The following is a 56,258-nucleotide window of genomic DNA, read 5'->3' as shown; positions in this document are numbered from 1 at the left end:
ATAATGATTTTGATGAAAAAAATCATAACTATGTAGCACGTGTTTTCTCAATTAAAGAAAATAAAGAAGTGACATGCTTCGATAAACCTGTTCAGGACTCATGCAAAACGGATTATTTTATATCTCTCAATTATCAACGTTTAATGACACTGAGACCCGATTATGGTTACCGCAATCTACCAACGTTAAATGATGATGAGCTAAATGAATGCGAGAAAGACGGGTTATGGCGTGTCGATTTCGAAACAGGTAAGTCAGAGCTGCTTATTTCAATCGCGGATGCACGTAACGTGAAGCCACGAGATGAGTTCGATGCTGCGGTACATAAGTTCAATCATGTAATGATTTCTCCTGATGGAAATCGGTTAATATTTATGCACCGTTACTTGATCGGTAAAAGGCGTTTTGATCGCTTGCTTTTAGCTGATGCAAAGACGGGAGCTATGAAATTATTAAGTGATTTCGGTATGGTGAGTCATTGTTTTTGGGCTGATGATAATACTGTACTAGGATATATGCGTGGTCCAGAAGAGAAAGATGGCTATTGGCTATTAGACGTTGATACTGGAGAGTTTACGCCTTTTGCTCATGAGGTTTTATCGAAATATGGTGATGGTCACCCTCATGTCGTTGGAGATTGGTTTATCACAGACACTTACCCAGACAAAGCAAGAATGCAACACCTTCTACAATGTAACTGGAAAACCGGTGAAGTTAAGCACGTTGGCGAATTTTTTCACTGTTTTCAATTTTCAGGAGAAACCCGCTGTGATTTGCACCCAAGATTAACACCAGACGGCAAAGCGGTTTATTTTGATTCAGTATTTACGGGTGAGCGTAAGTTGTATCGCATGGAGTTACCATAGTGAATTTCTCGGTATTAATGTCTGTCTACAAAGCAGAAAAACCTGACTTTCTTCAGCAGGCTATAGAGAGTATTTACCATAATCAAACGCTCAAGCCATCACAGGTTGTGATTGTAAAAGATGGTCCTTTACCAGAACAGATTGAAGCAGTATTAGCTCGTTATCAATCCGAACTTCAAGAAATATTAACGATTTTTTCGCTGCCAAAGAATGTTGGATTAGGCGCTGCACTTAATGCAGGTTTAGCACATTGTCGATATGAACTGATTGCTCGTATGGATACAGACGATATCGCGATGCCGGAACGCTTTGCAAAACAAGTCAAGTTTATGCAGGAAAACCTCAATGTCATCGCTTGTAGTGGCGTTATTGAGGAATGGGATTCAGGACTTACGGAACAGTTAGGTTGCCGAAAACTACCTTTAGAACATAATGATATTATAAGGTTTGCTAAGTCTCGTAGTCCGCTGAATCATCCTGCTGCTATGTTTAGAAAAGTTGCCGTAGTTGAACTTGGAGGATATCCGCCTTTACGAAAAGCACAAGATTACGCGTTATGGAGCTTGCTAATCGTCAACGGCTCTCAGTTGGCAAACTTACCCAATGTTCTACTAAAAATGCGAACAGGTGATGAAATGATGGGAAGGCGGGGGCTAGATTATTTCAAACATGAATACCAGTTACTTCAGTTTCAAAAGAATATAGGCTTTTTTTCCTATTCGGAATATATTAAGAACGTAGTAACAAAAGGGTTGCTTAGGGTATCCCCCTTATTTATAAAGCGAGCAGCTTATAATTTTCTACGTTAGTAGTAGCTTTGGCCATTAATTTAAGATTTTTTCTATGGGATCGTAATGTATATTTTAGTCACCGGCGTAGCCGGCTTTATTGGTAGTGCCGTAGCACAAAAGCTTCTAGCGCAGGGACATCGGGTGGTTGGCGTAGATAACCTTAATGATTATTACGATGTATCACTTAAGCAGGCAAGGTTGAATAGTATTCCCCAAGCCAGTTTTAGGTTTTTTTCGCTCGATATTGCCGATCGTACCGCGGTTGCACAGCTATTTGAGCAAGAAAAGTTTGACCGTGTTATTCACCTTGCTGCGCAAGCGGGGGTTCGTTATTCGCTCGAAAACCCACATGCCTATGCTGATTCTAATCTTGTTGGGCATTTAAACATTCTCGAAGGGTGTCGGCATCATCAGGTTGAGCACCTGGTCTATGCCTCGTCAAGCTCGGTATATGGCTTGAATGCTAAGGTGCCGTTTGAGACAAGCCACTCGGTAGATCATCCCGTATCGCTGTATGCCGCGACCAAAAAATCCAATGAGTTGATGGCGCACAGTTATTCGCACCTTTACGATATTCCCACCACAGGTTTACGCTTTTTTACCGTATATGGCCCTTGGGGCCGACCGGATATGGCGCCTTTTATCTTTACTAAAAAGATTCTCGATGGAGAAACCATTGATATTAACAACCATGGTGATATGTGGCGCGACTTCACCTATATCGATGATATCGTCGAGGGCGTGGTACGGATTGCGGATGTGGTGCCCTCGCGAGATGATGACTGGACGGTAGAGAGCGGCTCGCCGGCGTCAAGCTCGGCCCCTTATGCGGTTTATAACATTGGGCACGGTAGCCCGATCAACCTTATGGACTTTATCCAAGCGATCGAATCGGAGCTTGGAATTGAAGCAAAGAAAAACTTCCGCGGCATGCAGCCGGGTGATGTGTACCAAACCTATGCTGATACCCAAGACTTGTTCGCCGCGACAGGCTACCAACCCAAGGTAGGCGTGAAAGAAGGCGTCGCGCAGTTTGTGGCGTGGTATAAAGACTTCTACCAAATATAAAAGCTTGAATACGGACAAGGGCGGCTTTTTACTGGCATTGAGGTTCTTGCTTTTTCTGTACTCTGTATTCAGTAATTTGTATTCGTGAATGGGAATACGGAGCGCTTCGCTTACGGAGTACGGGGAAGAGCAGGCTCGTACTCGCATCTACGCTTTTGCTCTCTCTGTATTCTGTATTCCGTCATCGGTATTCGGGATCTTGAATACAGAGCGCTTCGCTTACAGAATACCGAAAAGAGCAGCTGGTGCTCGCATTGAGGCTCTACGCTCTTTCCGTATTCCGTTATCTTTTCCTAGGATCCAGGACCCTAGGATCTTTCTAGCCTCTAGCCCTATCTACCCATCCCGAATAACACAGTCTTCACTGTCAGCGCCAGGATTTTAAGTTCCATTTTCCAATTCTGGTGTTTGATGTAATACACATCATATTTATGCTTCCATATTGCGTCTTCTACTGAGGCGCCATAAGGATATTTTACCTGGGCAAGGCCAGTGACGCCGGGTTTTACCGCATGGCGGAACCGGTAGTAGGGGATCGACTTTTCTAACTCTGCAATAAATACTTCGCGTTCAGGGCGCGGGCCCACCAGTGACATCTCGCCTTTAAACACATTAATCAACTGCGGTAGCTCGTCGATGCGCGTTTTACGGATAAAATTGCCCACTTTGGTGACGCGTGCGTCGTTTTTGGTCGCCCACTGTGCGCCGTGTTTTTCGGCATCGTTACGCATGGAGCGAAACTTAATTACCTCAAATTCGCGGTTATATTGCCCCGTGCGGGTTTGTTTAAAAAACACTGGGCCGGGCGATTCCAGTTTGATAAGCAGCGCCGTCAGTAAACCAATAGGCAAAGCGAACAAACCAATACAGGCTGCAAAGAAAAGATCAATCGCGCGTTTTTCGCGGCTGTTTTTGCGCACAGAGAGGATAGAAAAGGCTTTTTGGTGCAAAAAATAGCCGCTGTGGAGCAGTTCAGTTTCTGTGTAGCCTAAAGTGCGATCAAAATAGCTCACTAACGGCTCCACCCAGGCGCCAAGCTCGGTGGCGCCAATAAGAAACTGCTGCTGCTCACCGGATAGAAACGAGCTTTTAAAGTGACATAAGGTTTTACCATTAAAGTCACGGATATCGTAGCAGTTGATACAGGCATTGATTTCGGGGTGGCGAGCTAACAATTCACTGAGTTTGGCGACATCGTCATCGGGGCAAAATACAAACAGCGAGCAGTGGCTGTAGTCACGCTGTGCGTGTTGCCATTGGTAAGCTGCCGTAGCGGTTGGCGCTTCGTTTAGATGCGATGTATCCATCTCGCGGGTTTGAATCTCGTTTTGTAAGGTATCTGTCATAATTATTAACTTACTAGCCAATCATTCAAGTTAGTCATTCAAATTTTTGCGCGTAAACCAAGGAGCACGACCATCGGTAACTTCATAAAGCGAGTATTTGCGGTTAAGTTTTTGCCCGCCATCGCGCTGCAGTGGCTGCCACTCTAGTCCGCCACGTGAGGTGGTCGGTTTAACCGAGAGCAAATCAAACGGGATTGAGACATAAAAGCCCTTGGTAAAGCTGCCTTCGCCAAATTCTTCTGCCGATAAATCGGTTTTGCTGGCGTACGCGCCCACGGTGATCCCGCTATCAAACTGCTTGGCGATATCCACTGTCACGCCGACATCTTCTGTTAAATAGCGACCGGCGCTAATTTTGGCCAAGGTGTCGTCAAACAAACCGAGCGGGTTTTGCCAGTAAAGGGTAGCGTGGCCAGTAGTGGTGCCGGTTTGTACCCGGAATCCTCGGTTGCCATTTTCTGCAGGTTGATATTCGTTTTTAAATAGCCCAAACGCTGAGCCGGGCTCGCGTTGCTTGACGTAGTTGGCATCAAGCCCAATCGCGAACTGGCTATCCATAGGGCGGTAAAGCACTTCGCCGCCGACACCGGCAAACATGGTCTCTAAGTAGCCGCCATAGGTTTGGGTGTACCAGTTATCACCCCAGTGATCTAAGTAGGTCAGTTGCACATTGGTGACTCGCACGGTGTCTTCTAAGTACTGTCGATTGAGCGTACGAACACGCTTAAGATCGGTGCCATCGGGCGGCACTGTGTACTTAAATTTGTCGTAGGTATCGGCAATGTTGACATACACGCTAGACGAGGCAATAAGGTGATCGCCTAATCGGGCGGCGGCGTTGCCAGTCACACCTAGTGAGTACATGTAAAAATCTTCTGAGCCGCCAAACGATTGCACAAACACAGGGGCGAGACCGGCATCAACATTATCCCGCTGGTTAGCTTTTTCGGTGCCCGATGTGGGTTGCGGCTGCTGGCGTGTACGTGCATCGTCAGGGTTTGCGCCCACATAGCTGTTGGTGGCGACCGCGGCATAGGTGTTGGCATCAATCACGGTTTCAGTGATGGGCTGACGTTCAGCTTGGCCAATAATCCGGTATTGTTTGGCATTAATGCCGGTATTAGCAATCAGGGTGGCCGCACGCGTTTGTGCGGTATCTTGGTTTCGGTATTTGCTTTGCTCCCCCGCGACGGTGACGGTATCACCATCAAAATGTACTTGGTTATCTTGATAGCCAGCCACACTAGCGAGTTGGTGGCTCAAGGCTTGCCATTGGTCGTCGCTTAAATCCGCTTGCGTGGGCGCGGGATAATAGCTGGGGGCTTTATCGTCGAGCCAAAAGGGGCTGGCTTGATTAAAGTTGGTATTAAAGCTTAACCCTGCGGCGACGACTGCACCACGTTCATAGGCTAACCGTGCCGCCCCCCAGTGACCTAAGCGGTATACCGCGCCCACATTCCAAGGGCTGTTGACCTCCATCGGAATGCCGGTTCTGGTGCTAATAAAATCGGCTTTGTAATCGTTACCGTCGTATTCAAGCTTTAGGCTCAGCGGCGCGTAAGGGGTTTGGTATTCCACCCCGCCAAATAGAGCTGCACAGCCGGTAAACATGCGGTTGACGTCGACACTGCCGCCTTTGCCAGAGTAGGTGGTGTCACGGCCACAATCCACCGATTGGTTTTTATCACCGGTAAGATTGGCGCGATTACCCATATAACCCCAGCCAACGCCGAGTGAAAAATCAAACGGGCCGGCGCGTTTGGAGCCGACTAGGTATTCGCCATCAAATAACCCGGTGCCACCGATATCGCGCACACCAACCGCGAGTTCCGGTAGCCAATAGCTTTCTTGCCACAGGCGTAATTTGGCATCAATGCTTTTGTCGGTGTATTTTGTATCGCCGCTAAAGTCCGGGTCGTTACTATAGAGTAAGTCGTGCACCTGGGTATAGCGGACCGTGGTTTCTAACCAAGGGAATAATTGGAGCGAGGTATTAAAATGGACATAATCTTCGTTATAGGTGCTGCCTAGGGTAAATTCCCCGTCGGGAGCCGTGCGCGCGGTGGGCATTTGCATCAGGCCCACGCCACCAAAATCGGTTTGTGAGTGGATAAGCTCGGGATAATCGAAGCTGTCGGCTGACACGGCATGACTAACGGCTAATGCCACCGCAGACAGTAAAAGGCGTCCGGATGCAGAAGAAAAAGACATCATTATGGGATTAACCTGTTTTGTAAATATGTCAGAACATGCTGGTTAGGCGCGATCGCTTGGCCTTTAATCGTTTTGCTGGGCAAGGGGATATAAATTACCGAGCCTGGCAGAATATCGCGATGCTGGTGATTCCAATAAGCAATTGGATATTGGGCGCGCTCACCGGTGGCGCTGATCACCCACACGTGAGAGATGCCTAAGGTGTCTGCCCTGGCTTGCTGGATGTAATCACTGGCGGCGTGTCGCTCGTCCCAAGAGTAGTCACCGGGTTTATCCACCGCGCCGAGCACTGTTACGTTTGTTGGCCGTTTTGGCAGTTGCACGTGCCAATTCCCTTTTAACGCCGGATTGGTATTGAGAGTGATGCGGGTGATGTCGGGGTCTATCGTGCCGGGTATACGCTCGCCAACCGCCATTTTTTTGAGTGCTTGATACAGCGTTTGCCACTGTTTTTTTACTGTGCCGGTATTAACGGCGATTTGATGACGAACCGGTCGCAAATCGGCAATTTGCTTGGCTTTTTCACTGCCGCGTTGGTAGAGCCCGGCGGCGGGCCAATAGACATCATCAAGTGAGCGTTGTTGGGCTTGAGTGATGGTTAGTACCGCTTCAGCCAGGCGCGGTGGCTGCGTGAACGACAGCGCAATATCTTGATTGGCAGTGAGCAGATTAGCCTTGGCTGGGAGAGCGATTAGCAAGACGGCAGCACATAATCCGCGTTTAATCACCTGATAATCAATCATCTGCGCCTCCTTGATATGGCTTTAAATGCGTCAGTGTTACCGCCGGTAGCCCCGGTGCGAGATGTTGATAGGATTTGATGATTTTGCCCGTGTCGTTAGCGATCCAATAGTCATTAGTATATTGAGTATCGAGTGCCGGGAGGGTGACGTCTTCGGTATAGTGCGTTGTTGCCACGGGTATGCCATTCACGGAAATCTTTTGTGGCTTACCGCGCTTAAAGGTGGAATCGGCTCGGTAGCCACTATGGTTGCCTGGTTGCCAGTCAATGGTGCGTGACCATGTGTGCGGCATGGAAAGGGTATTCAGGCCAACACTTAATGGATCGGGAGTGTCAGTGTGCGTCGCTGTTAGGTTACCATCGGCTAAGTTCACCGTTTTTACCAACCGACCGTTACGCGTCACCAGCATTTCATTCTCGCCGGATAACCATTTTAAATTTGGGCTCGGATGTTCGCTAGGCTCAACAAAGGCCAGGACCATAAAACCTCGTGGCCCGTTATCGAGTTGTGCATAGAGGCTGGCATAGGGCAGTGCGTTGATCTCGTCCCAGCTTTTTTGCGCATCGGGAAAGCCTTGATAAGCGAACTTGAACGAGTCACTGAGATCTTGTATGCGCTGCGTGCACCCAGTTATTGTGAGCACGATAAAAATAGCTATAGTGGAAAAGAAGGGCTTATTCATAGGTTATTGGTTGACGGGCTACATTGATTAAAAAGTAGCTACAAAGCCGGCTTTGTAGCTACTTGAATGGCTATTGCCTTTAGTTATTTGCGTTAGCGCTAGCAGAGGTTGACGTGTTGTTATCGTCATTGTTAGCAGCAGCAACCGCCACGCCAATGGCCGCAGCAGCAGCGACACCAGCAGCAACTGCACCAGCGCCAATACCACCGGCTGCAGCGCCAGCAGCACCTGCTCCAGCAGCGCCCGCACCGGCTCCAGCCCCTGCACCAGCAGCGCCCGCGCTAGCACTTGTACCGGCACCCGCTCCAGCACCAGCGCCACCACCACTTGCGCCAGCTCCCGGCGCGGCTTCTGTTGCGGCCATTGTGCTTGCTGCGAACAGCATAGCAATCAGACCCGTTGCAATTTTTTTCATTCGTCTCTCCATGATTTTTGCATTAATACAAAAACGTCTGCAAACGCAGACACCTGTAAACTCTAATGGCTATATGGCGAGAAGTAAAATAAATACCGCACTCATCACAGATCTTTCATCTTAAATGTGCGGGAAAGCGTAAAAAGGGCCTAGGGCCTAGGGCCTAGATCCTAGGACCCTAGGCCCTAGGGAAAGAGCCGCCTCGTGCTTGCATCGGCGCTCTTGCTTTTTCTGTACTCTGTATTTAAAAGCTCGAGTACGGAATACGGAATACGGAATACGGACTCGAGTACGGAATACGGAATACGGAATACGGAGAAGAGCGGTCTTGTGCTCGCATTGGGGCTCTTGCTTTTTCTGTACTCTGTATTCAGTAATCTGTATTCGTGAATGGGAATACCGAGCGCTGCGCTTACGGAGTACGAGAGAGAGACGAGACGCTTCGCTTCTAGAGGCTAGAAACTAGATAGAGCCGCCTCGTGCTTGCATCGGCGCTCTTGCTTTTTCTGTACTCTGTATTCCGTCATCGGTATTCGTGAATGGGAATACGGAGCGCTTCGCTTACGGAGTACGGGGAAGAGTAGCCTCGTGCTTGCATTGGGGTTTTTGCTTTTTCTGTACTCTGTATTCCGTATTCTGTATTCCGTATTCGGGAAGTTCAGGTTGTGTTTTTTGTACTTTACCTAAACACTCGATCAGTGTTGAACACTTTCATAATGAGTGAGGATGTCGATTATGCTACTCTTCTCGAGCTTACCTGCAGTAGTGCAAGGAAAATTCATTACTGTGCGTTATCTGGTTGTTTCTAAAACAAACTGTTAATCGTTTATGGCGCCAGCAAACGAAGGATGTGACCTGAGTCGTGTTTTTGAAAGAGTGAATGAATGCGTCCGAATAGAAAAACAGGGCAAGATGTACAGGTTTTTGTCATTAGCTTACGCGAGTCTACAGAACGCCGAGCCCGAATAAAAAAACAGTTGGATCAAAAAGGGCTGGACTTTCAGTTTTTTGATGCAATTGATTCGTATTCCCACGCTTCTCTTTTAGAAGAGCGCGAAAACATTCAAAAAACCCAAAGGGTGAAAGGCTATCGGTTGCAAAATACTGAGTTAGCCTGTTTTGCAAGTCATCGTTGCCTATGGGAAAAGTGCGTTGAAAATCAACGCTCTATGATAATCCTTGAGGATAACGTCGATCTGAAAGACTTTTCCGTTGAAAGCTTATTAAAAATATATGAGCAGAGTCGTGAGTTCTTTTATATCAAACTATCCGCGACAAACAAGAAGTCATTCATTAAAATTAAAAAATTGGATGGAAACTATTTCTTAGGGCAATATACTGGTAATACCTGTGGTACGACTGCTTATATTATTAGCCCGGCTGCGGCTAAAGCGTTTCTAGGTGATTCTGAACAGTTTCTTGAGCCAGTTGATGATTATATGGAAAAAACTTGGAAGCATGGCGTCAAAACATATAGTGTTTCCCCATGCCTCTTTGAACGAGCAAAAATCAGCTCAACTATTGGAACATTTTCTAGTAGAAAGAGAAAGCTAAATATCACGTTAGCTAAGCGACTATATATTGAAGCTTACAGACTGGTTGAAGGCTGTCTTAGGTTTTTCTTTTTTATGGATTGGAAGAAAATAATAAAATATAAAATTCAGCGCCACTGGTTTTAAGGAATAGTTTGGCATGAAGAGGAATATTGCATGGAGCGTCCAGCTGTCCCAAAACAATCGGGCAGTTGTTGTTTTTATGATTGCTTGTTGCGTAGGTTATGCGTTATTTAAAACATCTTATCGATGGGTTGGTGATATATTTCAAACGCTTGTTATTTTAGGAACGCTTGTCTCAATTTATATCAATAGGAGAAAAGCTACAAAAGAACCGCTCGTATGGTTGATGGTGTTGGCTGTCATCACCCCTTTTTTTAGTTGGTTTAACGCCCTGTTTGAACATCCAAGTATAGTAAGTTCAACTCCCGACTTAGGTGCTATTTTTAACTTCTATTTTTTTCTTTTCGTTGCCTATTGGATAAGGCATGACAAAGTGTATATTAATAGCTTTATGATTGCATTTTGCCTCGGTGTGTTATTAACCATGTACTCTTATGCGCCGGATATGGTGAATGAGATTACTCGCGGACTCAATGGTCAACGTGTTGATTTTTCGTATGTCAATGCAAATCATCCAGCAGCGCTCCTGGGAGCAGCGGTCATCGTTGCAATTAGCTTTTGGGTGAAACAACGAAATAGCTCTGCATTTTTCGGAGCTACCCGAACGTCTATTAATATCATGCTTATTCTTTTTACCACTATTTCTTTGATGATGCTCGTTTTCACACAGTCTCGGCAGTCATGGCTTGCACTGGTGATTAGTCTGGGGTTGATGGCATGGGCGTATGTGTATCGGCGGTATGCGTTTAGTCCTGCAATAACATTGTTCATCATGGTAGTTTTGACCGGTTTTTCAGCCATCATTATTGCCCAAATTCCTATTATTAACGATCGAATAATGGATGAAAAAGACGTGGTATTGGCTTTGTTGTCATTGGACTTAGACAATATTCCTTTCTCAAGTATCGGTATTCGTGTTCACTTATGGTCCGAATCATTCGCATGGATTAAAGAGAACCCACTGTTGGGTCTCGGCCAAAATGGCAGAGCCTTGGTCATCTCATCTTCTGAAGTGATGCCAGCGTTTGTAAAAAAGGACTTTACCCACTTACATAATGGTTATATCGACACCCTAGTGAACTATGGGATAGTAGGATTAATGATTTTTATGGTTAGTATTTACAGCTTATTAAAAAGAGGTATGAGTCAAAGTCAAACAATGCGGTGCGCGTCTCTGACTGTAGGCTTTGTTAGTTTCTTCATGGTCATTAATCTTTTTGAGTCCTTTTTAACCTTTAAATCTGGTGAGTTCATTTTTAATTCAGTGGCTGCAATGATTCTATCCATGATTTACAATGATAAAAAAGAAGTGGGGCTTTAAATGTTTACTAAAATACATGCTGTTTGGCTAGGGAATAAGATGTCACCACTCGCGCTTGCTTGCGTGGATGATTGGCGAAAACAAGGTTACGATGTAAAGGTTTGGACGGAAAAAGATACAGAAATACTCACATGGATAAATAACTGTCAGTTTGCAAAAGAATGCTTCTCGCGTGGGTTGTACGCGTTTGTGAGTGACTATTTGAGACTCAAAGTATTAGCCAAGCATGGCGGGTTATATTTAGATACCGATGTGACGATTAGACGTAATCCGTTTGATTTATTTAGTGGTTATGAGTTTGGAGTGGGCTATGAAGATAATGAGAATATCGGCACCGCGGTGATATTTGCACTACCTCATTCGACTGTACTCAAAGATGCCATTACCTTTTACGAAAATGAAGTTCTGACATCCCCTCTCTTTATGGGTCCGAAGATCATGACAGAAATCGTGTCTCGGCATCAATATAAATCAGGCTTTGAGCATAGAGTGAAACTGTTTGATAAAGAGTGCTTCTATTTTTATGATGGTGATGGAGTGTTACCTGATTTCTCATCAAAATCTTATTTAGTCCATTGGTTTCAACATAGCTGGAAAAACCCAAAGAAAGAAGTCTACCTAAAAACGAAGCATCTAGGCTTTTGGGGTAAACTTTATGTGCACCAGAAGTACTTGTTTCGATTTAAATCAAAAAAATAAGCAAAATGAGAAGACGAGACAAGACGCTTCTAGAGGCTAGAAACTCGATAGAGCAGATCGTGCTTGCATTGGGCTCTTGCTCTTTCTGTACTCTGTATTCCGTCATCGGTATTCGGGATCTTGAATACAGAGCGCTTCGCTTACAGAATACGGGAAAGAGACGCTTCGCTTCTAGAGACTAGAAACTAGATAGAGCAGATCTTGCTTGCATCGGGGCTCTGCTCTTTCTGTACTTTGTATTTAAAAACTTGAATACGGAATACGGAGAAGAGCGGTCTTGTGCTCGCATCGGCGCTTTTGCTCTTTCTGTACTCTGTATTCAGTAATCTGTATTCGGGATCTTGAATACAGAGCGCTTCGCTTATACAGAATACGGAGAAGAGCAAGGCCAGGCACGATACGCTTTTTCCGTATTCCGTATTCAGTTCCCTAAGCTCTTTCTAGCCTCTAGCCTCTAGTCTCTAGCTTCTGCCCTCAACGCTATGCTCGCGAATATCACCACCCCAAGTGAGAAAAACAAAATGCCGGAGTGGTGGTTAAGGTAATGTTGCGTCAGCATATAGCCAGCAATCAGGATAAGATGGCTGCGCAGCATTATGGTGGCAAAATGTTTGTCTGGCGTGTCGCCTGTGTTAGTTTTTCTGGTTGCTAACCAAGGCGCTGCGATTAACACAATCAAGGTTAATCCGCCAATCAATCCTTTGACTTGTAGTTCTTCTAACAACTGGTTGTGGGCACGACTAAAGTCCATCACGATAGGATCAACCTGGCCTTTTTCAACCAATACCTCTCTAGCGGATGTAAATTGGCTATAGCCAGTTCCTGTGATGGGGTTATCAGCAAATAAATATAAGGCCGTTTTCCATAGCTCGACTCGCACACCTGAAGAGCTGGTCACGCTGGGCGTGCGTTGTGTGTCCGTATCGGCCATTTCAGTGCGTTGAATTTGTTGGTAGTCATCCAATTCAGCAAAAACTAAACCAGCTCTATCTAGTGCAGGGATAACGGCAGTGACCACAATCAGAACAACGCTGGTGGCGATGGCCAGATAGTCTCGCGAGCTAAAGTGTTTTCGGTAGTAAATCACTGCCCACAAAGCGACAAAAGGAGTAATCACCCAAGAGCCACGCCCGCCACTGAGCAGTGTGGCGATAAATCCTAGGGTGATGCCTAAAAAGGCGATGGTCTTTAAGGTCGGTAATGTTCGCTGACAGCTATAGATATAGGCGAAAATGCTAAACACACTCAGGCTTGCGGCCATGCCCGCAACTTGGATCGGCATAAAGCCGCCAGTCGAAAGCGCACGAATATCGAGCATATAATGCTGATACAGTGCAATAACTCCTACCAAAGCGGCACCAATCGCGCAGCCGTAAAAAACGGATTTAAGCTCAGGCGGATACTTCAAGAGCAATGCAAAAATCATGATGGCGAGCAAAACACGACTGGGCATATCCAGTTGCGTATAATGCTCTCCCGGTAGGGCAAAGGCGAGTGTGACCACAAAGTAGAGCACCAATGAGCCACTAATCAGTATAGCGGGGCGTGTTTTTAGCGCCTGCCACGTACTCGGCAACATTATCAGAGCGGTGACCGCCAATAAAATCGCGCCATATTTGTACGAGTCGGGCGTGATAAGCAAGGTGGTGAAGTAAATCAAACACAATAAGCTGGTGAGCCGTTGGCGAGAAGTAAGCAGCAAGATCCTTTCCTCTGTCTTCTATTTTTTTATGAATGGCATGTTGCAGAAATGCGGTTGCATCATACAGGAATAGCCCAAAGCGAGGAAGCGCCTAAGGTCTCAACTCTCATGGGAGTGGCGTTCAATCATCTGTATTTGAGATTTTGAATACGGAGCGACAAATTTGCATTTATTATCATTGCGAATAGAATAGCCGTCTAGAAGTTAAAGCTTCTTAAATCGTTGATGGTATGAGTTATTACGTGCTGTTACTTCCCTTAATTACCAATGAGAGTGTCACATGGCTAAGCACCTGTTTACCTCAGAGTCCGTCTCTGAAGGCCATCCTGATAAAATCGCCGATCAGATTTCTGATGCGGTCTTGGATGCCATTCTTGAGCAAGATCCCAAAGCGCGCGTTGCCTGCGAAACCTACGTGAAGACCGGAATGGTCATGGTAGGCGGGGAAGTGACGACCTCAGCCTGGGTTGATATTGAAGAGCTCACTCGCCAAACGGTACGCGATATTGGTTACGTCCATTCCGATATGGGTTTTGATGCCAATTCTTGTGCAGTATTGAACACCATTGGCAAACAATCGCCTGATATAAACCAAGGCGTTGACCGCGCTGATCCCAAAGATCAAGGTGCCGGCGATCAAGGGATTATGTTTGGTTTTGCCACCAATGAAACCAATGTACTGATGCCAGCCCCTATTACTTACTCACACCGTTTGGTTGAGCGCCAAGCGCAAGTGCGTAAAGATGGCACCTTAGATTGGCTACGTCCTGATGCAAAAAGCCAGGTCTCTTTCGCCTACGACAACGGCAAGATTGCGGGCATTGACGCCGTGGTGCTGTCAACACAACATTGCGACAGCATTTCAACCGACGATCTCCGCGAAGCGGTCATGGAAGAAATTATCAAACCGGTTCTGCCTGCAGAATGGCTCACTAAAGAGACTAAATTCTTTATTAATCCAACGGGTCGCTTTGTGATTGGTGGCCCGATGGGAGACTGTGGTTTAACCGGCCGTAAAATTATCGTGGATACCTACGGTGGCGCAGCTCGTCACGGTGGCGGGGCATTCTCAGGCAAAGATCCATCAAAAGTGGATCGTTCTGCCGCCTACGCCGCACGTTATGTAGCGAAAAACATCGTCGCAGCTGGCCTTGCTGACCGCTGTGAGATTCAATTGTCGTACGCCATTGGTGTGGCCGAGCCAACGTCTATCATGGTCGAAACTTTTGGCACTGAAAAAGTGGCGCCAGAGGTGATTATTAAAGCCGTTCGTGAGCACTTCGATCTACGTCCGTATGGCCTACAAGAAATGCTCGACTTGCTGCAACCTATTTATAAGCAAACTGCGGCGTATGGCCATTTTGGTCGCGAAATTTTCCCATGGGAGAAAACCGACAAAGCAGACCTATTGCGTGAATTTGCCAAGCTGGGGAAAGCTTAAAACGGCTCTAGGTAAGTAAGAGACTAGGCTCTAGAAACTTAGGCTTTGCCTACCGGGGCAGGCACTTTTGAGCCTATACTCGACTTGATAAAAAGGGTGTCGTACAATCCCTTCTTTTTCAGATGGCTAGCAAGGTTCCGAATACTATGGTCCCACAATAAATGGCAGTTTCAGGTACGCATGACACTGTTTTAAAGTTTGTAAAAGATACGTTTCCTGAGCCAGCAAGCACAAAAATCCTTGATATTGGAGCGGGACAGGGGTCTCTTTCCTTAAAATTGAAACAAGCTGGGTATCAAGTGTGCGCGTGTGATATTGATGCTAACAATTTTAAGGTTGCTGATATTGAGTGCCTAGAAGTTGATGCTAATGGCGACTTGCCTTATGAAGCTGGTACATTCGATTTAGTGTTATCTATCGAAGTTATCGAACATATTGAGAATCATAGCGGCTTTTTCACAAACGTGAACCGAGTTCTGAAACCTAACGGAAAGTACGTTTTTTCTACACCAAACATTCTGTCTCTTAAATATAGACTAAGTTTTTTATTAACTGGCTATGGTTATTCATTCGGTCCTTTAGAGCCTTTTGTTCGCTCACCTGCCGAACAACATATATCCCCGTTTTCTTTGGATAGGTATACCTGGATGCTTTCTATGTGTGGTTTTGAGATTGCCACTTTCAGAACAGATAAACTGCAGTCATCATCAAAAATTTGGTACTTCTTAGCACCATTAATTCGTTCATTAGCTAAAAAGCGCTTCGGGAACTCTCCAACGGTGCAAAGACAGAATAGTAAAACAGCATTGTTGGGCAGAAAGCTATTTATAATGGCGAGTAAACGGGGTAAATAAAGCGTTCAGGGTTTTGAGTACGGGAAAGAGACGAGACGCTTCGCTTCTAGAAACTAGAGCCTAAACAGAATAGATCGTGCTTGCGTTGGGGCTCTTGCTCTTTCTGTGCTCTGTATTCCGTCATCGGTATTCGTGAATGGGAATACAGAGCGCTTCGCTTACGGAATACGGGGAAGAGCGAAAAGCGGAAAGCAGGTCCTAGGACCTAGGATCCTAGGCCCTAGGAACTTTATCGACAGACCCAGGCACGATACGCTTTTTCCGTATTCCGTATTCCGTATTCCGTATTCCGTATTCCGTATTCTGTCCCCTAGAACCTAGGATCTTTCTAGTCTCTAGTCTCTAGTCTCTAGTCTCTAGTCTCTAATCCCAATACCCATTCGGGTTCTTCGACTGCCAGCGCCAGGTGTCTTTTACCATGGTTTGCAGATCGCGTGTGGCGGTCCAGCCTAATGTCGCTTTTGCATAAGCCGGATCAGCGTAGCATTCGGCGATGTCGCCGGCGCGGCGGGGTTTAATCTCGTAAGGGATCGAGCGCTTCGCCGCGGCTTCAAAGGCATGCACCATCTCTAGCACACTGTTGCCTTGGCCGGTGCCGAGGTTAAAGATATGAGTGCCAGGTTGATGAGCCATTTTATCCAGCGCGGCTAAATGCCCATCGGCCAGATCCACCACGTGAATATAATCACGTACGCCGGTGCCGTCGGGAGTGGGGTAATCATTACCAAACACGCCTAACTTTTCTCGTCGGCCCACCGCCACTTGTGCCACAAAAGGCAGCAAGTTATTGGGTGTGCCTTGTGGATCTTCACCCAGTAAGCCAGATTCATGTGCACCGACCGGGTTAAAGTAACGCAGCAAAGTAATGCTCCAATCTGGATTGGCATGGTGAAAATCCTGCAGGCATTCTTCCACCATCAACTTGCTTCGGCCATAGGGGTTAGTCGCCGAGGTGGGGAAGTCTTCTTTGATTGGCACCGATGCGGGATCACCATAAACGGTGGCAGATGAGCTGAAAATGAGCGATTTGACGTTAGCCGCTTGCATTTCACGCACCAGGTTTAGAGTGCCGGAGACATTGTTGTCGTAGTATTTCAGTGGCTTTTCAACCGACTCACCCACGGCTTTTAATCCGGCAAAGTGGATCACACTGTCAATGCTGTATTCAGCAAATACCTTCTTTAAGAACGCACTGTCGCGAATATCACCTTGCATAAAAGCCGGTCGCGCGCCAGTGACTTGCTCAATGCGATCGAGCACCATTTCTTTGCTATTACATAGGTTATCGATAACGACCGGCGTATGGCCTTGTTTGATCAGTTGAATGCAAGTGTGGCTGCCAATATACCCTGTGCCACCGGTGACGAGTACCTTCATGGTCGAACTGCCTAGTTTGTTATCAAGGTTGGTAAATAAGAACGACAGAATACTGAATGCGGGGGGATATGGGAAGAGCCGGGAAAGATAACCCGGGTGCTCGTATCGGCGCTCTTGCTTTTCTGTACTCTGTATTCCGTCATCTGTATTCGTGAATGGGAATACGGAGCGCTTCGCTTACAGAATACGGGGAAGAGCGAAAAGCAGTGCCTGTCACGATCAGCACCAATTTTAACACTGGCGCCAACTTTGGCTTTGATGTCCGATGGCGCCGTGCAACGGGCGCGCGGCCGGCTTGGGTATTCATGATTTACATTGTGCTGGCGCTTATGCCGACCTATGCCAATGGTGCCATTGGTGCTTGTGTCTCAAGACGCGAGTCGATAAGAAGCAGTAATTGATTCGGCGCAGTCGGGTGGTATGATATTGTCATACCCGTGATATCTTAGGATGGCCAGATATGAGCATGCATCGGAAAACCATTACGCTGACTGAACAACAAGACTGTTGGGTGAAAAGCCAGATTGAAAGCGGTCAGTTTGGCAATGACAGTGAGTATATCCGTTACCTCATCCGTCGAGATCAGCAGGCTCAAGAACGTATTGCCGTGCTGAGGAAGGCTCTCGCTGAGGGTGAGTCAAGCGGGAAACCTAAGGCACTCGATGTATCGGCTATCAAGGCAACTGGCCGTCAACGGATGAAGGCGGCTGATTAGTGCTTAAGCTGAGCGTCACGCCGAAGGCCGAATCCGATCTCATTGGAATTTGGGTATATACCTGCGAAAAATGGGGTGCTGATCAGGCAGATAAATATCTAGATCAGCTTGAGACCGGCATGAAACAGCTGATTAATCATCCATCACTCGGCGCGAACTACGCCTATGTTTTTTCTGGGTGTCGAAGATTGCAGGTCGAGCATCACGCTGTTTTCTATCAAGTATTTGAGTCGGAGGTACTCGTTGTTCGTGTGCTGCACGAGGACATGGACGCACCTGAAAGACTTCTGGATTAGCTAGTTAGTAATTTATCGGGACTTTTGGTGGTGCTATTGGCGGAGGTGACATAAGCCCCAGCACCATGTCAACAATAATGCACCATGTCACCGGGCGCCTGTCACGATCAGTGCCAATTTTAATCATCAATGTCGGAGGCGCGCCCGTTATATCGAGGAGCGAGGCTTACATCGTGCTGGCGCTTGTCCGACCTACGCTTGGTTTTTATTTCGGTGGTGCCATGGCGTAGGCGGAGTTATCGAGGACAGGCACTTTTGGTTAGTCTAGTTATGGCTAATCCATTAACATACAGCAGAGTAGTTCTCAGTATTTAAAGGAGACAACCCATGGCTGAGCGTGACACAGAAAAGACCATTCCCGAGCGTGACCAGCGGCGGTTTGCGGTGTCGGCTAACCGAGGCAAAGCGAGTCATCGTGTTCGCTACGTCGAGTTGGGCGGTTCCTCGGTGGATAATGAAGAGTGCACGTTTTGCCAAGCGGTGCCGGGTTTGAGTGAGCAACCGGAGAAGGAAGAGAGCCGAGAGGCTTCGCTTCTAGAGTCAAGAGACTAGATAGAGCAGATCGCGCTCGCATCGGGGACTTGCTTTTTCTGTACTCGGTATTCCGTCATCGGTATTCGGGATCTTGAATACGGAGTGCTGCGCATACAGAATACGGGAAAGAGCAGACTGTGCTCGCATCTGCGCTTTTGCTTTTTCTGTACTCGGTATTCCGTCATCAGTATTCGGTAGCTTGAATACGGAGCGCTTCGCTTACAGAATACTGAGAAGAGCAGGAAGCAGTGCCTAGGACCTAGGACCTAGGAACTTTATCTAAAGGGCCAGGCACGATACGCTTTTTCCGTATTCCGTATTCCGTATTCCGTATTCCGTATTCCGTATTCCGTATTCCGTCCCTCGGACCCTAGGATCTTTCTAGTCTCTCCCCCTAATGTGATCTTCCCCTCTCTTTATTAATGATTCCAATATCAATAGTCGATCCCTCTCACATCTGTGATGTTTACAGATGGTGAAATTTTTCTTTCATCTGCATTATTAATCCATATCGAAACGTTTCGATAGCGTTTCCTCAGAGAAAACGTTGATCACAAGAAAACGTGCCAGCGCACAGTGAGTGCTGATTAAGTCCATCGTGAGTGAGAAGGTGATGAATGAATAAGCATGGTTTGCTCCATCCAGAGCTTGCACAGCTCGTAACCCAAATCGGACACACTGATGAATTGACGGTGTGTGATGCGGGGTTACCGATCCCCAACTCGGTGTCGCGAATCGATTTGGCGCTAACCCAAGGGGTGCCAAGCTTTATGCAGACGGTCGAGGCGGTGTTAGCTCACACCTGTATTGAATCGGTGGTGATTGCAGAAGAGCTTGCAGCGGTCAGCCCCGCGCTACACCAAGCCTTGCTTGCGCGATTGGAGCAAGAGAGTGCAGCGCGTCAGCATCCGATCACTGTGACCACGATCAGCCACGAGGCGTTTAAAGCACGCACGGTGCATAGCAAAGCGGTGGTGCGCACCGGAGAGTGCACGCCTTATGCCAATGTGATTTTTCAAGCCGGTGTCACCTTTTAGGTGGGCCTAAGCGAGTAACCACAATGACGCAACCTATCTTACAACTCCGCCAAGTCGTAAAAACCTTTCCCGGGGTGCGCGCCCTCGATGAGGCGAGCTTAAATGTGTATCCCGGCGAGGTAATGGCGCTACTCGGTGAAAATGGCGCGGGAAAGTCCACTTTGATGAAGGTACTCACCGGGATTTATCACGCCGACAGTGGTGACGTGAACTATCAAGGTGAGCCGGTCTCGTTTAAAGGTCCGCGTGATTCGCAGCAAGCGGGGATCAGTATTATTCACCAAGAGCTCAATTTGATCCCAGAGCTGACCATTGCCGAAAACATCTTTTTGGGTCGCGAGTTTACTAACCGGTTTGGCAAGATTGACTGGACCAAGATGGCTGAAGAAGCCGATAAGCTGTTGGCGCGTTTAAATGTGAAAGCAAGCGGCACCACGCCACTTGGCAGCCTGAGCTTGGGTGAGCAGCAAATGGTGGAAATTGCCAAAGCGCTGTCGTTTGAGTCGCAGGTGATAATTATGGATGAGCCGACCGATGCTTTGACCGACACCGAAACCGCCTCTCTGTTTGCGGTGATCAACGAGCTGCGAGCGCAAGGCTGCGGCATTGTTTATATCTCTCACCGACTAAAAGAAATTTTTGAGATTTGCGATCGGATCACCGTGTTACGTGATGGCAAGTTTATTGGTGAGTGTCCCGTGAGTGATACCGATGAAGACGGCCTGATTGAAATGATGGTGGGCCGCAAACTCGCCGAACAATACCCGCGAAGCGATGTCACCCCTGATGGGATAAGCCTTGAGGTGGAAAATGTCAGCGGCCACGGGGTGGAAGCGGTGAGTTTTCAGCTACACCGTAGTGAAATTCTGGGTGTATCGGGCCTGATGGGCGCCGGGCGCACGGAGTTAATGAAAATTATCTATGGCGCCATGCCGCGTGAAGCCGGCGTTATTCGGCTTGATGGCAAGGTGATTAACCCCGTAAGTCCACAAGATGCGCTGGCCAACGGCATTGCTTACATCTCTGAAGACCGCAAAGGTGAGGGCTTGGTGCTGGGTTTATCGGTGAAAGACAACATGTCGCTCAGTGCACTCGATAAGCTCACCCATTGGGGCAAAATACAGCCGCGCGATGAAGTGATGGCAGTGGATGATTTTATCCGTCTTTTTAACATCAAAACCCCCACCCGCGAGCAAATCATTGGCAACTTATCGGGCGGGAATCAGCAGAAAGTGGCGATCGCTAAAGGGCTGATGACCAAACCAAAAGTGCTGATCTTGGATGAGCCGACTCGGGGTGTCGATGTCGGTGCCAAAAAAGAGATTTATCAGCTAATTAACCAATTTAAAGCCGAGGGCATGAGCATCATCTTGGTGTCGTCAGAAATGCCCGAAGTGCTTGGCATGAGCGACCGCATCCTAGTGATGCATGAAGGCCGCGTATGCGGTGAGTTTGATGCCAAAGACGCTAACCAAGAAACTCTGCTTGCCTGTGCGGTAGGCAAAGATGCCAATGAGGATGCAGCATGAGCGAGAATGCAATGAATAAGTCCCAGCCGTCAGAAGATGGACGCAAACCCCTATTCAGCAAAGCGTGGTTGATTGAGCAGAAATCGCTCATCGCCCTGTTGGTGCTGATCGTGGTGATGTCATTTTTAAACAGCAACTTTTTCATGGTCGACAACCTGCTTAACATCCTGCGTCAAACCTCGGTAAACGCCATTATTGCCGTGGGGATGACATTGGTGATTTTAACCGCGGGTATCGACTTGAGTGTTGGCTCGGTGTTGGCGCTGTGTGGCGCGTTTGCCGCAAGTTTGATTGCGGTTGAGGTGCCCGTGTTAGTGGCGGTACCTACCGCCTTGTTTGCAGGCGCGGCGATTGGTGCCATGACAGGCGTCGTAGTGGCCAAAGGCAAGGTACAGGCGTTTATTGCTACCTTGGTAGCTATGACTCTCTATCGCGGTGTCACCATGGTGTATACCGATGGTCGTCCCATCTCAACGGGCTTTACTGATACCGCCGATGCGTTTGCCTGGTTTGGTACCGGCTACCTGTTGGGCATTCCTGTCCCCGTGTGGTTGATGGCTATCGTGTTTATCGGCGCTTGGTATCTGCTCAATCACACCCGTTTTGGCCGTTATATTTACGCACTCGGTGGCAATGAATCGGCGGCGCGGTTATCGGGCATTAATGTCGACCGAATCAAGGTGGGCGTGTATAGCCTGTGTGGCATGCTCGCGGCGCTGGCAGGGATCATCGTCACCTCGCGCCTGTCCTCCGGACAACCGACTGCCGGTACTGGCTATGAGCTTGATGCGATTGCCGCGGTGGTGCTGGGCGGCACCAGCTTGATGGGCGGTAAAGGCAAGATCATGGGCACATTGATTGGTGCGCTGATTATCGGATTTTTGAACAACGCCCTCAACTTGCTGGACGTGTCGTCTTACTACCAAATGATTGCCAAAGCGGTGGTGATTCTGCTCGCCGTGCTGGTGGATAACAAAAACAAATAGCTTTTTGAGACAGCGCTTTTTGAGACAGCGCTTTTTGCAGAGCTTGTTGGGACAGGCACTTTAAGTTGGCAGGACAGACACTTTTATTTCTGTTGAATTAGCAATTAAAAACAATACCCTACAAACACAAAAGGACTGAACGCATGAAAAAACTGACTACCTTGATCACCACTGCGCTACTGTCGTCAACGCTGAGCATTAGTGCGCAAGCGGAAGATAGAATGGCAATCGTGGTTTCAACCTTAAACAACCCATTTTTTGTCACCATGAAAGAGGGCGCGGAGCAGAAAGCGCAAGATCTTGGTTATGAGCTCTTGGTGCTTGATTCGCAAAACGACGCCAGTAAAGAGTTGTCGAATGTGGAGGATTTAACCATCCGTGGCGTTAAAGCCATTTTGATCAATCCGACTGACTCCGACGCGGTCTCGAACGCCATTCGTATTGCAAATCGCGCGGACATCCCGGTTATCACCCTAGACCGTGGCGCGAGCCGTGGGGAAGTGGTGAGTCATATTGCTTCTGATAACGCCCAAGGGAGTAAAATGGCGGCGGAATACATCATCGGCAAAGTCGGTGAGCGTGCCAAAGTGATCCAACTTGAGGGTATTGCCGGCACGTCAGCCGCACGCGAGCGTGGTGAAGGCTTTATGGATGCCATTGAAGGTACCGACGTTGAGCTACTCGCCAGTCAGCCGGCGGATTTTGACCGCACCAAAGGCCTGAATGTGATGGAAAACCTGCTTGCCGCACACCCAGATGTGGAAGCGGTATTCGCCCAGAACGATGAAATGGCGTTTGGCGCATTGCGCGCGGTGCAGGCATCAGGCAAAGATGTCACCATTGTCGGTTTTGATGGCACCAAAGATGGTATTGCAGCCGTTGAACGTGGTCATCTGGCAGCAACCATTGCCCAGCAACCGGGTATGATTGGCGAGCTGGGTGTCGAAACCGCGGATAAAGTGCTGAAAGGCGAGTCGGTAGACAGCTACATCCCTGTGCCGCTAAAAGTGATTAGCCAAGAAACGATCGCTGAATAAGCCGTCAGGGAAACGTATAGTGAGCACCATCGGGTTCGCACTGGGTGGTGCTTTTTTGATTTAAAAACGGTAAGGAATAGTAATGAGCCGATTGGTTGTTCTTGGCAGCGTCAATGCTGATCATGTTTTACGTGTCCCTCACTTTCCGCGTCCGGGCGAGACATTACACGGCCACGATTATGCCGTAATTGCCGGTGGGAAAGGGGCCAATCAAGCGGTCGCGGCGGTGCGTTGCGGTGCCGATGTCGCGTTTATCGCCAGCGTGGGTGATGACGCATATGGACAAAATATTCGTCAATCTTACGCGCAAGAAGGGATGAATGTGAGTGCGGTGAAGGTGCAGGCGAATACACCGACTGGGATTGCGATGATCCAAGTCACTGATCAGGGCGAGAACAGTATTGCGCTCTCGGCAGAAGCCAATGCGGCTTTGACCGCAGAGGCTATTACCGCCGATCTTGCCAAGATAGCCGACGCTGACTATTTGCTGATGCAGTTAGAAACGCCGATGTGTGGCATCGAAAAGGCGGCGTTTCATGCCAAAGCGGCAAAGACTCACGTGGTGCTTAATCCCGCCCCAGCCGCACCACTGAGCGACGCGCTTCTTGCCGCGGTCGATATTATCACCCCAAATGAAACGGAAGCCCAAAGTCTGACCGGTATCGCAGTGACAGACACAACCAGTGCCCAAGCGGCTTCGGACGTGCTTCACGAAAAAGGGGTAGGAATTGTACTGATTACTCTCGGTAAGCAAGGCGTGTGGCTGAGTAAACAAGGCGAACAAGCGGGCCAGCTTATTCCTGGGTTCCGTGTCGATGCTGTCGATACCACTGCCGCTGGCGATACCTTTAATGGGGCATTGGTGACAGGACTGATAGAGGGACAGACACTTTATCAGGCGATTCGCTTTGCGCATGCCGCAGCGGCATTATCCGTGACCCAGCGTGGCGCACAAACCTCGATTCCTTCTCGTGCAAATGTTGAGGCATTTTTGGCCCACCAAGATGCTTAATCCTTATTTCACCTTAGTCAGTGGAGCGCGATAAATGGCGACCATGAAAGATATTGCCAAACGGGCGGGCGTGTCGACATCGACGGTCAGTCATGTCATTAACAACACCCGTTATGTGAGTGAGGCCATCGCTGAGAAGGTAAACCAAGCCGCGAAAGAGCTTAACTATTACGCTCCGTCGGCACTGGCGCGCAGCTTAAAAGTGAATCGCACTAAAACCTTTGGCATGCTGGTGACCACTTCCACCAACCCGTTTTTTGGCGAAGTAGTAAAAGGCGTCGAGCGTAGCTGTTACCACAATGGCTACAGTTTGATTTTATGCAACACGGAAGGTGACGCTGAGCGTATGCGTGCTTCAATTGATACGCTGTTGCAAAAGCGGGTCGATGGCTTGATTCTAATGTGCTCGACGTTGGAAGGTGAGCGGATTGAAGGCTTTGATCGTTATCCGGATATTCCCGTGGTGGTGATGGATTGGGGACCGATTGATTTTGCCTGCGATAAAATTCAAGACAATTCTTATCAAGGCGGCTATCTAGCGACCCAGCACTTGATTGACTGTGGCCACCGCCAGATTGGTTGTATCAGTGGTCCTTTGCTTAAACAACAAGCACAGCGCCGTTTTCAAGGCTTTAAAGATGCGCTGCGCGATGCTGGACTTACTGAGAACGCCGACTGGATGGTAGAAGCGGATTTTGAGTGTGAGGGCGGCTATCAAGGCATGCAAGCGATCGCCGCGAGCGGCTCCTTGCCGAGCGCGATTTTTGCAGGTAATGACATGATGGCGATGGGTGCGATCAATGCTGCCAATGAACTCGGCATTCGGGTACCCGAGGAGCTTTCTATCATGGGATACGATGACATTCACCTGGCAAAATTTGTCTCTCCCTCGCTGACCACTATTCACCAGCCCAAGTATCGTCTCGGTCAAGCAGCTGTCGAAACACTACTCCACAAACTGGATGACCCTCAAAGTGACAGCCAAACCGTGCAGCTTGAGCCAACGTTAGTGGTGCGCGAGAGTGTGAAGCGGGTATAGCTATTGGGCGAGCTATAACTATCGGACCTATCGGGGACAGGCACTTTAAGCTCTTTAAGCTAACGGAACTAACGGGACAGACACCTTTATAATGAACACTCGGGGGACAGTCACTTATATGATTACCCTAGCGGCGCAGGAGTGAAGCCGTTATGATACCTGTCCTCAATGGCCAACCAGTAAATCGCCTCGTTATGTTTTCAATTGTCGACCAAAACCAACACTTTGTAGTGATCAATAAGCACCACGGTGTTAGCGTGCAAAAAGAAGCCGATCACGCGGCACTTCTACCGGCGGTGGCGGCACACATTGGGGTTGAGAAAGTCTACCTTGTGCATCGGTTAGACAAGATGACATCGGGCTTGCTGCTGCTGGCAACCTCTTCTCATGCGGCGTCTGTCCTCTCAGGGTTGTTTGCTTCGCGCGAGATAGAAAAATTCTATTTGGCATTAAGTGCGAAAAAGCCGCGTAAGAAGCAGGGGCTGATCGTTGGGGATATGACGAAGGGACGGCGAGGTAGCTGGAAATTGTTAGCCAGCAAAGATAACCCGGCGAGAACGCGTTTTACCTCTATTGCTGGTGGTGAGGGGCGGCGACTTTTTCTCTGTCGGCCCTACACAGGCAAAACCCATCAAATTCGTGTGGCGATGAAAAGCATCGGCTCTCCACTCATCGGTGATGATTACTATGGTGGTGAGCCTGCCGATCGTGGCTACTTACACGCTTATGGGCTGCAATTTACCTGTCGTTTTTCCGACGAGCAGCCTGAAACACGCTACAACTATGTGCTGCCACCGAGCCAAGGCGAGTTGTGGCCAACCTTACCGGTAGAGTGGGAGCAGCCTTGGCATTTAATTAGCTAGCACACCCGGGGGCATCGATAGCGTTTTTGAGGATTTGTCGGCCGCGGGTGTCGCGAACCAAAATGGTATAGCTGATGCCACTGTCTAACATATTGCGGATATCGTTATCCTCGCAATAACGACGCTTTAAGCCGGAAAAGAGCTGCCCCGGTGCTTTTTTGGCATTCTTCTCCAGAAGCGTCAGCTCGATGATGGCATCTTGCGCACGAGCGCGAACCAGTGAGTAGCCTTCAATATCCATCGGCAGTAACTGTGCAATCATGTCTGCACGTTGGGTTGCGGCTTCTGCGGCTTGATCATGCTGGGTGCTGCTACATGCACTCAGTATTAGCCCAAGGCCTGTCACCATCAATACTTTTACTAATCGCATTGGACAGGATCCTGAGGAAGCACTTTTTTGAAAGGTTTAACGGTCACGTCTGCATAGACGCCAGCGGCAACATAAGGGTCTTTGTCGGCCCAGGCTTGGGCGGCTGATAATGACTCAAACCAAGCGATAACGGTTGATCCTGTAAACCCAGCTTCACCCAACTCGTCACTATCAACGGCAGGGTTTGGTCCGGCAATCATCAAGCGGTTTTCTTTTTCCAGTTGGTGTAAGCGCTCAAGGTGTGCGTCGCGCGCTTGCTTGCGTAGCGGTAGGCTGTTATCAACGTCTTGAGAGTAGATGAGGTACCACATCGTTATTGTCCTTGATAGATGTTTATAGCCACTAGGATACAGAGTCCAGATTTCTGAGTACAGTGTATTAGTGAGTGTATTGGTGGACAGGCACTTTAGTCGCTTATTGGGACAGACGCTCTAGCATCTAAAGTGTCTGTCCCGCGATTTACTTAGTCGAAAATAGGTGGTACTTCTTCTTTTAATCTCTGATTCACTTCGTTTTTATCAAAGTACTTTGCGTCCCAGTTCTGCATGTTAAAGAGGTCCAGGATCTCTCGCTCCCCGTCGCTGAGTAGTGCGCGTCTTGAGAGTTTTAGTAGGTCTTTGTATCTGTCTATACCGCCGCAGTCTTCTGGCGGGCATGTGCCATTACCTGCCGTGACTTTAGGCTGCGTGTAATTGCGGGTATTCAGTTTCTCAAGGGTGATGGTGTGGCGCCAGTCATCGCCAAAATCATACACATATGCGATGGTGTCTCCGGGGTCTTGCAGTACTGCCCCAATGGGTAAATACGCCGCTTGGGTATCGGATTCATCGTCAAGGTCAATATGACCCAAGGGTGTGATGAACATAGCAAGGTGTTGGTGCTCCCAACCCATAATAGCCTGAATGTAATCGTGTAGCGCGATAAAAGGTAAGGCGTTTGAAATGGTAAAACGGCGCCATATTTTGGGACGGCTATTATCGAGCTCAATGTGCAGTACGATGCCTTGGGGGCGTTCTATTTCCTGCGGGCCGTGCGCCATCGGATGATACTCCGCTTGCTGTTGTATACTCAGCTCTGTGAGCTGGTCGAAAAGCGGAAAGGTTTTTCTCATGCGATCAGGTGCTTGCAACGCATACGCTGCGGCAAATATAAATAGGTTGCTCGGTGAGAATGGTGTGCTTTCTTGTTTGCTGTAATGCGTGATCAGCCCACTCAACGCGAGTGCTTTGATATAGGGTTCAGGGTGTTCGAGATAATAGCGGTTCCGGACTTTGCGTATGGTCTCCAGGGCTGGGTCGATCGATTCAGCGATCGTCCATGTCTCTACCAATGGTATATTGACTAACAGTTTGCTGGATAGGTGTCCTCGTGCTATCACATCCGGATGTTCACCTGGGAAATTGCACGTGGAGGCAAGGTTATCTAATGAGAACGGTTGCGGCTCGGTCCATTGTGACGGGAAAAGCGCAAGCATATGTAGCGTGTCAGGCTCGAAGGCCTCATGCTGTTCGTCTAGGGCCCAACAAAGTATGTGTCGCAAGATACCGGGGTCGCATTGAATAGCTTCAACAGTGCTGTCCATTTCTGCGGTCATTTTTTTATATTGCACGGTGTCGACGGGATTGGCATCAAAGTAGCTATCCACTAAACCAAAACCTAAGCGAAAGACGCCCCCGAAAACATGCGCATGTTTAGTTGTTGGGTTGATGAGGAGCCCATTAAATAGTATGGCGTGGTTGCCGTCTGGATAGGACAGACAAAGCTCAGTCACCTGATGTTGTTCGGTTTGTTTGCCGTATTGCATGGCTGATTTTTGCCACGCTGGTAGGTGATTTTTTACGCTATCGTGACCAAAGCGCTGGATCAGGGTTAGGTATTGACGCTGACCAAGGGACTCCCATCTTTTTGCTGGAAGGCTACTGAGTACACTCGCTGCGGTGTTGGCGATCTTAGGATCGGCATTGAGGCTTAAAAGCAAAAGCGCATCAATTGACCAAGGTTGATGGCTTATCATCGTGAGCAGCCCTTGAACTTCCTGTTCGGTGAAAAAGATAAGCTCACCGCCCACAAACTGACAAAAAGCAAGCCCAGTGTCTACGCCGAATTTATTGAGATCCGCGATGAGATGCTCGGTAACCTTTTCAGGGTCTTGTGCCAATTGTTCTTGTTGCTTAGTGATCGGCTGCTGACTGCGCTCACGCACTTTCATAATGATCGCATCGTCGACATGCAGTTTAAGGTGTTTCATGCATCTGATGATTTCTCTGGTAAGCACCAAGTTAATTTGAGTATCGTCTAGCTCAAGTGCGTTAGTGAGTATTTCATTCGCGATATTGATGATTTCAGAGACGTCATTACTACGTGAATAAATACGTAGGTCATTGGCCATTTGTGAAAAGTAATCGACAAAAAGCACTTCTTGGCGTTCGTCGAATGTCTTTGATAGTGATAGACCAATCGGTAGAGCGGCAATAAACGACTCAGGTGAACCGTTTATTAGCTGGTGTTGTTCTCGGCTGATGTCGGCAATGGACATGTTGTGCTGGATAGCCTCAAGGAGCGCTTGCGCAGAAGGTGGCAGTTCCATATTCTTGGCCTAGGTTGAGATTAATTAATTGGTTAAGCGTACAAAAAATCACTCTGAAACACGACTGCCTTTTGTTGGGACAGACACTGCACGTATGATATGTCTGGTATCGATCGAACCGAGCCATCTGGGACAATTATCAGTATTGCGAATGTGCCTGTCCCAACAAGCTCTAAAATCAAACCTGAATGTCTCTTTACCTTCCTGTTACTGGAAGGCTTATTCTTCTGGAAAAACGGTCAGGAGATAATATGGGATGTTGTAATCAACCCCCGGAAGGTGGAGCAAAAGGGCTAAAGCCGCTCTTAAAAGCGGTGGGTGTGTTGTTTGTATTGATAATGGTGCTGGCTTATTGGATTGGATGAGGTATTAGCGAGTTTATTTCGTGTTTACGTTATTGGGATGCATTCAACGACAAGCCTTACTCACTTGGGATCATGACGCCGGTCATGCGCTTTAGGCCAAGTGTTGGCAATATCGCTTGGATACTCGACAGTGAACCCACGACGTTTCCGCCTTCTAAATGAGAGCATGTAGTCAACCAGGTTTCACGCGAGATGTTCAGTTGTGTGAGTAGATGTGGTCTCGGGAGTGAATTGGCGTTCTGACCCTGATCGCACGTCCATTCTACCAGAGCTAAATAATCCATAAGGCGAAAAGGGATACCGTCGGGCATCGACTTTCTCGGGTTCCCGGCGAAGGGTAATAAGCCGGCTGGCGTCGCTTTATTTTGCTTGAGTGATTCAACGCGCTTTTTAATCGATGTGTAATTGGCATGCGCAGGCTGTTTGGTGATACCTGCTCGCACTGGGTTCAAATCGACATAGGCCATGGCCGCAGCGAGTGCTTTTTCATCTAATAAGGCTTGGCTTTTAAAGCGTCCCTCCCAAAAATGCCCTGAGCATTGATCCTCTCGGTTCGCTTGCGTCGAAATATATTGATTAAGCAGCTTCATAAACCAGCTGACAGACATCAAACGTTCGCGCCAGCTCTCAATGATGCGAAGACACGCTTTTCGCTCTGAGTGAGAGAGCGGTTCACCCTGATAAAAACGTTGGATAAGTGCAGGCGCTTGATGAAAGGCTAGCCAGCGTTCAACAATCTCGATGTTGGTTAAAGACTGAGCTGCTTTTTGGTTGATATGTAAAACAACGTGATAGTGATTGCTCATAATGGCATAAGCACAAATATCGATACAGAACGCTTTGGCTAATGCGAGTAAACGCGTTTCTATCCATGCGCGACGATGCTCATAGCTTTTTTGCGACTGAGCATCATAGCCGCACAAATACGAGCGGCGTACACAACGTGAGACGCAATGATAATAGGGTGTGGCGGCCAAATTTATTTGCGATGCGCGAGCTTTGGTCATCGTCTCTCTCCCTTGGCTCCGGATAGAGGTAAAGCGTACTGTATAAATAAACAGCGTTCATTGTTTCTGAATTGGATTTTCGTGACAGCGCAAGAAATGGTGTAACTACGAGAGTTGTTATTTGCTAAATGTGTCTGTCCTAGGAGTAATTTGTCCTAGGAGTAATTCTCGCGAGTACTGAGTAGGGCGTCGTGGCACAACAAGGCATAGCAAGGACAGTCACTACAAGGTGACTGTCCTGTTAGGTTTACTGTTAGGTTTATAAAGTGTCTGTCCTAGCAGGAAATTAACAGTGCCTGTCCCCATAAGAAGAAGCTAGGCAGGGGCGCCGCTGTGAAAACGGAATTGGCTGTCGGGCGCTTGGATCAACTCGGCTTCGCGCTCGCCGATGGTTTGGATGCGGTCGCGAATGTCCTCGCCGGCGATGGTTTCTGCAAGCGTGAGGTAATCTTGATAATGGCGTGCTTCCGAGCGCAGTAGCGAGATGTAGAACTTTTGCAGTTCATCATCAAGGTGTGGGGCGACTTTGGCAAAGCGCTCGCAGGAGCGTGCTTCAATGCAGGCGCCAATAATCAGTTTATCGACCAAAGTTGCCGGTTCGTGAGTACGTGCCGCGCGCATTAATCCTTTGGCGTAGCGACCTGCTTCTAATGGTTGATAAGGAATGCCGCGTGCGTCCATGATTTCAATCACTTGCTCAAAGTGATGAAACTCTTCTTTGATTAACCGGACCATTTTATCAATCAAGGCTTGGCCGTGGGCAAACCCCGCTTTAGGGGTTAAAGGCGCACTGAGACCGTTTTTGCGCGCGTGGAAGATCCCATCGCGAGCGCCGCGGTAGACAAAGTCTTCATAGGGTTTGGCCCATGCTAGCAGTTGCTCGCCACTCGCTGCGTCAACCGCATATTTACGGATCAACCACATCGCGGTTTGGCTGGCTTTTAATTCGCAGTTTGCGTGATCGCGCAAAAGAATCGATTGATTGTCAGGCTGAATGGCTGCGTCAATCCAACTGTCGGGGGTTTGACAGTGCAGAAAACCATGAATAGGGGTGAGTAGGGTATTAATTTCTTGGCGTAGCATGCCGGAAACACTCTCAGACTGACAACAATGGCTGGGCATTATAAACAGATGGGATGCGAGCGCAAAGAGCTGGCAGCGCAGGAGGCGCTGCCAGGTGGGCGAATTCGGCCTACTTGTTCGATGCCCAAGGGGAACGGTATTGAATACCGAACTTGTCTAAACGCGGTAACTGCGCTTTGAGTCTGGCCAGATAATCGAGCCAGTCACGGCGCTCACTGTGGCTCCAAGCCGCTTCTGCAATGGCGGTAAGTCTTGGAAATACCATGTAATCGAGCCTGTCCTGATTGGTGATCAGTTCACTCCAGAGTGCACATTGCACACCTAGCATATGCTCACGGGCGGGGTCGTCACTGGCAAGACTTGCCAGCGGCTCATATTGGTAGGCTTTTTCTAATGGCGTGACGCCCGCCCAGTCGAGGCCAGGCTCGGTGGCAGCATAATCTTGCACCATATCGAGATAGGTCGCCTGACCGGGGGTCAAAATCACATCAAACCCATGCTGCGCACAATGCAGTGCAGCGTCTTCGCTTTGCCATGAATAGATCACGGTATTTTTGCTCACTTTATCGCCGTGCTGCACTTCTTCCCAGCCAACCATACGTTTGCCCAAGGCACGTAGCTTTTGCTCCGCATAGGTCAGTATCTGTCCCTGTAGCGAAGCGGTCGTTTCTCCGTTCATGCGTCTGTCCCGATAAATTGGGCTATCCGTCCATACCCCGTCAGGGACTTCATCGGCACCAATATGAACCCATGAGGCGGGGAAAAGCTCGGCGACTTCACTTAATACCGTATCTAAAAATCGATACGTGCCATCGAGGGCTGGCGATAATACGTTATCGGTGTAGTGTTGTACGCTACGGTAAGTAGAGCGGTCGTCGGCATCGTGTAGCCAATCAGGCAGTGCTTTGATGGCTGCGCGACAGTGACCGGGAATATCAATTTCTGGAATGACGGTAATACCGCGGGCTGCGGCGTATTCAATCACGTCACGTACGTCTTCTTGGCGATAATAACCTTCGTGACGTTCTGCAATATGACTGAATTGCGGGGCAAGGCGGGTATTGGGGCCGCGTTGACCCCCATAGCGCGTCAATTCAGGCAGGGCTTTAATCTCCAGTCGCCAGCCTTCATCGTCGGTTAAATGCCAGTGAAAGGTATTGAACTTAAAATAAGCTAACTGGTTAATCAGTCGCTTTACCGTGTCCACCGAATGAAAATGGCGCGCGCAATCGAGCATCATCCCTCGGTAAGCAAAGCGTGGTGCATCGCTGATTTTTATTGCCGGTATTCGAAGCTGTGTGTTTTGCTCTTGGCAAAGTTGTAACAGCGATGCGCAGCCGTGAATAAACCCGCGCTCAGCACAGGCTTGGATGACCACGCCTTGGTCGGTGACGGTGAGCTGATAGGCCTCATCACGGTGTGCGATATCTCGAAGTGCCGAGTCGGGTAAAGGCCGTAAGATAATGGCATGATCTCCAGTGACCGCATCTTGGTGGCGCGGGTCCAGTGCAATATCAGCTTGCGGATACATGCGAACCCATTCGTTACTTAACCACTGCGCGGCGGGAAGGGCCTGTGAATCCACCGCGATTAACGGTGTTGTGGGTGAAAGCGTAAAGTATCCTGGCTGGTGGCGCACCGATTTGGGCACCGGAATAATGGCGTGCTCGGCGGGATGAACATCTGGAATCGTTGATCGTGTGGTATGAGTGTGTGCCAAGTTAATGGGAGTGAGCATCACTGAATATTGCTCGCCATTGGCATAGAGCAGTGCATCTTTAAAGCCCACACAAAGAAACCGCAATGGCGGCGTGTGGGCATCAAACTCGATGTATAAGCTTTGATTGGCATCGAGAGTTTGATGTGCCGGTGTAATGACGCAATAGCTGCCAACTTGCTCAATACTGCCTTGTGACAGGGTATTGGGGTTGATGAAGCGATCAAACAGTACCGCAATGGACAGCGCTTCCAACGAACGGTCGGTGATGTTATGCAAGGTTAACCCCATTCGGCTGCGCGGCGGGGTGTCATTGGGATACTCGTTGATCACACTAAGATCGAGGCGGTAAGTCATCACGCGTTCTCCTTGTTCGAGTGGCCGTTGCCAATCAGTGTTTGCGCACTGATGGCGAGCATAAACCAGCTTGCATGTGGCAACCACTGCTCGCCCCATCGCCAGTTTTGCGCCATATCATCGCAATATGGCGCGGGGTTGAATGCAATCTGTGTTTCATCCCTCATCCCTGAGGTAATGCCATTGCAGATCCCCCCTTTGGCATTAAAAAAGCCCAAGTGCGGTAGGTAATCTGGGTTGTTGTGGCCATGTCCATCGAGCATACAGATATCAAATGGGTTTAAACCGAGGATCCAATTAAGCGCCCGTTGGCTAAAGGTGTGGAGGGCCGCATTCAGCGCATCGTCTTGAATATGGCGCATGGCATGACACGCAAAGGTTGCCAGTGACCCCAAGCGTGCATTCTCGCCTTGCCACCAATAGTCGGTTTCATTGTGGTGAGGAATAAAATGACGCACCTGTTTGACGCCATCGACGGGTTTGACGTACTGACGCGGATACGCGAATGGATTATCAGCGGTTTGTGTTAGGTTGAGCTCAAACTGGCAGGCGCGTTCCAATGCTGTTTGCGCGATAGCCTGATGGCTGGGGTCGGTTTCTACATCGAGGTAGCGAACTAATGCCAACCCGGGCAGACCCGCATCAGCGGCATGGTAAAACGGGCGACTCCCATCAGCATTTGCCGACCAATAATACTGACAGGTTTCATCACTGCACTGCCGTACGACCAGCTTTTGCATCCAGCCTCGTGCCTCGCTCAAGAAGGGACAGTCACCGTTCGCACTAATGTGTCTGTCCCCAGAACCTAAAGGTGCTTGTCCCATTAAATAAGCGTGACTGTTCCCGGTAGATTGCTCCTCGGTAGATTGTCGAGTGGCGTGATGTAACTCGCATGCGGCGAGAAGGGCGCAGGTTTCGTCAATAATGTTTGGCTCACCGTCATCAAGGTAATAACGGTTATGTTCAACCAAATGCCAGTAGCCGCGAATGGCGGCGTCTAAATAGCGTGTTTGTTGGTCTGGCTCGGCGTAAAGCGGTGCTCGGCTTGCGGCGGCAAGGGCAGCAATCGCCATGCCGCCGCCTTGACGAAAACCGGCTTGGTAAGCCTCACTCATCACCCCATCTTGCGTCGCGTAAGCGCAAAGGGTGCGGCGCTCTGGGTCTTTCGACCATTGATCAAACACCGTCATATAAAAAAAACCACTGGGGTGTTGCATACGGAGAAGAAAATCGGCGCCGTGTTTCGCTTCATCGGCTAATCGCATACGCATAAACGCGGGCAGCGTGTCCGAGCTAAACTGGCTGGCAAGATCGGCCAGCCCCCAAGCCAATAGCGGGATTTGTTGCGGATTAAAGTAATTGGCATAGGAAAGGTGGCTTAGGTATTTGCTCACATCGCCAGAGGCATCGTACCAACCGCCGGACACATCCACGCGTTCATCAGAGCCAAATACCTTGGCGCGCTGATCCGCGTGTTCATAGATACCGCTACACCGCTGCGATTTAAAGTAATGGAGCAGGTCGGAAAACGTGGTGTGAAACAGACAATTATCCCTGATCTCAAACGGATGGGAATATACCGGTGTGTCTGTTAACAGCATGAGTTGATAGCGTCCGCGATGTGCAAAGGCAGAAAAATCGAGGGTATAAGCCGTGCCTATCTGCCAGTTGTTTAACTGTGTGCCTTGCTGTAATGCAAACTGCGCGACCACGTTATCGAGTGACACTGTGTCTGTCCCACGAACACCACGAACAAAAGTGTCTGTCCCGAGAGCAAGAGTGCCTGTCCCGGTAAGGTTCTCGCTTTTTTCTGCATCTTTTGCGGCATCGTTAAAGTGCCTGTCCCCAGAAGAGGAGGCAGTTTTATCGGCAGTATTAAATGTGCCTGTCCCCCTAAGAGGAGGCAGGGAAATCAGTGCCACGGGCGTGCCGGTGAGGCGGTCGCTGTCACTGACGATCACCGCGTATTTGTCACCGTGTAACGAGTAGCCAATGTGATTGGTCAGCACTTGCATGATGGTATCCTTATTGGTCGCTATTGCTCGTACAAATAGCAGCGCACATAGTGGTTGTCGGCGAGCTTGGTCACGCCGGGTAACTGCTCAGTGCATTTGGCTGTCGCATGCGGGCAGCGGCCAGCAAAAGGGCAGCCGACCGAATCCGGTGTCCATAGGGGGATCTCACCCTTGTTGCCCTTTAGTTTTTCGTGAATAGACTTGCTCGGGTCGGGCACGGCCGAGACCAACAACTGGGTATAAGGGTGTTGGGGATGATGAATAATCTCTTCGGTGTCTCCCCATTCGACCATATGGCCGACGTACATCACTGCCAAGTCTTCGGCAATGTAGCGCGCGGTGGCGATGTCATGGGTGATGTAGAGCAGCGACATTTGCTTCTCCACTTTCATCTCTTCCATGAGGTTAAGCACACCGGCACGAATCGACACATCCAGCATCGAGGTCGGCTCGTCGGCAAGTACCACTTCCGCACCCACGGCGATGTTACGCGCTAGGTTTATCCTCTGACGTTGACCGCCCGACAGCTGATGGGGGAATTTCTCCGCCGTTTCTTTGGCCGGAGTCAGGCCCACTTGCTCGAGCAGCTCGAACACCCGCTCTTTCAACTGAGCTTTATCGCGCTTGGCGACTTTTTTGTGAATCAACAACGGGCGCGCAATATGATGAAACACATTATGCGTGGGGTTGAGCGAGCCAAAAGGGTCTTGCCAGACCATTTGCAGGCCTTCGCGATAGCGCATCAGCTCATCACGTTTTTTAATGGTGGTAATATCGCGGCCCCGATATTCAATGCAGCCGTCGGTCGGGGCGTACATTTTTGCGATCATTTTCGCGGTGGTGGATTTGCCCGAGCCCGACTCACCTACCACGGCAAGTCCACGGCCTTTGTACATTTTGAACGAGACGTCATTGATCGCTCGCATCATGGGTTGTTTAAGGGCATGACTGTTAATGGGAAAATCTTTCACCACGTTTTTCCCTTCAACCAGCAGTTCTCCAAAACCTGTACTCATCACTGACTTCCTCACATTGGCGCGTTATTAGAGTTTTTGTTGGGCGATGGGCTCGCCGTATAGATGGCAGTTGGAATACCGGCCCGGTTCGATTTGGCGCAGCGCCGTTTGCGTGGTTCGACACCGCTCATGCACCTGAGCACAGCGCGCTTGAAAGCGGCAACCGGTCGGGATTTCGAGCAAGTTGAGCGGGTTGCCTGGGATCCCCGTGAGCTGGCGCTTAGGTCCGGTGAGTGAGGGGAATGAGCTGCCCAGTCCTTCGGTATAAGGGTGGTAGGGGTTGTTGAGCACCTGTTTGGACGGCGCGACCTCAATCAGCTCACCGGAATACATGATCCCAATCCGATCGGAAAACTCGACCATGAGCGATAAATCATGGGTGATAAACAGAATCGAAAAGCCAAACTCTTCTTTTAACGCGTAGATTTTTTGCAAGATCTCACGCTGCACCACCACATCTAATGCCGTGGTGGGCTCATCCATGATGATCATTTTCGGGTTGAGGGCCAGTGCAATGGCAATTACCAAGCGTTGACGCATCCCGCCCGAAAACTGATGCGGATAATCGGTCAGACGGCTGGGATGAATATCGACAATTTCTAGCAAGCCTTGAGCCCGCTTCACCGCTTGTTTGCGGGTCAAGTTGGTGTGGCGCATCAGCACATCGCAAAACTGTTCTTCGAGCGTCAGCACTGGATTAAGGGCGTTCATGGCGCTTTGAAACACCATCGACATCTCGCGCCAGCGAAAGTCGCGCATCCGAGCGTCGCTGTACTCGAGAATATTCTCGCCGTTAAAGATGACTTCGCCGCCGGTGATAAAGGCAGGTGGCTTATGCAGGCGCATCAGCGAAAAGGCAACGGTGGATTTACCGCACCCCGATTCGCCAGCCAGGCCGAATACTTCACCGGGGGCAATGTCAAAACTGACGTGATCGCAGGCTCGGACATCACCGGCATCGGTAATGTAGTCCACGCACAGGTCACGGATTGAGATAAGTGGGGTGCGACTCATGATTTATCTCCACTGATCAGCATGTGTTCGGCAACGGGATTCTCGTCGCGGGCTTTCTTTTCTTGTTGGCTGAGTTTTTTCCAGCGCTTCATCCCTTTTTGCGCACGTAATTGCGGGTTGGCAATTTCATCCACCGCGAAGTTGAGTAACGCAAGCCCCGTCACCAGTAAGGTCAGCGCAATACAAGGCGCGATCAGCTCCCACCAAGCGCCGATCAGCATGGATGATGAGGTTTGTACGTTGTAGAGCATGATCCCCCAGCTGATGGTGTTGGGGTCACCAAGGCCCAAGAAAGAGATAATCGACTCCATGGCAATGGCATACATCACCGAGCCAATAAAGCTAGCGCCAACAATGGGCACGAGATTAGGCAAGATCTCGACAAAGGTGATACGAAAGCGCGACTCACCCAGCACTTCGGCGGCTTTCACGAACTCTTTTTCGCGCAGGGCAAGGGTTTGTGAGCGAACCACCCGTGCGCCCCAAGCCCAAGAAGTACAGCCAATAATGATGGCGATCGTCAGCGGTCCGGCTTCGCCGATAAACGCGGCGAGCACGAACAAGAGTGGGTATTGCGGAATGACCAACATAATGTTCATTGCGGCGGTGAGTACATCGTCAACCCAACCGCCTAAATAGCCGGCGGTAATGCCAATTAAGGTTGCGAGGACACACACGGTGATACCGGCCCCAAAACCTACCGCCAACGAAACACGGGCGCCATGTACCAACTGCGACCAGACATCACGGCCCATACGGGTGGTGCCAAGGACATGGTCGGCCTTTTTCGACATCAGTAGGGTGCGACGATCATCCGCTAAGTGTGTGGCGACCCAGCCGTCTGGGTTGGCTTGCGCCGCTTTGACGATAAAGCTGGGATATTCATGCGGATTGCCGGTGCGTTTGTCTGGCGCATGCTGGGTCAACAACGGCGCGAAGACCGCCATCAATATAAATAGGCCAACAATGATGGAACCGGCGCGGGCAATTTTATTGCGCACGATAAGCGTGAGGAGATCTTTCATATTATTTGCCTCCTTTGCGCAGGCGTGGGTCAAGGACCACGTACAGCATGTCAGCAATTAAGTTAAACGAGAGCATAAACAAGGTCATAATGAGTAGCTGGCCTTGTAGGACTTGATAGTCGCGCGCGTTGATCGCATTCAAAAGCACTGAGCCAAGACCGGGATAGTTAAAAATAATTTCCACAATCAGTTGGCCCCCGATGGCAATACCCAGCGACATCGATAGCGCGGTGACACTGGGTAAGAGCGCGTTCCGCGCCGCATAGTTAAACACCACGCGGTTTTCGCTTAACCCTTTGCCGCGGGCCATGGTGATGTAGTCTTCTGCCAGCAGGTTAATCATGTTGTTACGCATGTTGACCAAAAAGCCGCCTACTTGAATGATGGAGGCACAAAAAAGCGGGAGTACGGCGTGATAGGCCACATCTTTAATAAAGGTCCAGCTGGTCCAGTCTGGGGTGACGCCCGGCGTGTAGGCGTATCCGGTTGGAAACCACTTCAACCCAATGGCGAAAATAAACAGCGCCAGCATCGCGATAACCACTTGAGGCACCGCTTGGATAATCAGCATGCCTGGGGTGATCACAGCATCGTATTTCCCGCCGCGCTTCCAAGCGGCAAAAATGCCCAAAATCGAACCTAGCGAGAACGACAGCAGCACCGCACTGCCGGCGAGAAACAGCGACCAGCCAAAGGCTTTGCCGAGGAGCTCGTTAACCGACAACGGATAAAATTGGATCGAGGTGCCTAAATCCCAGCTCAGCACGTTTTTCATGTAGGTGAAATACTGCATATAGAGGGGGCCATCGACAAAGCCCAGCAGTTGTTTCATTGCCTCAATCCGCTCTGGAGTGACTTGCACCGAGGCATTGGCAAACATCATGGTGACCGGATCACCGGGCATGGCACGAGGAATAATAAAATTGAGTGTTGCTGCCACTAAAAGGGCAATCATGTAAAAAGTTAGCCGTCGGAAAAAATAACCCATAACCCACACCTTACACAGCGAAGTGGTGATGTTCTTGGTGTGAACATCGTGGAAAAGCGGGCGCGCAAGGCGCCCGATACTGGTTACTGAACGGGCTTAAGGTCCAGCACATGGAGAAGACGTTCAGGAATGCCGGCCCAGATAGAGGGGCGGCCTTTCGGATTGTCTTCGTTCCACCAACCGGTGAAGCGGGTTGTGTTGTATTGATACATTTGTGCGCCAGAGAGTACCGGAATGGTGACCTGATCCTTGGCGATAATCGCTTGGATTTGGTGGGCAATTTCCAGCTGCTCAGCTTTATCGGCGGTTTTGTAGAAGCTGTCTAACAGCTTGTCGAGCTCGGCATTTTGGTAGTAATGCATTGCGAACCGCGGCATGCCATCCCCTTCCTGTAAGTTGGAGTTATACGCGCTATTCCAATAGGTATAAGGGTCCGCACCATGGAAGTAGTTGGTGTAAGCGACGTCGTAGTCAGCTTCGAGCATCGCTTGGCGGTATACCGAGAAATCTGGGGTACGTGCCTTGGCTTTGATGCCGGCCTCGGCAAGTTGCTCAACCGCAAGCTGAACGGTGTTGTTGAAGTCGGTCCAGCCATTAGGAGATTGGATTTCGAGCTCAAACGATTTGCCTGATGGGGTTTCCACAAAGCCATCACCGTCTTGATCTTTAAAGCCGGCTTTCGCAAGCAGTGCTTTGGCGCCGTCTAGATCGTACGTATTGTATTGGCGATATTTCTCATGCACCGCTTCGTCGGACCAAGACTCAAAGGCATAACCTAAGCCAGACGCGAAGTCGTTTACCGTACCACCGCCATAAAACGCGATATCAATAATGGTTTGACGGTCTAGCGCCATCGAAAATGCGCGACGGAAGTCGACATTGGTCAGCGCTTCACGCTTGGCCGGATCAGGGTCATTAAAATTGACCATAAAGGCTTGGGTGCCAGCGGCAGGGTACCAATAGTGATGATTTGGATTGGCCGCGGCATAAGTGCGGTCAATGTCAGGAATAAACGAGGAAGTCCAGTCCATCTCGCCGTTGATCACTTTGCTTAAAAACTGGTCGTTATTGGCAATTTGCGGTACGCGCAGACAGTCAACATCGAGGTTGTCGTTGTCCCAATAATGCGGGTTACGACATTGAATGTAGAGCTGAGAGGTGAAGGTATCGATAGTGGTGAAGGGACCCGATCCTACCGGGTTTTTATTGGTGTAAGACGCTGGCTCTTCAACATTTTTCCAGACGTGCTCAGGCACCACAGGTACTTTCGCAATTTCGTAGGGTACATTGGAGTTTGCCTCAGTGAGTTCAAAGCGGACGGTGTAATCGTCTACCTTCTTCACATCATCAACCCATTGGTTAATGCCAGATTGATCCAGTTCAGGGTGGTTTTTGACCAAATCAAACGAATACACCACATCATCAGCGGTATAGGCTTCACCGTCTGACCATTTCACCCCTTTGCGTAGGGTAAAGGTGACACTTTTCAGGTCATCGGCCATTTCATAGCCGCTTGCGAGACGAAAGACAGGTTGGTTGCCTTTCATTTCGTTAAATACCACTAATGGCTCATAGATAAAGTCAGTCGTGGTGTGCAGATACGTGGCGCCGAGGAAAGGGTTAAAGTTACGGACAAAAGTATTGAATTCTTTCGGGTGGATAGTGAGCTCACTGCGCTCGGCGGCACTGACGCCAGCACTTGCGCTCAGCGCACCGATAATTGCAGAGGCAAGTAGGGTCTTGCTGGCAACTCTAATGTTACTCGAAAACATAGCCATTCCTTACTGTTGCTTTCAGTTCACGTGATGGATAGTGATGAGCTCGTTGCGAACAACCTTTACGAACTCAAGCTTCCTGTGTCGCTGACCCTTACGTTGTGATTATGGATGGGGTGCCCCAAGGGATACTTGTTGTTCCAGGCCAGCAAACACCTTCACTAAGCCCAAGTTAAGTGAAGGCTGCAATGTGAATAATCGTTAAAACCGTAAAAAAGCGCGACGCTGACGTTACTTTCGTTAAAAAAAACAGCTAAAAAGGTTATCCGCTTCAGGATACAATCACGATTCTCTCCTGATAATGACCTTGGATGGAATTATAATGATATAAAAATCATGAAGTTATAGTTATTTTTCCTTTGGGTGATGTATGTCACACACCCAAACGCTCTTATTTTTTAACGAGAAAAATCAGTGTTTATTTTGTTGTGACAAGTCGCGCATTTCTGAATTATATCCGATATAAAAGGGGTTTTTGCCAAGAAGCATTGCGATTGAAATGAGGTTGGTTCGCAAAGATTATTAATGAGCGATTTTCGCTCGTCAGTCAGAGGACAGGCACATTAGTGTCAGTAGACGCACGTCTGAGATCCGGCAATAAACCACCAATGGGACAGTCACCGGGATTTGCTCCGAGGTTTGCTCACTTATTTCGATGCGCCTGTCCTGATAGGGGGCTAAAAGTGTCTGTCCCAATTGTGCTCCAATTGTGATTGTGAGGACAGGCACTTTATGACCACTTTATGACCAAGGTGCCTGTCCTAGTAAGGGTAAAAGTGCCTGTCCCAGAAGGGGAAAATATACCTGTCCCCGGAAGGGGAGGCACTTTATTGCGTTGGTGTGTGTTGTTAGTCGTCTAACAGTAGTTGGCGCAGTTGTTGGTAGTAAGATTCTAGCTGGGTGCGGGTGGAGCTGCGTTTATCACAATGATCGAGAATAAAGCGAATGGAGCTCAGCACTGTGCGCCATCTCGGTGTTTTGGGTAAGGTTTCCAGCAATAAGTACTTATCCAGTGTGCGGGTTTGTAAGCTACTACGATCAAGGTAGACGCGCCAGAGACCACTTTGCTCGGCAAAATCGAATTTGCTTTTGCCTGTGGCTTCTTCCCAGTAATCTAAGCTGGCTACCATGGCATCAACAATGAGCTGTCTACGTGTGTTGGTTTTATCTTGCTGTTGGTGTTGCGCTTTTTCAGCAAGGGCTTCAAATTCCCCGCCCATCGCTTTAAGCGTTTCAAGTTGGCGTGAGTCTCCGCCTAATGCGTAGCCAGATAAGGCTTCGATGGCGCTTTCTAGGCTCTGTATACGAGACTGAGACACGGGTGCGTCTGTGTTGATGACATACAGGCTGTCAATGTCAGACTCGGCTGGAAAACGCAGCAGCATACCGTCAACGTCCTGTGGTTGTCCTTCAATATAAATGGTCAGTGGGCCTTGATAGCGCTCCATATGATTGGCCTGCTCGGGCGCTTTCACTAAGGCTTGACCGTGCATCCGTTTTACCTCGTCCTGTTCACGCCCGAACAAGGATGCTGCCGCTTGGTTAACAAAGCGAACCTGACCATCTCTTCGCATACCTAACATGGCTTCAGGGGCGAGAGAGAGTTGTGAAATCAACCAAGACTGGGTTTCGAGCAGGCTGGCTTGCTGCCGCGCACTTTGTTCAAGCGCCTGCTCGAGGCGTTGGTTTTCTTGGCGGCGTTGTTCCGCTTGGCTAGCGGCAAGGTGTGTGGCTATCCGAGCAGCGAGCTCTCGTTTATCAAAGGGTTTACATAAGTAATCATTCGCGCCGATTTCAAACCCATAGATGCGATCATCAGGCTGATTTAAGGCGGTTAGCATGATAATCGGAAGTGCGGCGTGGTTAAATTGTTCTCTGAGCTGCTCACAGACCTCGAAACCACTCATACCGGGCATAAGCACGTCGAGCAAAACGAGATCCGGCTTCGTGGTGGCGATGTGCTCAATGGCTGTGCGTCCATCGCTTGCTGTACTGACCTGATAGCCTTCAATATTGAGAAAGCTGGCGAGTACTTGTTGGTTGGTGGGTTCATCATCAACCACTAAAATATGTAAGCCATTGTGATTATGCTGGCTTTGCGAAACAACGTCCGAAGAGAAGTGAGCGAGGGTCTCTCGCGTGTCATCTTGATAAACGTGCTGGGTAGAGAAGGCGGTAAGCTCGGTGCTTAACACCGGAGGCTCATCGACACGCGGAAGGGTGAAGCTAAAGGTGGTGCCCACTTGCGGCTGACTACTGACGTAAAGCTGGCCGCCCATCAACTCGACAAGTTGACGACTGATTGATAGACCAAGACCTGCACCGTGTTGATAATGATAGTGGCTACTTACTGCTTGTGCGAGAGGCTCAAAAACGGTGCTTAACTGTTCCGCTGGGATCCCTTTACCCGTATCAACCACTTGGATGCGAACACGATCGTCCAAGGTGTCGGCGCTAATAACAATCTTACCCGCATCGGTGAACTTAATCGCATTTCCCAGCAAATTGTACATAACTTGCTCAAGCCGTTGGGAATCCGCGTGTACCCAGATTGGCGTGTCGCTGAGCTGATTAATGATGTCTAGCGGCTTATCTTTTTTAAGGTGCTTGGCGAGTGACAGCACAAGCTGTGTGATGGCGTTGAGATTGACAGGACCTTGCTCCAAATCCAATTGCCCATAGCGCATTTTATGGTAGTCCAAGAGATCATCAACCAGCTTGGCCAAGCGCTGGCCGCTGTTGACGATAATCGATAGTTGATACTGATGATCGCGACTAATCGGACCGTTCGCACCGTCAATCAGTGCTTCGGCAATCCCTATCATGCCGTGTAAGGGGGTACGAAGTTCGTGAGAGGTGGTTGCCAGGAATTCATCTTTCAGTTTGTTGGCGACATGCAGCTCTTCATTCTGAGCACGTATGGTGGTGATGTTAGCTTCTAAGGCCTGGTTTTGCTGGCGTATTAAGGCCAGTTTTTCGCGAATGGCATGGCGCATGCGGGCAAAGCTCACCGCCAAACGCCCGATTTCATCACGACGACGCGTGTGGTGGATTTGGGTATCCAGGTCACCTGCACTGACTTTTTCGGCCGCCCACGTAAGTTGAAGCAGTGGGCGAGTAATAAAGTTGGACATATAGTGCGAGGCAATGACCACCGCGAGAATCGCAAGTAACATGGCAACGATAAAAAGCTGTTGCAGCTGGTGGATACGTGCGTAGGCCACTTGCGTGGGGACTTCAGCCACGAGTCCCCATTTCAGTCCATGGGTGCGAATAGGGGTGTAGGCGGCGAGCATGGTTTGGCCTGATTGGGTTTGATAGCGGGTGACTCCCGTTTCTCCGGCTAATGCTTTTTCTATGGCAGGCGTGTTATTAACAAGCTGACTGTTGTTGGTTGAATGCGCTCGAGTCTTGCCGTCATCGCCGACGAGGTGTGTTTCAATCGCATTGGTTTCTCTGGGGGCCATTAGCCTGGTAAGGGCATGGCTAGGAAGCCGGAAGAGCGCGTAGCTATGCAGGTACCCTTGCTGAATAATGGGGGCGCCCAGCCATGCAACTCGGGTGTCGGTCTCTTCCGCAGAAAAATCAGAGATAATCACCTTGGGCGTCGGATCTAACTTCCCTTTTGTTTGTTGCGTTTGCTGTTGTAGGGTCGCGAACGTTTGCCCCAATCGTGCATCACGGTGAGGGCCTGAGAGTAAGTTTGTGCCAAAGTTGCCCAGTTTTTTCACCGAATAGGTGACGTTGCCTTGCTTATCGACCAAGAGTAGGTCGTCAAAATCTGCGCGGGCGAGCAAAGCTTGATAAGCGCGGTGATAGCGTTTGTGCAGCAGCCGATAACGCTCGGTGGCAGAATAATTGGGATCGTCCTTGCGCACAGGTGTTTTCACCCTCTCACCGGACCCAAGGTAGTAGCGGCGTTGCGCGTAATCACGTGCGGCGTCGATGTTTGGTCGTAGTCGCTGAAAGGCGTTGACCAAACCATAAAAATGGCCACCGCTGGCGTAGGCGAGCTCTGAGGCAACAAATCCAAGCACCTCCGCTTCTTTCGCATCAAAGTAATCATTGATTTGCTGTTGTTTACTGTCGCGCACCGATAAAAGGTGTGCTGTGCTTTGTTCTTGGAGATCTTGGCTATGGGCATTAAGAAAAAACAAGGCGACTAAGATCAGAGGGAGGAGGCTCAATAGAAGAAAGGCCAGCATCAAGGTGTGATGGAGGCGTTTAAATGGATAAGCAGTAAACAAGGTTTTCATAAGCAACAGCGTCTTCCCTACAGCAACTTTCCAATGTCGTGGCCGTATTTTGGCACCTGATGAGCCTGTGTCTCTGGCGAAGCTGGGTGTGCGCGACGACACGACAATCATCTTATGCCATGACTTTACTGAGTTTTTTCGCTTTGACAAGGAAGTCGCTATGGAAGCGTGTGGATCGGCGCACTTTTCCGTGTATCGCTGCAAGTTTACGTATGTTTTATCCACGTTATTTCATTGAAGAAAGGTTAAAAAAAGGCCTCGACAGATGCCGAGGCCTTTAGTATTCCGAAAGTAACGGAATTAGTACTGAGGTTTGGTTGCCGGTGCGTAGGCAGACGCACGTGCCTCAGCGCTACCCGCCGCTTTCGCTTCTGGGTTAGGCACTTTAAAGGCGGCGATTGCCACCGGGCTGTGATCAACCGATTCGTTCGGTGCCGGTGCTTTCATCATCGGTGATGTGGCTCGGCGGTATTGAATCGTTGCCGTTGGGGCATTGATTTCCGCTTCGCGCTCAATCACTTTTTCAGTCACCAAATCGACCTCTGAGTCTTGCGCAGGGGTTGTCACTGGCGCGTCTGGCGTCGCGACCTTTGGCATCGCACCGACCTCCGGTGTTGCTTGGCTTTGTGCCGGTTGCGGTGCAGGCTCAGGGGTGCTTATCGAAGCCATCGGTTGGGTCGATACTGAATCCGTCCCCTCCGACTTAGCTTGCATGATAATGACTTTACCCATGGCCATTTCTGGACGGGCAACACCACTGATAATAGCCTTACTGTTTTGGCGTTTGTCTTGGCGGCGGCGATCTTGCTTCACTTTTACGGGTTGCTCTGCCGACCATACCTTGCCCATCGCCATTTCGGGAGACGCCATGCCGGTGGTGAGTGGCATAGGGCTTTTCACCATTGGACGACGGCGACGACGCTGTCCACTGGCGCGAAGGTGGCGTGGTGAGCGGCGATTACGACGCTTGTCCTGCTGACCTTCTTTCTTCGCGTTATCAGGCTGCTGTTTAGCCTGTTGTGCGACTTCCGCCCCGACTTGCTGCAAGTCTGTACCTTGGTCAGGTGTTACCTCGGTGGCAACTTGGGTATCCGCATTATCTTTGTTGATACGCACGCTGCGATTAAGCTTACGACGTTGGCGGCGTTGTTTAACCTGTTCGGTTTTCTCCGCTTTTTGGTCGTGCTGCTTGTTGCCTTTATCCGCATTGTCAGACTGTGGCTTCGTTGCCTTGGCCTCATCTTGTTGCGCGGCAGGCTTTTTCGCTTTGTCGCTGCGGTTATCGTTACGGGTTTTTTTCCCTTTGCGATTCTTATCACGACGCTCTTCTTGCGGCTTATTCTGGCGGCGTTGTTTGTTGTTACGTCCACGTTCGCCGTTGTTGCCATCACTTTGCTCATCGCGATTTTGTGGTTTGTTATTGCCACGTGACTTATTGCGCTGGCTGTGTGTTGGCTTCTGGCGTTGCCCTGTTTGAGCTGGCTCAGGTTGAGCGGCTGGCTGTGACGACGTGGTTGTTGCATCATCAGCTGGCGCGGCAAACAAGCGAGAGAAGAACTGACCCACTTTGGTGAACAGACCAGGCTGGGCCGACGCTGCTGGCTCATTGGCTGGTGCGGCCGTTTTAGTTGCACTTGGTGCCGGCGAGCTTGGCGCTGCAAATCCTTGTAAAACAGGTTCTTCACGCTTTTTCGCTGGACGCGCTTGTTGTGGCTCTTCGCGTGCTTCTACTTCTCTGAGCGCATCAATCTGGCTTGGCAGCTGATAAGACAGGTTCGCCATTTCTTCACCGCCGCGGACGCGAACCACATCAAAGTGTGGTGTCTGCATGTCGGCATTGGGGACCACGACCACTTTGACATTGTGGTATTTCTCAATGTGCTGGACCGATCGGCGTTTTTCGTTAAGCAGGTAAGAGGCGACGGGGACAGGGACGATACCCAGTACTTGCGCCGTGTTCTCTTTCATTGCCTCTTCTTCCATCAAACGAAGAATGGACAATGCTAGCGATTCGTTATCACGAATTACACCGGTGCCTTTACAGCGCGGGCAAATGTGATGGCTTGCTTCTGCCAGTGATGGACTGAGGCGTTGGCGTGACATTTCCAGCAAACCAAAGCGCGAAATACGGCCGATTTGCACGCGTGCACGATCCATACGGACAGAGTCGCGTAGTTTGTTTTCCACTTCACGTTGGTGGCGTACGGGGGTCATATCGATGAAATCGATAACGACCAATCCACCCAGATCACGCAAACGTAATTGGCGGGCAATTTCTTCTGCCGCTTCAACGTTTGTTTGGCGTGCTGTCTCTTCGATATCGCTGCCTTTAGTGGCACGAGCAGAGTTGATATCGATAGAGGTGAGGGCTTCGGTGGGGTCGATCACGATCGAACCACCAGACGGCAAGCGAACCTCGCGTTGGAACGCAGATTCAATCTGGCTTTCTATCTGGTAATGGCTAAATAGCGGCACTTCGCCTTCATAGAACTTGATGCGGCTGACAAAGTCAGGGCGAACCAGTTTGATGTGCTCTTGCGCGCGTTGAAAGACCTTCTCACTATCAATCAAGATCTCACCGATATCACGGCGCAAGTAGTCGCGGATTGCTCGTGCAATCACGTTACTTTCTTGATGGATCAGGAAAGGTGCAGGGTTGGCGTCTGCCGCTTCTTTCACTGCTTGCCAGTGGTTTAGCAGAACTTTCAAGTCCCATTCAAGCTCTTCGGCAGATTTGCCCACACCGGCGGTGCGCACAATTAAGCCCATCCCTTGCGGCAGTTCGAGGCCAGACATGGCTTCTTTGAGCTGGCTGCGCTCTTCCCCCTCGATGCGACGAGAAATCCCGCCTGCTCGTGGGTTGTTTGGCATTAATACCAAGTAGCTACCCGCTAACGACACAAACGTAGTCAGAGCAGCCCCTTTATTGCCGCGCTCTTCTTTGTCTACTTGGACAATGACTTCCTGGCCTTCTTTTACCACATCTTTGATGTTAGGGCGGCCTTGATAGGTGTAACCGGAAGGGAAGTATTCGCGGGCTATTTCTTTAAGAGGGAGAAAACCGTGTCGTTCTGCCCCGTAATCAACAAATGCCGCTTCCAGGCTTGGTTCGATACGGGTAATGCGTCCTTTGTAGATATTCGCTTTTTTTGATTCATGGCCGGGACTCTCGATATCGAGATCGTACAGCCGTTGACCGTCGACCAATGCGACGCGCAACTCTTCCTTCTGAGTTGCGTTAATCAACATTCTTTTCATCTGATTTTTCTCATTTATTTATCGTTGTTATTAGCGGTTGATGACGAGAGCAGTCGTCAATGCTGCCTGACCCCAAGTCTGATATGGTGCAGCCTCCCGGCTGGAGAAAATCAGGGGTGCGCTCGGGCAAGTTTTAATCGGCCAGCTACAACGGTTTTTATGGCTCACCGGATTACGCAGTTGGCGTCCGCCGTTTTTACCGATGGCGGAGAGCTCTGACACTGACTAATGGTCTCGTGTCAACACACTAAACGGGTGCTTTTGGTTTACGTCTTACGCCAATTGCCGCGTAACGCCTTAAAAGCATTCGGAATTATGGTTCTTTTACGGATATAACCGTATACAGCTATCACTTGATTGACTCATCGCAGACCAGGCCTTTTGTCGAAAAGTGCATGTTCCACTGATGAAATCGCTGTCACAGGCGATAAGCTGTGTTTCAGATAAGCGTTTGCTTTTCTGATTAACGCCGCAACTATAGCAGGGAGACTAAAGTCCAGCAATCGGCTTTATTCGCTTATGTTGTGTTGGTAGTAAAACCGCGCAGATGTGGTGTTTTTTTGCACGATAATGCCTTGTGTCGTTCGCGGTTACAGGGGGGAACACAACCCGCTGCTGTGCTAAGCGAGGGGTGACTTGCCGTAGCAGGTGCATGTCGCTGTGCTTAGCGGTAGAATGAAGGTTATGACAGAACAAAAAACTCAAGTGCGATTCATCGACATCGATGACGACATCGCCGGCCAACGCATCGACAATTTTCTGCGAAATCAGCTGAAAAATGTCCCAAAAAGTATGATTTATCGCGTGCTTCGTAAAGGAGAAGTGCGAGTTAATAAAAAACGCATAAAACCCGAGTATAAGCTGCAAGCTGGCGATGTGGTGAGGGTGCCTCCCATCCGGCTTCCCGAGCGTGATGAGAAAGCCGCCCCCAGTACCAAACTAGACAAAGTGGCTGCGCTTGAGTATTGCATTCTTTATGAGGATGACCACCTACTTGTGCTCAATAAGCCTTCAGGTACCGCGGTGCACGGGGGGAGTGGGCTACAATTTGGCGCGATAGAGGCAATGCGCGCACTGCGTCCTAAAGCGCGCTTTTTGGAGCTGGTGCACCGGATTGATAGAGACACCTCAGGGCTCTTATTGATTGCTAAAAAACGGTCTGCCTTGCGCCATCTGCAAGCGCAATTTCGCGAAAAATCGGTACGCAAAGACTATTATGCCTTGGTCATGGGTCACTGGTCCGCTAAGCAGCGTAAGGTGACAGCGCCTTTGTTGAAAAACGAGGTGAACAGCATTGTCCGCGTTAACCCCGAGGGAAAGCCATCGGAAACCCGTTTTAAAGTGCTTGAGACGTTTGCGGAAGCCACACTCGTGCAAGCGAGCCCGGTAACAGGTCGGACACACCAAATTCGAGTCCATGCGCAATATGTAGGGCATCCTTTGGCGTGGGATGACCGCTATGGCGATCCCCGTTTTGATGCTTACACCAAGGCTGTGGGGCTAGATCGATTATTTTTACATGCCGCCACGATTCGTTTTGTGCACCCAGGGAATGATGAAACCATGACGCTTAACGCGCCCATGGAGCCCAAACTTGAGCGGGTACTTGACGGGTTACGGGCAAAAAACGCATCACGCAGAGGCTAAATACATGACTGTCGAATTATCGCTTACATCTGCTTGGCAAGCTGGCGAAAGTCCGGCCAGCCAACCGTCGCACTCAGCGCTAGCCCCATACTCATTGTTGATCTTTGACTGGGATGGCACTGTGATGGATTCGATTGGACGAATTGTCTCTAGCCTCGATGCGGCGGCTCGATTAACAGGGCAATTACCCATTTTACCTCCTGAGCGTTTGCAAACCATGATTGGCCTGAGCTTAGAAAAAGGTTATCAGCTGCTTTACCCTGATGCAGATCCAGCGTGGTATGGCGATTGGATTCACCACTACCGCCAACAGTTTGTGCACGATAATCCAACGCCCTGTCAGCTTTTTCCTGGGGTGAAAGACACCCTTCTGTCTCTAAAGGCGCAGGGGTTTGAATTGGCGGTGGCAACGGGGAAATCACGCGCTGGGCTTGATAGAGCGATGATGGAGACGGGGACCCAAGATTTATTCGCTGCTACGCGTTGTGCGGATGAAACGGCTTCTAAGCCTGATCCGAAAATGCTTGAAGAAGTGTTAGTGCAAACAGGCATCTCACGTGATAAGGCGCTGATGATTGGTGATACTGGACATGATATGCAACTGGCCATCAATGCGGGTATGGCAAGGCTCGCGGTCACTTGGGGCGTAGAAGAGTCTGCCAGCCTGTCGACGTTTGAGCCCGTTGCCGTATTAAACAGTCTAAACGAGCTGGTGAGCTAATTTGCCGCTTACGTGCTTGGTAAGGTTGCAACTACGTGTGCGCTGACCATGAGTTGGCGCATTAAATGACCGAGACCCCCTCCTTTTCTAACATTTCACGTAAGCGTATAAGTGGGAGGCCTACAAGGGTATTAGGATCACGTCCGTGCATGGCATTGAAAAGGGCAATACCCAAGCCTTCACATTTGAAGCTGCCGGCACAATCTAGCGGCAGTTCTTTGTCGATGTAGCGGACAATTTCCTGCTCGGTAAGCTCACGAAAGTCGACATGGAACGGCTCAACGTCAGATTGATGCTCCCCGGTGTCGCTGTTTATCAACGCGATTCCGGTATAAAACGTGACTTGCTTGCCGCTCGCGCGTTTTAGCTGCTCAATCGCGACTTCTCGCTCATGTGGTTTGCCTAACACCTCCTCGTCAATCACACACACTTGGTCTGAACCGATAATGAGAGCATTATCGAATAGCGGCATCCCCGCCATGGCTTTTTCGAGTGCCAAGCGTTCAACCATGTCAGTGGCACGCTCGTTGTCATGCCGACTTTCGTCAATTGCCGGTGCGAATGCAGTAAACGGGAGCGCAAACTTTTTAAAGATGGCTTGACGATACGGTGAGCTTGAAGCCAGCACAATTTTGGGAGGTTGCGTTGTGTGCATTATCGTTCCTTATATTGCGCGCAGTTGAAGGTGACTAAACAATCTACGTGGTCGATGATTGTTTATTTTCAACTCCCAGTCTAACCTGAAAAAATAGCGGGCGCGACTTTGAGTCGGGCAAAACGGTGGGAGTGTGCCTGGCTGGCTTATTGACTGCGGTGAAAGGGTTGGTTTTCACGGTTGCCGGTCCGAGTCGGCGAGGCGCCAGAGGCATCCAGATAACCGATGGGTTGTGTGCTTTTGTTCCTATGACCCTTTCGCGCCTGACACAGGTAACATTTTCTTTGACTCCAGCGCATTTGGAGGCTAATATTCGCGCCCTATGCAGAAGGTAAAGCTACCGCTGACGGTTGATCCGTTCCGTTGTGCACAAAAGCAACTTGACTATGATGGTATCGTAGACAAGCAGCGTTTAGTGCGTCTCGGTGAGGCAACCCAAAGCATCGATAGTGATGCGGAAGTGATGCTTTCGTTCGACATTGACGCCCAAGGGCTCAAAACGGTCACAGGTCGTGCCACCGTTTCGGTCAGTCTTGAGTGTCAACGTTGTTGGGAACCATTTTCACATCGCTGTGAAACTGAATTCGTTTATAGCCCGGTTTTCAATGATGACCAGGTTGGCAATTTACCGGATGCTTATGAGCCGGCATTAGTCGACGAAAACGGTGAGATTGATCTGATTCAATTAGTCGAAGACGAGTTGATTGTGGCCTTGCCACAAGTCGCCATGCACGAAGACACCGACTGTAAAGTTAGTGCAGAGAACATGGTGTATGGGGAAATCCCACTTGCTGATGAGCGTCCAAATCCGTTTGCCGTACTAAAAAACTTAAAGCAAAGTAACGAGGAGTAGGGTCAATGGCCGTACAAAAGAACCGTAAAACCCGTTCTAAACGTGGTATGCGTCGTTCACACGATGCACTGGGTACTCAAGCTGTATCTGTAGACAAAACTAGCGGTGAGACTCACCTGCGTCACAACATGACTGCAGACGGTTTCTACCGTGGCCGCAAGGTTATCAACAAGTAAGGTTGACCCTTGACTAGGTTAACCATTGCACTCGATGCGATGGGTGGGGATTTCGGTCCCCAAGTTACAGTGCCTGCCTCCGTGCAGGCATTGTCACGTTTTGCGGACCTAAAAGTGATCCTAGTGGGCGACGAGCCTCACATTAAGGCGTCACTGAACCAGCTCAATGCCCAGCATCATTCCCGATTGTCTATCGTCCATGCCCCGGACGTGATCCCTAATGATATGCGTCCGTCCACAGCGCTGCGCCGCAGTCATAATACGTCTATGCGTGTCGCATTGGAAAAGGTGGCCAGTGGTGAAGCGGATGCCTGTGTAAGCGCGGGGAATACGGGGGCGTTAATGGCGCTGTCCAAATATTTGCTTAAGCTGCTGCCCGGCATTGATCGTCCTGCCCTTGTCACCGCCTTGCCCGGTGCCCAATACCAACGTAAATGGTTGCTCGATTTAGGCGCCAACGTCGCCTGTGACGCCGACACCTTATTCCAATTCGCAGTGATGGGCGCGGTGTTAGCGGAGGCTGAGTTAGGCCATACCCCGCGTATCGGTTTGTTAAATATCGGTGAAGAGGCGATAAAAGGGAACGATCTGGTGCGCCGCTGTGCTGATCTTTTGCAGCAAAGCGACTCTGTGCGTTACACCGGTTACGTCGAGGGCGATCAAATCTACACAGGTGAGACCGATGTGATTGTCTGTGATGGCTTTGTTGGCAATGTTGCATTAAAAACCAGCGAGGGGGTCGCACGCTTGATCATCGACAAGGTGAAAGCCCACCTCCACCCGCACCCTATTAAGCGTTGGATCGCGAAATGGCTATTTTCTGATCTATTAAATCAACTCCAACAGCTGAAACCCGACCAGTACAACGGCGCAAGTTTGCTAGGATTGCGCGGCATCGTTGTAAAAAGCCACGGACGCGCTGATATCGCCGCTTACGAAAACGCTATTTTTGAGGCGGTGCACGAGGTCGAACGGCAAATCCCAACTAAGATAAGTGACCGTTTAGAGGCAGTTCTTCTCGAGAGGCATTAGTAGTCTTCATGTATAGTAAGATTTTGGGCACAGGCAGCTATTTGCCTGAACAGGTTCGCACCAATGCTGACCTTGAACAGATGGTAGACACCAGTGATGAGTGGATTGTGACCCGTACGGGGATCAAAGAACGTCGCATTGCTGCACCCACAGATACCGTTGCCTCGATGGCTTATCAGGCCGCCGTACAGGCGATAGATATGGCTGCCATCGATAAACATGACATCGACCTGATTATTGTCGCCACCACCAGTGGTGAGCGTGCTTTTCCCGCAGCTGCCTGTGATGTTCAAGCCATGCTGGGGATTAAAGGCTGCCCCGCTTTTGATATTGCGGCGGCGTGCTCTGGCTTTGTGTATGCACTCAGTGTCGCGGATCAATACGTTAAAAATGGCCTCGCCAAAAATGCGCTGGTGGTAGGCGCAGATCGCCTGTCACACACCTGTGATCCTGATGATCGCTCCACCATTATTCTGTTTGGTGATGGTGCAGGTGCAGTGGTGCTCTCTGCTGATGAAAATGATGGTATTTTGTCCACACACCTGAAAGCTGATGGCAAATTTGGCGAGCTATTGAAACTTAAGTATCCAGAGCGTGGTCAATCGTTAGAGGCCGATGAAGCGTGGCTTTATATGGCGGGGAATGAAGTCTTCAAAGTGGCGGTAACACAACTGGCCAATATTGTGACAGAAACGCTTCAGGCTAACCAAATTGAAAAGTCAGATATAGATTGGTTGGTACCACACCAAGCCAATTATCGAATTATTAAAGCGACCGCGAAGAAACTCGCGATGTCGATGGATCAAGTTGTATTGACGCTTGACCGCCATGGCAACACGTCTGCTGCATCGGTACCAACTGCCCTTGATGAGGCGGTACGTGATGGGCGAATCCAACGAGGCCAGACACTCTTGCTTGAGGCGTTTGGCGGCGGATTCGCATGGGGTTCAGCGTTGGTCAGATTTTAAATAAATAGGAAAACAGCTATGTCTTCAACAGCTAGTTCTTCAACAGCGACGTCTCCAACTGCAATCGTATTTCCTGGCCAAGGATCACAAGCTGTGGGGATGCTCGGGGAGTTCGCCGAACAGTATGGCGTTGTGCAGCAGACGTTTTCAGAAGCCTCAGAAGTGCTTGGCTATGACCTTTGGGCATTGGTCCAGCAAGGCCCTGAAGCGGACTTAAATGAAACCCATCGTACCCAACCTGCGTTATTAGCCGCGTCTGTTGCTATTTGGCGAGTATGGGAAGCCCAAGGTGGCGCTGCGCCAGCCATGCTTGCCGGTCACAGCTTGGGTGAATACTCGGCCTTGGTGTGTGCTGGCGTGTTGGATTTCAAAGCAGCGATCAAGCTGGTTGAATTGCGCGGCCAACTGATGCAAGAAGCGGTACCAACGGGGATTGGCGCGATGTCAGCGATTATTGGCCTCGACAATGAAGCAATTGCCACAGCATGTGAGCAAGCGGCGCAAGGGCAGGTGGTCTCACCGGTTAACTTTAACTCGCCAGGCCAAGTGGTGATTGCGGGTAATAAAGAAGCGGTTGAGCGTGCTAACGCCTTGTGTAAAGACGCGGGCGCAAAACGTGCATTGCCGCTGCCGGTGTCAGTGCCTTCTCACTGTGCGCTGATGAAGCCTGCAGCAGAAAAACTGGCGCAAGCGTTGGAGTCGGTAACGTTTAATACGCCACGTATACCTGTGGTCAACAATGCTGATGTAGCAACGCCGATAGAGCCGGATCAAATTAAAGAAGCCCTGGTGCGTCAATTACATAGCCCGGTACGCTGGACCGAAACGGTCGAGTATATGGCGGCTGAAGGCGTGGAACAGCTGTTGGAGTTTGGCCCTGGTAAAGTACTGACAGGCTTGACCAAACGCATCAACAAGGCGTTGAGCAGCGCGGCGGTTAATGATAGCGCCAGCCTTGCCGCCGCGAAGGCGTAAACCGTATTACTAGACACTTTGTGACTGCCGGCGTATGTCGGCAGAATCAACTAAAAGGGTAACCGAATGAAACTAGACGGAAAAGTAGCGCTGGTGACAGGCGCAAGCCGTGGGATTGGCCGAGCAACGGCAGAGCTTTTGGCGGAGCGTGGTGC

The 56,258-nt window shown here is 49.7% G+C and carries 48 protein-coding genes (1 of these 48 cut by a window edge); 26 read left to right on the top strand and 22 right to left on the bottom strand.

The features are described from left to right. From BZG74_RS15605 to BZG74_RS08340, 3 genes are all read left to right on the top strand, one after another. Positions 1-866: TolB-like translocation protein (locus BZG74_RS15605; RefSeq protein ID WP_077772170.1), on the top strand; the 866-nt coding region annotated here is incomplete at its 5' end. Continuing rightward, positions 866-1,675, top strand: a complete 810-nt coding sequence (locus BZG74_RS08345) for a glycosyltransferase (protein ID WP_077772169.1) — start codon at positions 866-868, stop codon at positions 1,673-1,675. The genes BZG74_RS15605 and BZG74_RS08345, both read left to right, overlap by 1 nt. 45 nt (positions 1,676-1,720) lie before the next feature. Next, positions 1,721-2,725 (top strand): NAD-dependent epimerase, encoded by a 1,005-nt coding sequence (locus BZG74_RS08340; RefSeq protein ID WP_077772168.1) that lies wholly within the window; start codon positions 1,721-1,723, stop codon positions 2,723-2,725. A gap of 332 nt (positions 2,726-3,057) precedes the next feature. On the opposite strand, the gene BZG74_RS08335 is transcribed toward BZG74_RS08340, so the two are convergent. The 5 genes from BZG74_RS08335 to BZG74_RS15660 all read right to left on the bottom strand — a co-directional run bounded on the left by BZG74_RS08335 (position 3,058) and on the right by BZG74_RS15660 (position 8,125). Next, positions 3,058-4,071 carry a sugar transferase gene (locus tag BZG74_RS08335; RefSeq protein ID WP_077772167.1) on the bottom strand — a complete coding sequence of 338 codons (1,014 nt, stop codon included), beginning with the start codon at positions 4,069-4,071 and terminating at the stop codon, positions 3,058-3,060. Between the two features lie 30 nt (positions 4,072-4,101). Continuing rightward, complete coding sequence (locus BZG74_RS08330) at positions 4,102-6,285, bottom strand: YjbH domain-containing protein (RefSeq protein ID WP_077772166.1); 2,184 nt, start codon at positions 6,283-6,285, stop codon at positions 4,102-4,104. Beyond that, the gene (locus tag BZG74_RS08325; protein WP_077772165.1) at positions 6,285-7,028 is read right to left on the bottom strand and encodes a capsule biosynthesis GfcC family protein; all 744 of its coding nucleotides are present in this window, start codon (positions 7,026-7,028) and stop codon (positions 6,285-6,287) included. The genes BZG74_RS08330 and BZG74_RS08325 overlap by 1 nt, the downstream gene beginning before the upstream one ends. Beyond that, positions 7,021-7,710 (bottom strand): YjbF family lipoprotein, encoded by a 690-nt coding sequence (locus BZG74_RS08320; RefSeq protein WP_077772164.1) that lies wholly within the window; start codon positions 7,708-7,710, stop codon positions 7,021-7,023. Before BZG74_RS08320 ends, BZG74_RS08325 begins: the two co-directional genes overlap by 8 nt. Before the next feature lie 79 nt (positions 7,711-7,789). Continuing rightward, the gene (locus tag BZG74_RS15660) at positions 7,790-8,125 is read right to left on the bottom strand and encodes a hypothetical protein (RefSeq protein WP_162274006.1); all 336 of its coding nucleotides are present in this window, start codon (positions 8,123-8,125) and stop codon (positions 7,790-7,792) included. Positions 8,126-9,009: 884 nt separating this feature from the next. Here BZG74_RS15660 and BZG74_RS08310 point away from each other — a divergent pair. Genes BZG74_RS08310 through BZG74_RS08300 form a run of 3 tightly spaced genes read left to right on the top strand, consistent with a single transcriptional unit; the run spans position 9,010 to position 11,821 of the window. Continuing rightward, positions 9,010-9,804 carry a glycosyltransferase family 25 protein gene (locus BZG74_RS08310; protein WP_077772162.1) on the top strand — a complete coding sequence of 265 codons (795 nt, stop codon included), beginning with the start codon at positions 9,010-9,012 and terminating at the stop codon, positions 9,802-9,804. A gap of 13 nt (positions 9,805-9,817) precedes the next feature. Then, complete coding sequence (locus BZG74_RS08305) at positions 9,818-11,122, top strand: O-antigen ligase family protein (protein WP_077772161.1); 1,305 nt, start codon at positions 9,818-9,820, stop codon at positions 11,120-11,122. A 39-nt stretch (positions 11,123-11,161) separates the two neighbouring features. Further along, a complete protein-coding gene (locus BZG74_RS08300) occupies positions 11,162-11,821 on the top strand; it encodes a glycosyltransferase family 32 protein (protein ID WP_235605726.1) in 660 nt (219 codons plus the stop codon). Positions 11,822-12,275: 454 nt separating this feature from the next. Here BZG74_RS08300 and BZG74_RS08295 read toward each other — a convergent pair whose 3' ends face one another. Then, positions 12,276-13,523: an O-antigen ligase family protein gene (locus tag BZG74_RS08295; RefSeq protein WP_077772159.1), complete on the bottom strand. Its 1,248-nt coding sequence runs from the start codon at positions 13,521-13,523 to the stop codon at positions 12,276-12,278. A gap of 280 nt (positions 13,524-13,803) precedes the next feature. On the opposite strand from BZG74_RS08295, the gene metK reads away from it, so the two are divergent. Together metK and BZG74_RS08285 are read left to right on the top strand one after the other, a co-directional pair. Continuing rightward, positions 13,804-14,964, top strand: coding sequence for a methionine adenosyltransferase (gene metK / locus BZG74_RS08290; RefSeq protein WP_077772158.1), 1,161 nt, complete (start codon positions 13,804-13,806; stop codon positions 14,962-14,964). A 161-nt stretch (positions 14,965-15,125) separates the two neighbouring features. Further along, complete coding sequence (locus BZG74_RS08285; RefSeq protein ID WP_077772157.1) at positions 15,126-15,818, top strand: class I SAM-dependent methyltransferase; 693 nt, start codon at positions 15,126-15,128, stop codon at positions 15,816-15,818. Between the two features lie 363 nt (positions 15,819-16,181). Here the strand turns inward: BZG74_RS08285 and galE are convergent, their stop codons facing one another. Beyond that, positions 16,182-17,195 (bottom strand): UDP-glucose 4-epimerase GalE, encoded by a 1,014-nt coding sequence (gene galE / locus BZG74_RS08280; RefSeq protein ID WP_077772156.1) that lies wholly within the window; start codon positions 17,193-17,195, stop codon positions 16,182-16,184. Between the two features lie 460 nt (positions 17,196-17,655). On the opposite strand from galE, the gene BZG74_RS08270 reads away from it, so the two are divergent. From BZG74_RS08270 to BZG74_RS08225, 10 genes are all read left to right on the top strand, one after another. After that, positions 17,656-17,910 carry a type II toxin-antitoxin system ParD family antitoxin gene (locus BZG74_RS08270; RefSeq protein WP_077772154.1) on the top strand — a complete coding sequence of 85 codons (255 nt, stop codon included), beginning with the start codon at positions 17,656-17,658 and terminating at the stop codon, positions 17,908-17,910. After that, positions 17,910-18,206 (top strand): type II toxin-antitoxin system RelE/ParE family toxin, encoded by a 297-nt coding sequence (locus tag BZG74_RS08265; RefSeq protein ID WP_077772153.1) that lies wholly within the window; start codon positions 17,910-17,912, stop codon positions 18,204-18,206. The genes BZG74_RS08270 and BZG74_RS08265 overlap by 1 nt, the downstream gene beginning before the upstream one ends. Before the next feature lie 327 nt (positions 18,207-18,533). Next, positions 18,534-18,758 (top strand): hypothetical protein, encoded by a 225-nt coding sequence (locus tag BZG74_RS08260; protein WP_077772151.1) that lies wholly within the window; start codon positions 18,534-18,536, stop codon positions 18,756-18,758. A gap of 599 nt (positions 18,759-19,357) precedes the next feature. Then, positions 19,358-19,777 (top strand): D-ribose pyranase, encoded by a 420-nt coding sequence (gene rbsD, locus BZG74_RS08255; protein ID WP_077772150.1) that lies wholly within the window; start codon positions 19,358-19,360, stop codon positions 19,775-19,777. Between the two features lie 23 nt (positions 19,778-19,800). Further along, positions 19,801-21,306, top strand: a complete 1,506-nt coding sequence (gene rbsA, locus BZG74_RS08250; protein WP_077772148.1) for a ribose ABC transporter ATP-binding protein RbsA — start codon at positions 19,801-19,803, stop codon at positions 21,304-21,306. Continuing rightward, positions 21,303-22,292, top strand: coding sequence for a ribose ABC transporter permease (gene rbsC, locus BZG74_RS08245; protein ID WP_077458573.1), 990 nt, complete (start codon positions 21,303-21,305; stop codon positions 22,290-22,292). Before rbsA ends, rbsC begins: the two co-directional genes overlap by 4 nt. 143 nt (positions 22,293-22,435) lie before the next feature. Then, a complete protein-coding gene (rbsB, locus tag BZG74_RS08240; RefSeq protein WP_077772147.1) occupies positions 22,436-23,329 on the top strand; it encodes a ribose ABC transporter substrate-binding protein RbsB in 894 nt (297 codons plus the stop codon). 82 nt (positions 23,330-23,411) lie between these two features. Then, on the top strand, positions 23,412-24,341 hold the full coding sequence (gene rbsK / locus BZG74_RS08235) for a ribokinase (protein ID WP_077772146.1): 930 nt from the start codon (positions 23,412-23,414) through the stop codon (positions 24,339-24,341). A gap of 34 nt (positions 24,342-24,375) precedes the next feature. After that, on the top strand, positions 24,376-25,380 hold the full coding sequence (locus BZG74_RS08230) for a substrate-binding domain-containing protein (RefSeq protein WP_077772145.1): 1,005 nt from the start codon (positions 24,376-24,378) through the stop codon (positions 25,378-25,380). A 194-nt stretch (positions 25,381-25,574) separates the two neighbouring features. Then, positions 25,575-26,243 carry a TIGR01621 family pseudouridine synthase gene (locus tag BZG74_RS08225; RefSeq protein ID WP_077772180.1) on the top strand — a complete coding sequence of 223 codons (669 nt, stop codon included), beginning with the start codon at positions 25,575-25,577 and terminating at the stop codon, positions 26,241-26,243. On the opposite strand, the gene gspS2 is transcribed toward BZG74_RS08225, so the two are convergent. From gspS2 to rne, 14 genes are all read right to left on the bottom strand, one after another. Beyond that, positions 26,236-26,613: a type II secretion system pilot lipoprotein GspS-beta gene (gspS2, locus tag BZG74_RS08220; RefSeq protein ID WP_077772144.1), complete on the bottom strand. Its 378-nt coding sequence runs from the start codon at positions 26,611-26,613 to the stop codon at positions 26,236-26,238. The two genes, BZG74_RS08225 and gspS2, sit on opposite strands and share 8 nt — an antisense overlap. Continuing rightward, a complete protein-coding gene (locus BZG74_RS08215; protein ID WP_077772142.1) occupies positions 26,604-26,924 on the bottom strand; it encodes a YciI family protein in 321 nt (106 codons plus the stop codon). The genes gspS2 and BZG74_RS08215 overlap by 10 nt, the downstream gene beginning before the upstream one ends. A 152-nt stretch (positions 26,925-27,076) precedes the next feature. Next, positions 27,077-29,200 (bottom strand): plasmid pRiA4b ORF-3 family protein, encoded by a 2,124-nt coding sequence (locus BZG74_RS08210; RefSeq protein ID WP_077772141.1) that lies wholly within the window; start codon positions 29,198-29,200, stop codon positions 27,077-27,079. A gap of 421 nt (positions 29,201-29,621) precedes the next feature. Further along, positions 29,622-30,572: a transposase gene (locus BZG74_RS08205; RefSeq protein ID WP_077772140.1), complete on the bottom strand. Its 951-nt coding sequence runs from the start codon at positions 30,570-30,572 to the stop codon at positions 29,622-29,624. A gap of 315 nt (positions 30,573-30,887) precedes the next feature. Then, entirely contained in the window at positions 30,888-31,655 is a 768-nt protein-coding gene (miaE, locus tag BZG74_RS08200; protein WP_201247366.1) for a tRNA isopentenyl-2-thiomethyl-A-37 hydroxylase MiaE, read from the bottom strand. 109 nt (positions 31,656-31,764) lie between these two features. Then, complete coding sequence (locus BZG74_RS08195) at positions 31,765-33,729, bottom strand: beta-N-acetylhexosaminidase (RefSeq protein WP_077772137.1); 1,965 nt, start codon at positions 33,727-33,729, stop codon at positions 31,765-31,767. After that, positions 33,729-35,744: a glycoside hydrolase family 9 protein gene (locus BZG74_RS08190; protein WP_077772136.1), complete on the bottom strand. Its 2,016-nt coding sequence runs from the start codon at positions 35,742-35,744 to the stop codon at positions 33,729-33,731. Before BZG74_RS08190 ends, BZG74_RS08195 begins: the two co-directional genes overlap by 1 nt. A gap of 20 nt (positions 35,745-35,764) precedes the next feature. After that, a complete protein-coding gene (locus BZG74_RS08185) occupies positions 35,765-36,760 on the bottom strand; it encodes an ABC transporter ATP-binding protein (protein WP_077639902.1) in 996 nt (331 codons plus the stop codon). Between the two features lie 27 nt (positions 36,761-36,787). Further along, entirely contained in the window at positions 36,788-37,774 is a 987-nt protein-coding gene (locus tag BZG74_RS08180; RefSeq protein ID WP_077772135.1) for an ABC transporter ATP-binding protein, read from the bottom strand. Next, positions 37,771-38,799: an ABC transporter permease gene (locus BZG74_RS08175; RefSeq protein WP_077772134.1), complete on the bottom strand. Its 1,029-nt coding sequence runs from the start codon at positions 38,797-38,799 to the stop codon at positions 37,771-37,773. The genes BZG74_RS08180 and BZG74_RS08175 overlap by 4 nt, the downstream gene beginning before the upstream one ends. 1 nt (position 38,800) lies before the next feature. Beyond that, the gene (locus tag BZG74_RS08170; RefSeq protein WP_046075428.1) at positions 38,801-39,787 is read right to left on the bottom strand and encodes an ABC transporter permease; all 987 of its coding nucleotides are present in this window, start codon (positions 39,785-39,787) and stop codon (positions 38,801-38,803) included. Between the two features lie 83 nt (positions 39,788-39,870). Further along, a complete protein-coding gene (locus BZG74_RS08165) occupies positions 39,871-41,559 on the bottom strand; it encodes an ABC transporter substrate-binding protein (protein WP_077772133.1) in 1,689 nt (562 codons plus the stop codon). Between the two features lie 851 nt (positions 41,560-42,410). Continuing rightward, the gene (locus BZG74_RS08160) at positions 42,411-45,818 is read right to left on the bottom strand and encodes a hybrid sensor histidine kinase/response regulator (RefSeq protein ID WP_077772132.1); all 3,408 of its coding nucleotides are present in this window, start codon (positions 45,816-45,818) and stop codon (positions 42,411-42,413) included. A gap of 300 nt (positions 45,819-46,118) precedes the next feature. Further along, positions 46,119-49,067, bottom strand: coding sequence for a ribonuclease E (gene rne, locus BZG74_RS08155; RefSeq protein ID WP_077772131.1), 2,949 nt, complete (start codon positions 49,065-49,067; stop codon positions 46,119-46,121). Positions 49,068-49,760: 693 nt separating this feature from the next. Here rne and rluC point away from each other — a divergent pair. Next, positions 49,761-50,723 (top strand): 23S rRNA pseudouridine(955/2504/2580) synthase RluC, encoded by a 963-nt coding sequence (gene rluC, locus BZG74_RS08150; RefSeq protein ID WP_077772130.1) that lies wholly within the window; start codon positions 49,761-49,763, stop codon positions 50,721-50,723. 4 nt (positions 50,724-50,727) lie between these two features. Beyond that, the gene (locus BZG74_RS08145) at positions 50,728-51,444 is read left to right on the top strand and encodes an HAD-IA family hydrolase (protein WP_077772129.1); all 717 of its coding nucleotides are present in this window, start codon (positions 50,728-50,730) and stop codon (positions 51,442-51,444) included. A gap of 61 nt (positions 51,445-51,505) precedes the next feature. On the opposite strand, the gene BZG74_RS08140 is transcribed toward BZG74_RS08145, so the two are convergent. Beyond that, the gene (locus tag BZG74_RS08140) at positions 51,506-52,099 is read right to left on the bottom strand and encodes a Maf family protein (RefSeq protein WP_077772128.1); all 594 of its coding nucleotides are present in this window, start codon (positions 52,097-52,099) and stop codon (positions 51,506-51,508) included. Between the two features lie 322 nt (positions 52,100-52,421). Here BZG74_RS08140 and yceD point away from each other — a divergent pair, with 322 nt between their 5' ends. The 6 genes from yceD to fabG all read left to right on the top strand — a co-directional run. Further along, a complete protein-coding gene (yceD, locus tag BZG74_RS08135) occupies positions 52,422-52,952 on the top strand; it encodes a 23S rRNA accumulation protein YceD (protein WP_077772127.1) in 531 nt (176 codons plus the stop codon). Between the two features lie 5 nt (positions 52,953-52,957). Beyond that, entirely contained in the window at positions 52,958-53,128 is a 171-nt protein-coding gene (gene rpmF / locus BZG74_RS08130; protein ID WP_046075434.1) for a 50S ribosomal protein L32, read from the top strand. Positions 53,129-53,137: 9 nt separating this feature from the next. Beyond that, positions 53,138-54,160: a phosphate acyltransferase PlsX gene (gene plsX, locus BZG74_RS08125; RefSeq protein ID WP_077772126.1), complete on the top strand. Its 1,023-nt coding sequence runs from the start codon at positions 53,138-53,140 to the stop codon at positions 54,158-54,160. Positions 54,161-54,168: 8 nt separating this feature from the next. Beyond that, on the top strand, positions 54,169-55,128 hold the full coding sequence (locus tag BZG74_RS08120) for a beta-ketoacyl-ACP synthase III (RefSeq protein WP_069362213.1): 960 nt from the start codon (positions 54,169-54,171) through the stop codon (positions 55,126-55,128). A gap of 18 nt (positions 55,129-55,146) precedes the next feature. Next, a complete protein-coding gene (fabD, locus tag BZG74_RS08115) occupies positions 55,147-56,103 on the top strand; it encodes an ACP S-malonyltransferase (RefSeq protein ID WP_077772125.1) in 957 nt (318 codons plus the stop codon). Between the two features lie 66 nt (positions 56,104-56,169). Next, positions 56,170-56,258, top strand: partial view of a 3-oxoacyl-ACP reductase FabG gene (gene fabG / locus BZG74_RS08110; protein ID WP_077772124.1) — the beginning only. The gene runs 646 nt beyond the window's last position; only the first 89 of its 735 coding nucleotides appear in the window; the start codon lies at positions 56,170-56,172; its stop codon lies off the right edge, out of view.

Source organism: Salinivibrio sharmensis (assembly GCF_001995985.1).
In the GTDB taxonomy this organism is placed as follows: Bacteria; Pseudomonadota; Gammaproteobacteria; order Enterobacterales; family Vibrionaceae; genus Salinivibrio; species Salinivibrio sharmensis.
This window is presented reverse-complemented; position numbering and strand designations above follow the sequence as displayed.

Coding starts and splice junctions, on each gene's coding strand:
- BZG74_RS08340 (WP_077772168.1), top strand. CDS start 1,721: ATGTATATTTTAGTCACCGGCGTAGCCGGCTTTATTGGTAGTGCCGTA.
- BZG74_RS08335 (WP_077772167.1), bottom strand. CDS start 4,071: ATGACAGATACCTTACAAAACGAGATTCAAACCCGCGAGATGGATACA.
- BZG74_RS08330 (WP_077772166.1), bottom strand. CDS start 6,285: ATGATGTCTTTTTCTTCTGCATCCGGACGCCTTTTACTGTCTGCGGTG.
- BZG74_RS08325 (WP_077772165.1), bottom strand. CDS start 7,028: ATGATTGATTATCAGGTGATTAAACGCGGATTATGTGCTGCCGTCTTG.
- BZG74_RS08320 (WP_077772164.1), bottom strand. CDS start 7,710: ATGAATAAGCCCTTCTTTTCCACTATAGCTATTTTTATCGTGCTCACA.
- BZG74_RS15660 (WP_162274006.1), bottom strand. CDS start 8,125: ATGAAAAAAATTGCAACGGGTCTGATTGCTATGCTGTTCGCAGCAAGC.
- BZG74_RS08310 (WP_077772162.1), top strand. CDS start 9,010: ATGCGTCCGAATAGAAAAACAGGGCAAGATGTACAGGTTTTTGTCATT.
- BZG74_RS08305 (WP_077772161.1), top strand. CDS start 9,818: ATGAAGAGGAATATTGCATGGAGCGTCCAGCTGTCCCAAAACAATCGG.
- BZG74_RS08300 (WP_235605726.1), top strand. CDS start 11,162: ATGTCACCACTCGCGCTTGCTTGCGTGGATGATTGGCGAAAACAAGGT.
- metK (WP_077772158.1), top strand. CDS start 13,804: ATGGCTAAGCACCTGTTTACCTCAGAGTCCGTCTCTGAAGGCCATCCT.
- BZG74_RS08285 (WP_077772157.1), top strand. CDS start 15,126: ATGGCAGTTTCAGGTACGCATGACACTGTTTTAAAGTTTGTAAAAGAT.
- galE (WP_077772156.1), bottom strand. CDS start 17,195: ATGAAGGTACTCGTCACCGGTGGCACAGGGTATATTGGCAGCCACACT.
- BZG74_RS08270 (WP_077772154.1), top strand. CDS start 17,656: ATGAGCATGCATCGGAAAACCATTACGCTGACTGAACAACAAGACTGT.
- BZG74_RS08260 (WP_077772151.1), top strand. CDS start 18,534: ATGGCTGAGCGTGACACAGAAAAGACCATTCCCGAGCGTGACCAGCGG.
- rbsD (WP_077772150.1), top strand. CDS start 19,358: ATGAATAAGCATGGTTTGCTCCATCCAGAGCTTGCACAGCTCGTAACC.
- rbsA (WP_077772148.1), top strand. CDS start 19,801: ATGACGCAACCTATCTTACAACTCCGCCAAGTCGTAAAAACCTTTCCC.
- rbsC (WP_077458573.1), top strand. CDS start 21,303: ATGAGCGAGAATGCAATGAATAAGTCCCAGCCGTCAGAAGATGGACGC.
- rbsB (WP_077772147.1), top strand. CDS start 22,436: ATGAAAAAACTGACTACCTTGATCACCACTGCGCTACTGTCGTCAACG.
- rbsK (WP_077772146.1), top strand. CDS start 23,412: ATGAGCCGATTGGTTGTTCTTGGCAGCGTCAATGCTGATCATGTTTTA.
- BZG74_RS08230 (WP_077772145.1), top strand. CDS start 24,376: ATGGCGACCATGAAAGATATTGCCAAACGGGCGGGCGTGTCGACATCG.
- BZG74_RS08225 (WP_077772180.1), top strand. CDS start 25,575: ATGTTTTCAATTGTCGACCAAAACCAACACTTTGTAGTGATCAATAAG.
- gspS2 (WP_077772144.1), bottom strand. CDS start 26,613: ATGCGATTAGTAAAAGTATTGATGGTGACAGGCCTTGGGCTAATACTG.
- BZG74_RS08215 (WP_077772142.1), bottom strand. CDS start 26,924: ATGTGGTACCTCATCTACTCTCAAGACGTTGATAACAGCCTACCGCTA.
- BZG74_RS08210 (WP_077772141.1), bottom strand. CDS start 29,200: ATGGAACTGCCACCTTCTGCGCAAGCGCTCCTTGAGGCTATCCAGCAC.
- BZG74_RS08205 (WP_077772140.1), bottom strand. CDS start 30,572: ATGACCAAAGCTCGCGCATCGCAAATAAATTTGGCCGCCACACCCTAT.
- miaE (WP_201247366.1), bottom strand. CDS start 31,655: ATGCTACGCCAAGAAATTAATACCCTACTCACCCCTATTCATGGTTTT.
- BZG74_RS08195 (WP_077772137.1), bottom strand. CDS start 33,729: ATGACTTACCGCCTCGATCTTAGTGTGATCAACGAGTATCCCAATGAC.
- BZG74_RS08190 (WP_077772136.1), bottom strand. CDS start 35,744: ATGCAAGTGCTGACCAATCACATTGGCTACTCGTTACACGGTGACAAA.
- BZG74_RS08185 (WP_077639902.1), bottom strand. CDS start 36,760: ATGAGTACAGGTTTTGGAGAACTGCTGGTTGAAGGGAAAAACGTGGTG.
- BZG74_RS08180 (WP_077772135.1), bottom strand. CDS start 37,774: ATGAGTCGCACCCCACTTATCTCAATCCGTGACCTGTGCGTGGACTAC.
- BZG74_RS08175 (WP_077772134.1), bottom strand. CDS start 38,799: ATGAAAGATCTCCTCACGCTTATCGTGCGCAATAAAATTGCCCGCGCC.
- BZG74_RS08170 (WP_046075428.1), bottom strand. CDS start 39,787: ATGGGTTATTTTTTCCGACGGCTAACTTTTTACATGATTGCCCTTTTA.
- BZG74_RS08165 (WP_077772133.1), bottom strand. CDS start 41,559: ATGTTTTCGAGTAACATTAGAGTTGCCAGCAAGACCCTACTTGCCTCT.
- BZG74_RS08160 (WP_077772132.1), bottom strand. CDS start 45,818: ATGAAAACCTTGTTTACTGCTTATCCATTTAAACGCCTCCATCACACC.
- rne (WP_077772131.1), bottom strand. CDS start 49,067: ATGTTGATTAACGCAACTCAGAAGGAAGAGTTGCGCGTCGCATTGGTC.
- rluC (WP_077772130.1), top strand. CDS start 49,761: ATGACAGAACAAAAAACTCAAGTGCGATTCATCGACATCGATGACGAC.
- BZG74_RS08145 (WP_077772129.1), top strand. CDS start 50,728: ATGACTGTCGAATTATCGCTTACATCTGCTTGGCAAGCTGGCGAAAGT.
- BZG74_RS08140 (WP_077772128.1), bottom strand. CDS start 52,099: ATGCACACAACGCAACCTCCCAAAATTGTGCTGGCTTCAAGCTCACCG.
- yceD (WP_077772127.1), top strand. CDS start 52,422: ATGCAGAAGGTAAAGCTACCGCTGACGGTTGATCCGTTCCGTTGTGCA.
- rpmF (WP_046075434.1), top strand. CDS start 52,958: ATGGCCGTACAAAAGAACCGTAAAACCCGTTCTAAACGTGGTATGCGT.
- BZG74_RS08120 (WP_069362213.1), top strand. CDS start 54,169: ATGTATAGTAAGATTTTGGGCACAGGCAGCTATTTGCCTGAACAGGTT.
- fabD (WP_077772125.1), top strand. CDS start 55,147: ATGTCTTCAACAGCTAGTTCTTCAACAGCGACGTCTCCAACTGCAATC.